The organism is Flavobacterium anhuiense, assembly GCF_900101855.1.
In the GTDB taxonomy this organism is placed as follows: Bacteria; Bacteroidota; Bacteroidia; order Flavobacteriales; family Flavobacteriaceae; genus Flavobacterium; species Flavobacterium anhuiense.
Window position 1 is genome coordinate 115343 of the sequence record NZ_FMVC01000004.1, and the last position, 57671, is coordinate 173013.

53 protein-coding genes (2 of these 53 running past the window's edge) are annotated in these 57671 nt (G+C 34.3%); 41 read left to right on the forward strand and 12 right to left on the reverse strand.

Features of this window, described 5'->3' with window-relative positions; translation table 11 throughout:
• Nucleotides 1–183, forward strand: partial view of a hypothetical protein gene (locus tag BLP44_RS22870; protein WP_139159201.1) — the final stretch only. It extends 462 nt beyond the left edge of the window; the window shows 183 of its 645 coding nt (coding positions 463–645); its start codon lies off the left edge, out of view; it ends in the stop codon at nt 181–183.
• 125 nt (nt 184–308) lie between these two features.
• On the opposite strand, the gene moaA is transcribed toward BLP44_RS22870, so the two are convergent.
• From moaA to BLP44_RS11660, 9 genes are all read right to left on the reverse strand, one after another.
• Nucleotides 309–1316 (reverse strand): GTP 3',8-cyclase MoaA, encoded by a 1008-nt coding sequence (gene moaA / locus BLP44_RS11620; protein WP_091133116.1) that lies wholly within the window; start codon nt 1314–1316, stop codon nt 309–311.
• Nucleotides 1303–2217, reverse strand: a complete 915-nt coding sequence (moaCB, locus tag BLP44_RS11625; protein WP_091133118.1) for a bifunctional molybdenum cofactor biosynthesis protein MoaC/MoaB — start codon at nt 2215–2217, stop codon at nt 1303–1305. The genes moaA and moaCB overlap by 14 nt, the downstream gene beginning before the upstream one ends.
• Nucleotides 2217–2648, reverse strand: coding sequence for a molybdenum cofactor biosynthesis protein MoaE (locus tag BLP44_RS11630; protein WP_008468715.1), 432 nt, complete (start codon nt 2646–2648; stop codon nt 2217–2219). The genes moaCB and BLP44_RS11630 overlap by 1 nt, the downstream gene beginning before the upstream one ends.
• Before the next feature lie 70 nt (nt 2649–2718).
• Complete coding sequence (gene moeB / locus BLP44_RS11635) at nt 2719–3813, reverse strand: HesA/MoeB/ThiF family protein (RefSeq protein ID WP_091133119.1); 1095 nt, start codon at nt 3811–3813, stop codon at nt 2719–2721.
• Between the two features lie 11 nt (nt 3814–3824).
• On the reverse strand, nt 3825–4064 hold the full coding sequence (locus BLP44_RS11640; protein ID WP_091133122.1) for a MoaD/ThiS family protein: 240 nt from the start codon (nt 4062–4064) through the stop codon (nt 3825–3827).
• Between the two features lie 2 nt (nt 4065–4066).
• Nucleotides 4067–4855: a uroporphyrinogen-III C-methyltransferase gene (gene cobA, locus BLP44_RS11645; protein ID WP_091133124.1), complete on the reverse strand. Its 789-nt coding sequence runs from the start codon at nt 4853–4855 to the stop codon at nt 4067–4069.
• 5 nt (nt 4856–4860) lie between these two features.
• Nucleotides 4861–5433, reverse strand: a complete 573-nt coding sequence (locus BLP44_RS11650) for a molybdenum cofactor guanylyltransferase (RefSeq protein ID WP_091133126.1) — start codon at nt 5431–5433, stop codon at nt 4861–4863.
• A gap of 212 nt (nt 5434–5645) precedes the next feature.
• Entirely contained in the window at nt 5646–6392 is a 747-nt protein-coding gene (locus BLP44_RS11655; protein WP_091133127.1) for a sulfite exporter TauE/SafE family protein, read from the reverse strand.
• Nucleotides 6393–6586: 194 nt separating this feature from the next.
• Entirely contained in the window at nt 6587–7759 is a 1173-nt protein-coding gene (locus tag BLP44_RS11660) for a molybdopterin molybdotransferase MoeA (protein ID WP_066034039.1), read from the reverse strand.
• A gap of 927 nt (nt 7760–8686) precedes the next feature.
• On the opposite strand from BLP44_RS11660, the gene BLP44_RS11665 reads away from it, so the two are divergent.
• From BLP44_RS11665 to BLP44_RS11700, 8 genes are all read left to right on the forward strand, one after another.
• The gene (locus BLP44_RS11665; protein ID WP_091133129.1) at nt 8687–11818 is read left to right on the forward strand and encodes a SusC/RagA family TonB-linked outer membrane protein; all 3132 of its coding nucleotides are present in this window, start codon (nt 8687–8689) and stop codon (nt 11816–11818) included.
• A gap of 16 nt (nt 11819–11834) precedes the next feature.
• Nucleotides 11835–13307, forward strand: a complete 1473-nt coding sequence (locus BLP44_RS11670) for a RagB/SusD family nutrient uptake outer membrane protein (RefSeq protein ID WP_091133131.1) — start codon at nt 11835–11837, stop codon at nt 13305–13307.
• Between the two features lie 196 nt (nt 13308–13503).
• The gene (locus BLP44_RS11675; RefSeq protein WP_091133133.1) at nt 13504–15420 is read left to right on the forward strand and encodes an arylsulfatase; all 1917 of its coding nucleotides are present in this window, start codon (nt 13504–13506) and stop codon (nt 15418–15420) included.
• A 178-nt stretch (nt 15421–15598) separates the two neighbouring features.
• The gene (locus BLP44_RS11680) at nt 15599–16657 is read left to right on the forward strand and encodes a sterol desaturase family protein (protein WP_008468700.1); all 1059 of its coding nucleotides are present in this window, start codon (nt 15599–15601) and stop codon (nt 16655–16657) included.
• Between the two features lie 12 nt (nt 16658–16669).
• Entirely contained in the window at nt 16670–17386 is a 717-nt protein-coding gene (locus BLP44_RS11685; RefSeq protein ID WP_170830231.1) for a thioredoxin domain-containing protein, read from the forward strand.
• A gap of 175 nt (nt 17387–17561) precedes the next feature.
• The gene (locus tag BLP44_RS11690; protein ID WP_091133137.1) at nt 17562–19181 is read left to right on the forward strand and encodes a sulfatase-like hydrolase/transferase; all 1620 of its coding nucleotides are present in this window, start codon (nt 17562–17564) and stop codon (nt 19179–19181) included.
• Nucleotides 19182–19269: 88 nt separating this feature from the next.
• Nucleotides 19270–20529 (forward strand): YeiH family protein, encoded by a 1260-nt coding sequence (locus BLP44_RS11695; RefSeq protein WP_091133139.1) that lies wholly within the window; start codon nt 19270–19272, stop codon nt 20527–20529.
• A 147-nt stretch (nt 20530–20676) separates the two neighbouring features.
• Complete coding sequence (locus BLP44_RS11700) at nt 20677–22332, forward strand: arylsulfatase (RefSeq protein WP_244511752.1); 1656 nt, start codon at nt 20677–20679, stop codon at nt 22330–22332.
• Between the two features lie 140 nt (nt 22333–22472).
• Here the strand turns inward: BLP44_RS11700 and rocD are convergent, their stop codons facing one another.
• Nucleotides 22473–23723: an ornithine--oxo-acid transaminase gene (rocD, locus tag BLP44_RS11705; protein ID WP_091133141.1), complete on the reverse strand. Its 1251-nt coding sequence runs from the start codon at nt 23721–23723 to the stop codon at nt 22473–22475.
• Between the two features lie 225 nt (nt 23724–23948).
• Between rocD and BLP44_RS11710 the strand changes: the two genes are divergently transcribed.
• The 4 genes from BLP44_RS11710 to BLP44_RS11725 all read left to right on the forward strand — a co-directional run bounded on the left by BLP44_RS11710 (nt 23949) and on the right by BLP44_RS11725 (nt 27323).
• Nucleotides 23949–24401, forward strand: coding sequence for an Lrp/AsnC family transcriptional regulator (locus tag BLP44_RS11710; protein WP_008468693.1), 453 nt, complete (start codon nt 23949–23951; stop codon nt 24399–24401).
• A 109-nt stretch (nt 24402–24510) separates the two neighbouring features.
• The gene (locus BLP44_RS11715) at nt 24511–25284 is read left to right on the forward strand and encodes a dienelactone hydrolase family protein (RefSeq protein WP_066035177.1); all 774 of its coding nucleotides are present in this window, start codon (nt 24511–24513) and stop codon (nt 25282–25284) included.
• A gap of 44 nt (nt 25285–25328) precedes the next feature.
• Nucleotides 25329–26297 carry a DUF3667 domain-containing protein gene (locus tag BLP44_RS11720; protein ID WP_008468691.1) on the forward strand — a complete coding sequence of 323 codons (969 nt, stop codon included), beginning with the start codon at nt 25329–25331 and terminating at the stop codon, nt 26295–26297.
• Nucleotides 26298–26306: 9 nt separating this feature from the next.
• Nucleotides 26307–27323 (forward strand): M28 family peptidase, encoded by a 1017-nt coding sequence (locus tag BLP44_RS11725; protein WP_008468690.1) that lies wholly within the window; start codon nt 26307–26309, stop codon nt 27321–27323.
• A gap of 144 nt (nt 27324–27467) precedes the next feature.
• Here the strand turns inward: BLP44_RS11725 and rho are convergent, their stop codons facing one another.
• Entirely contained in the window at nt 27468–29303 is a 1836-nt protein-coding gene (gene rho / locus BLP44_RS11730; RefSeq protein WP_091133143.1) for a transcription termination factor Rho, read from the reverse strand.
• Between the two features lie 181 nt (nt 29304–29484).
• Between rho and BLP44_RS11735 the strand changes: the two genes are divergently transcribed.
• From BLP44_RS11735 to BLP44_RS11745, 3 genes are all read left to right on the forward strand, one after another.
• Nucleotides 29485–29895, forward strand: coding sequence for a DUF4293 domain-containing protein (locus tag BLP44_RS11735; RefSeq protein ID WP_091133145.1), 411 nt, complete (start codon nt 29485–29487; stop codon nt 29893–29895).
• 147 nt (nt 29896–30042) lie between these two features.
• Nucleotides 30043–30702 carry a response regulator transcription factor gene (locus BLP44_RS11740; RefSeq protein WP_008468668.1) on the forward strand — a complete coding sequence of 220 codons (660 nt, stop codon included), beginning with the start codon at nt 30043–30045 and terminating at the stop codon, nt 30700–30702.
• An 11-nt stretch (nt 30703–30713) separates the two neighbouring features.
• Nucleotides 30714–31628: a sensor histidine kinase gene (locus BLP44_RS11745; RefSeq protein WP_091133147.1), complete on the forward strand. Its 915-nt coding sequence runs from the start codon at nt 30714–30716 to the stop codon at nt 31626–31628.
• On the opposite strand, the gene BLP44_RS11750 is transcribed toward BLP44_RS11745, so the two are convergent.
• Nucleotides 31629–32123 carry a metallophosphoesterase family protein gene (locus BLP44_RS11750; protein ID WP_091133149.1) on the reverse strand — a complete coding sequence of 165 codons (495 nt, stop codon included), beginning with the start codon at nt 32121–32123 and terminating at the stop codon, nt 31629–31631.
• 282 nt (nt 32124–32405) lie between these two features.
• Between BLP44_RS11750 and truA the strand changes: the two genes are divergently transcribed.
• The 25 genes from truA to BLP44_RS11875 all read left to right on the forward strand — a co-directional run.
• On the forward strand, nt 32406–33140 hold the full coding sequence (gene truA / locus BLP44_RS11755) for a tRNA pseudouridine(38-40) synthase TruA (RefSeq protein ID WP_091133151.1): 735 nt from the start codon (nt 32406–32408) through the stop codon (nt 33138–33140).
• Between the two features lie 150 nt (nt 33141–33290).
• Entirely contained in the window at nt 33291–35045 is a 1755-nt protein-coding gene (locus tag BLP44_RS11760; protein WP_091133153.1) for an ABC transporter ATP-binding protein, read from the forward strand.
• A 16-nt stretch (nt 35046–35061) separates the two neighbouring features.
• On the forward strand, nt 35062–36633 hold the full coding sequence (locus BLP44_RS11765) for a histidine kinase (protein ID WP_091133155.1): 1572 nt from the start codon (nt 35062–35064) through the stop codon (nt 36631–36633).
• A gap of 86 nt (nt 36634–36719) precedes the next feature.
• Complete coding sequence (locus BLP44_RS11770; protein WP_091133157.1) at nt 36720–39317, forward strand: zinc-dependent metalloprotease; 2598 nt, start codon at nt 36720–36722, stop codon at nt 39315–39317.
• A gap of 16 nt (nt 39318–39333) precedes the next feature.
• A complete protein-coding gene (locus tag BLP44_RS11775) occupies nt 39334–42672 on the forward strand; it encodes a SusC/RagA family TonB-linked outer membrane protein (protein ID WP_091133159.1) in 3339 nt (1112 codons plus the stop codon).
• An 11-nt stretch (nt 42673–42683) separates the two neighbouring features.
• Entirely contained in the window at nt 42684–44003 is a 1320-nt protein-coding gene (locus BLP44_RS11780) for a RagB/SusD family nutrient uptake outer membrane protein (protein WP_008468652.1), read from the forward strand.
• Nucleotides 44004–44140: 137 nt separating this feature from the next.
• Nucleotides 44141–44905 carry a LytR/AlgR family response regulator transcription factor gene (locus BLP44_RS11785; protein WP_091133161.1) on the forward strand — a complete coding sequence of 255 codons (765 nt, stop codon included), beginning with the start codon at nt 44141–44143 and terminating at the stop codon, nt 44903–44905.
• Nucleotides 44906–45130: 225 nt separating this feature from the next.
• A complete protein-coding gene (locus BLP44_RS11790; protein ID WP_008468648.1) occupies nt 45131–45715 on the forward strand; it encodes an NUMOD4 domain-containing protein in 585 nt (194 codons plus the stop codon).
• 449 nt (nt 45716–46164) lie between these two features.
• On the forward strand, nt 46165–47553 hold the full coding sequence (lpdA, locus tag BLP44_RS11795) for a dihydrolipoyl dehydrogenase (RefSeq protein ID WP_008468646.1): 1389 nt from the start codon (nt 46165–46167) through the stop codon (nt 47551–47553).
• 221 nt (nt 47554–47774) lie between these two features.
• Nucleotides 47775–48728, forward strand: a complete 954-nt coding sequence (locus BLP44_RS11800; protein ID WP_091133163.1) for an SPFH domain-containing protein — start codon at nt 47775–47777, stop codon at nt 48726–48728.
• A complete protein-coding gene (locus BLP44_RS11805; protein WP_091133165.1) occupies nt 48728–48970 on the forward strand; it encodes a hypothetical protein in 243 nt (80 codons plus the stop codon). Before BLP44_RS11800 ends, BLP44_RS11805 begins: the two co-directional genes overlap by 1 nt.
• A 12-nt stretch (nt 48971–48982) precedes the next feature.
• Nucleotides 48983–49927, forward strand: coding sequence for a hypothetical protein (locus BLP44_RS11810; RefSeq protein WP_091133167.1), 945 nt, complete (start codon nt 48983–48985; stop codon nt 49925–49927).
• A 26-nt stretch (nt 49928–49953) separates the two neighbouring features.
• The gene (locus tag BLP44_RS11815; RefSeq protein ID WP_091133169.1) at nt 49954–50910 is read left to right on the forward strand and encodes a DUF6620 family protein; all 957 of its coding nucleotides are present in this window, start codon (nt 49954–49956) and stop codon (nt 50908–50910) included.
• 99 nt (nt 50911–51009) lie between these two features.
• The gene (locus BLP44_RS11820) at nt 51010–51759 is read left to right on the forward strand and encodes a DUF2314 domain-containing protein (protein WP_091133717.1); all 750 of its coding nucleotides are present in this window, start codon (nt 51010–51012) and stop codon (nt 51757–51759) included.
• 152 nt (nt 51760–51911) lie between these two features.
• Nucleotides 51912–52418 carry a TPM domain-containing protein gene (locus BLP44_RS11825; RefSeq protein WP_008468635.1) on the forward strand — a complete coding sequence of 169 codons (507 nt, stop codon included), beginning with the start codon at nt 51912–51914 and terminating at the stop codon, nt 52416–52418.
• An 88-nt stretch (nt 52419–52506) separates the two neighbouring features.
• On the forward strand, nt 52507–52941 hold the full coding sequence (locus BLP44_RS11830; RefSeq protein ID WP_091133170.1) for a GNAT family N-acetyltransferase: 435 nt from the start codon (nt 52507–52509) through the stop codon (nt 52939–52941).
• Between the two features lie 16 nt (nt 52942–52957).
• The gene (locus tag BLP44_RS11835; RefSeq protein ID WP_066034018.1) at nt 52958–53353 is read left to right on the forward strand and encodes a DUF1801 domain-containing protein; all 396 of its coding nucleotides are present in this window, start codon (nt 52958–52960) and stop codon (nt 53351–53353) included.
• Nucleotides 53354–53429: 76 nt separating this feature from the next.
• On the forward strand, nt 53430–54101 hold the full coding sequence (locus tag BLP44_RS11840; RefSeq protein WP_091133173.1) for a DUF2625 domain-containing protein: 672 nt from the start codon (nt 53430–53432) through the stop codon (nt 54099–54101).
• A 106-nt stretch (nt 54102–54207) separates the two neighbouring features.
• Complete coding sequence (locus tag BLP44_RS11845; protein WP_008468626.1) at nt 54208–54588, forward strand: YdeI/OmpD-associated family protein; 381 nt, start codon at nt 54208–54210, stop codon at nt 54586–54588.
• A 145-nt stretch (nt 54589–54733) separates the two neighbouring features.
• Complete coding sequence (locus BLP44_RS11850) at nt 54734–55276, forward strand: DUF2975 domain-containing protein (protein WP_008468624.1); 543 nt, start codon at nt 54734–54736, stop codon at nt 55274–55276.
• 10 nt (nt 55277–55286) lie between these two features.
• Nucleotides 55287–55493, forward strand: a complete 207-nt coding sequence (locus BLP44_RS11855) for a helix-turn-helix domain-containing protein (protein ID WP_008468622.1) — start codon at nt 55287–55289, stop codon at nt 55491–55493.
• A gap of 78 nt (nt 55494–55571) precedes the next feature.
• Nucleotides 55572–56165 (forward strand): NAD(P)H-dependent oxidoreductase, encoded by a 594-nt coding sequence (locus tag BLP44_RS11860; RefSeq protein ID WP_091133175.1) that lies wholly within the window; start codon nt 55572–55574, stop codon nt 56163–56165.
• 23 nt (nt 56166–56188) lie between these two features.
• Nucleotides 56189–56632, forward strand: a complete 444-nt coding sequence (locus BLP44_RS11865) for a hypothetical protein (RefSeq protein WP_091133177.1) — start codon at nt 56189–56191, stop codon at nt 56630–56632.
• Between the two features lie 75 nt (nt 56633–56707).
• Nucleotides 56708–57160 carry a hypothetical protein gene (locus BLP44_RS11870; RefSeq protein ID WP_091133179.1) on the forward strand — a complete coding sequence of 151 codons (453 nt, stop codon included), beginning with the start codon at nt 56708–56710 and terminating at the stop codon, nt 57158–57160.
• Nucleotides 57161–57264: 104 nt separating this feature from the next.
• Nucleotides 57265–57671: the 5' portion of an SRPBCC family protein gene (locus tag BLP44_RS11875; protein WP_091133181.1), read on the forward strand. It continues 79 nt past the right edge of the window; 407 of the gene's 486 nt are visible here — the first part of the coding sequence; it begins with the start codon at nt 57265–57267; its stop codon lies off the right edge, out of view.

Below are 57671 nucleotides of genomic sequence, written 5' to 3' on the forward strand. Positions count from 1 at the left end.
AAGAAAAGAGAAAAAGCGATTAAAGCTGTTATTAAAAAATTAGAAAAAGCTAAAAAAGCAAAACTAAAAGCCGCTGAAAAGAAAAAAGAAAAGGCTAAAAAAGAAAAAGCAAAAGCGAAAGCCAAGAAACTTGAAAAGAAAGCTAAGGCTCAGAAAAAAGCTAAAGCTAAAAAGAAAAAATAGTTATAAGAAAGGTTTGACTTTATGAGTTGAACCTTTTTTTACGCACCAACGAGTCATTGCGAATTAGGCTTAGACTTCGGTCAGCCAGACAATTCACAATTAATAATTTACAATTAATAATTAATTTACCCCCCAATCGCAATCATACTACGATTATCTGAATGAAGTGTTGGATCATCAATTTCATTAACGGTAGACATTCCAGCGCGGACTTTCTTTTTATTCTGAATCGATTCTGAAATCAAATCAGTGATGGATTCTCCGTTTCTAAATGCCGTCAACAAATCGGTTTCTGCATTGGAGAAAAGACAATTTTTAATTTTACCATCCGCCGTCAAGCGGATTCTATTGCAGCTATCGCAAAATGGATTTGTAATCGAACTGATAATTCCGAAATCGCCTTGAAAGTCTTTAATTTTATAATTTCTCGAAGTGAAGTTTTTTTCATCTTCCAGTTTTTGAATTTGATCCGATAAAAATTGAGTTTCTACTAAAGATAAAATCTCGTTCTGTGACACCATTTTACTTCTGTCCCACTCATTTCCTGCAAAAGGCATAAACTCGATAAAACGAACTGAGATTGGCAGAAACTGAGTCAGTTTTACAAAATCGACAATTTCGTTTTCATTAAAACCTTTAATCAAGACTACATTCACTTTTACCTCAAAATCATGATTCAAAAGCAAATGCAAATTATCAATCACTTTCTCAAACTGATTTCGAAGCGTTATAGAGGCAAATTTAGAGGCTACCAAAGTATCTAAACTCAAATTAATTTTTTTGACATTAAATTGCTTTAAAACGTCTATATGACGATCAATTAAAATTCCGTTTGTCGTTATAGAAAGTGAAATGTTTAAAGTTGATAATTTAGAAACAATTTCGGGAAAGTCCTTTCTTAATAAAGGTTCTCCGCCTGTTAATCTAATTTTGTCAACACCATTTTTTACGAAAGTCTGAGCAATTGCAAAAATCTCATCTCCAGTCATTAAACTGGCTTTTGGAGAAAGCGGGATCCCATCCGCTGGCATGCAGTACGTACAACGCAGGTTGCATTTTTCCAGCAGCGAAATGCGCAGATAATTGTGCTTGCGTCCAAAACCATCCGTCAAAATAGTGTTAGAGGCTGTCATGATTTTTTCCTTTTAAAATATGAAAAACGTGCATTACGTGCGGAAAAACAGCATCCATAGATTCTTTTACTCCGTTTGTTGAGCCTGGTAGCGCTAAAACTAGACTATTCCCCAAAGTTCCTGCAACACTTCTAGAAAGCATCGCATACGGCATTCTTTGCTGACCGTAATTTCGAATAGCTTCTTCAATTCCTGGAATTCTGCTTTCTAAAATCGGCTCTAAAGCTTCAGGTGTTACATCTCTTGGCGATAAACCAGTTCCGCCCGTAAAGATCACCAAGTGATTTTCTTTAGCGTAAGCTTTTGTTTTCTCTTGAATAACGTCCAATTCATCTGGAATGATTTCGTAATGCGAAGTTTCAACTCCGTATGATTCTAATTTTTCTACAATTGTTTTTCCTGAACGATCTTCTTTATCGCCAGCAAAAATCGAGTCAGAACAAACAAAAACCGCCGCTTTTATAGCATTCGGAAACTTATTTTTGAAAGAAGATTTTCCGCCTTCTTTATTAATTAATTTAATTGTTGAAATCTCAATTTCTTTATCAATTGGTTTCAGCATGTCGTACATGGTCAACGCTACGATAGATGCGCCGTGCATCGCTTCAACCTCAACTCCTGTTTTGTAAACGGTTTTTACTTTGAAAATAATATGAATCTCTAATCCTTCAATTTGATATTCGACTGAAGTAAATTCAATTGGAAGCGGATGACAATCTGGAATGGATAAATGGGTGTTTTTTACAGCAAATAATCCAGCCGTTTTTGCCATTTCAAACACGTTTCCTTTTGGCACCAAATTATTGACAACAGCATCAATTGTTTCTTGTTTGCTGACTTTGACAATTGCGGTTGCGGTTGCGACTCTTAAAGTGCTTATTTTATGCGTAATATCTACCATTAACTATTTTGTTTCCATGTGAATGTATCGTTTTCAAACATTTCTTTGCCAAAAATCGGAACATCGGTTTTGATCCAATTTACGATAGCTTCTGTGGCTTCATAAACTTGTTTGCGACGTGTTGCCGACACAAAAACAAACAAACAGATTTCGCCTGCTTTTACCACGCCCAAACTATGATAAATATGCATACAGGTCAAATCAAATTTGGCGAAAGCTTTTTCACGAATTGCATATAACGCTTCATTCGCCATGTCTTTATACGCCGAATAATCAATTGCAACGACTGTATTGTCGTGAATGACATCGGCACGGACTTGCCCTAAAAAGATATTATGTGCCCCAATAGTATGTTTTGATTGATGTTTGGCAATCGATTCGGCAATAAACTCAGGAGAAATCGGTCCTTCTACAAATACATTTTTACTCATTTTTTATATATTTTTTTTTAGCCACGAATGCACGAATTATAACGTAATAATTTGTGCAATTACATTGATTTTAAAAAATAAAATTCGTGAATTCGTGGCTATCTTTTTTTTCTTCTAATAAATTTCGCATTACTAAAGCCCCACCAGCAATGCTTTTTATATTTTTAAATCGATGCTTTTGAAGCAACTCGAATGCAATTTTACTTCTAATTCCAGATTGGCAGAAAATGTAAATGGTTTGTTTTTTATCCAGTTTTTCTAACTTACTTTCCAAATGCATTAACGGAATCTGAATTTGATTTTTTAAACTGATTTTTGGCGATTCATCTACATTTCGAACATCGAGAAAAAGAACTTCATCGTTATCCATTTCATTCAAAACTGATTCAAAACTTACTTCCTCCACTTCACATTTATTGTATTTTTCTTCGAATGCTTCTCTGGTGATGGTTTGAAAATCATTTTTCTCGAAATCATACTTTTGCTGTTCGTTATTCAGCGTATTATAAACCAATATTTTTCCGCTTAAAATTGCTCCGATTCCGAGAATCATTTTTAAAACTTCATTGGCTTGAAGCATTCCGATAATCCCAACTGAAACGCCAAGCACTCCAGCTTCTTCACAATTTGCCGCGTTTAAATTTTCTTCGGGATATAGACATCTGTAAGTTGGTCCATTTTTATAATTGAATACCGAAACTTGTCCTTGAAACCTGAAAATTGATCCGTAAACCATTGGTTTATGAGTTACCAGACAGGCATCGTTTATTAAATATTTGATGGCGATATTATCTGTTGCATCAACTATAATGTCATATTTTTCAAATAATGAAATGGCATTTCTTCCAGATAACTTTTCAGAAATTGCTTTTACTTTAACTAAAGGATTCAATTCAGTAATCATTGCTTTGGCTTCCTTTGCTTTTGATTTTCCGATAGCTTCAGTTTTGTAAATTACTTGTCTTTGAAGATTAGAAATTTCGATAACATCATGATCTACAATTCCAATTTCTCCCACTCCTGCAGAAGCCAGATACGGCAAAATTGCAGCGCCCAAACCTCCTGCACCAATTACTAAAACTTTTGATCTGGATAATTTTTCCTGACCTTCCTCTCCTATTTCAGGAAGTATAATTTGTCTGTTATATCGGGTTGATGAACTCATAAATCATGTTTTTATCCTCCTGCAAATGGCGGCAACAATGCTACAATATCGCTAGTCTGTAAAGTGTAATCTGAAGTTTTGGAAACTATTTTTTGATTGACTGCAACGCTGAAAGTCAGTGATTCAAACTCGTATTTTTCATTTAAATCCTGTAATAATTTTTCCAACGACCATTGTTCTGAAAAAGATAATGTTTCGAATTCACATTTTGTTTTTTCAGCGACAGCTCCAAAATATTTAACCTCAATCATTTTTATAAATTTAAATTTTGAAAAATAAATTCGTCATCAAAGTGTTCCTGAAAATACGAAATCCAACTTGATGTAGTTCTAACGACTTCACCGATAACGATAATTGCCGGCGATGATATGTTTTTTTCAGATACCAATTTAGTAATTGTATTGATAGTTCCAATTACTTTTTGCTCTGAATTTTTCGTCCCGTTTTGAATAATGGCAACTGGCAAATCATCATTTCTATTTTCTTGATAAATCGAAATGATTTCGTCCAATTTATGCATTCCCATTAAAATAACAACCGTTGCAGCCGATTTCGATGCCAATTGAATATCTTTTGACAATTTATGGTCTGAAGTTGTTCCTGTAATAACCCAGAAACTCTCTGCTACTTTACGCTGCGTCAAACTGATTCCAACCGAAGCAGGAACTCCTAAAGCAGATGAAATTCCAGGCACAATCGCCGTTTCGATTCCAAAATCTTCAGCAAATTCGATTTCTTCACTTCCTCTTCCAAAAACAAAGGGATCACCGCCTTTTAAGCGAACCACATGCCCATGAGTTTTTGCCATAGAAACAATCAAATCGTTAATCTGATCCTGAGTATAAGCATGGCAACCTAAACGTTTTCCAACAAAAACAATTTCTGCATTTTGTGCATATTCTAACAATTCTTCGTTTACCAGAGCATCGTACAAAACGACATCGGCACTTTTTAAAACTTTAATTGCTTTTAGCGTAATCAATTCAACGTCGCCTGGACCTGCACCTACAATAGTCAATTTGGGTGTTTTTAAATCTCGCATAGTCTTTAAGTTAAATTGATATTCAGATCATTTAATTCGTCTGCCGAATTAATATTCGTCAAATGATAGTTTTCACTTTCTTCTATATTGATAATCTGATGCGGCAATTTGGCCAGCAGATCCATCACTTTAAGCTCATCAGAATCGATCGCTTCTTTTATAACAGAAACAATATTTTTTGAATAAATCCCAATTAACGGATGTGTTTTGCTTTCGGATGCAAAGACTGTAATTCCAGCCTCACTTGTATGTTTTGAAATTAATTCTTGCAATAATTCAGTCGAAATTAACGGAATATCACAACTCAAAATCAGATTGAATTCGGTTTCTGAATGTGATAATGCAGTATAAATTCCACCCAACGGACCTTTATCTTCAACTAAATCTGCTATTTTTTCATAGTTTAAATAATCGTATTCTTTAGAAGTCGTGATTAATTTTATATGGTTTGTAATGGGCAAAATTGCCTGAATGATATGCTCAATGAATGGTTTTTCCTGAAACAAAACCAATCCTTTTTCTGACTGCATTCTGGAGCTTTTTCCTCCGCAAAGAATAAATACTGTTAGTGTTTTCATAGTTTTCTTATTTCAGGTTTCTTTTGTCTATTCTTGCCACAGATTAAAAGGATTAAAAAGATTTCTTTAAATGCTTTGTTTTGATTTTTTTACCACGAATTACACAAATTTTCACAAATTATTTTTTTTAAATATGTAACTGAAATTCGTGTAATTCGTGGCAAAAAAAAATCCTTTTAATCTGTTAAATCTGTGGCAAAACCATATCATTATCAAGGAAAAATCAATTTCACGCTTGCCATTAAAATCACCGTTCCTAATACCATTTTTAATGTTCTGTTGGAGAAAGAGCCGCTTCCGTAAAATCCTCCCAGCATTCCTCCTACAACAGCAATTGGAACGAGATAAAAACTTTCCATCGGAATTGTTTTTCCTCCTAAAAAGAATCCCAACATTCCTGCAAATGAATTTACAAAAATGAATAAACTGGAAATCGCAGCCGATTCTTTTACTGATGCCCACCCTAAAAATAACAGGATCGGACTTAAGATAATTCCACCGCCAATTCCCAACATTCCAGATAATAATCCTATCGCAAAACCAATGGCCAAAGCAAACGGAAGGTTTATTTTTACCTCTTCTTTTTCTTTAAAATTAAATATTCCAAACAACCTCAACGCTGCAAAAACTAATACAGTTCCGAGAATTATTTTATAAATCGTATTATCTAAAGTGATAAAACCTCCTATAAAAGCTGCTGGAATCGAAGCAATAGCAAACGGATAAAACAGCTTGGGTTTGAAATAATTATTTTTATAATAAAACAAAAACGAAATACTCGATACAAATAAATTCAGCAACAAAGCTGATGGTTTCATAATCGAAACCGGAAAAGCAAAAATGCTCATCAAAGCCAAATATCCAGAAGCTCCGCCATGCCCAACGCTTGAATATAGAAATGCAATTATAATTAATGCAAAACTGAATAATAGTATATTTTCGGAACTTAGGAGAGTCATTTTGTTTTTTTGTTTTTTGTTTCAGGTTTAAAGTTTCAAGTTTAACAATATATGTTTTTATTTATACTGCGCTTTTGCTACTTATCTTAAAAAATCTTTTCTCTTTAATCTTTTCTCTTTAATCTTTTCTCTTTAATCTTTTCTCTTTAATCTTTTCTCTTTAATCTTTTCTCTTTAATCTTTATTCTAAAAACCTAATCAATGGGCAAGATTGTTACTGATGTGCCTTTTGTAATGCTTTCGGTATCGTGTGGCACAATTACCAAACCATTTGCGATAGCAAAAGAATTAAGCATTGAAGAAGCTTGTCCTTCTAAAATGGTAACACTTGTTTCATTATATAATGCTTTCAAAAAAAGTGTTTTTCCTGTGTCATTGACTATGTCGTTTTCTAATTTTCGAACAATTTTTGGCAAATGCGTATTCGAGAATCCCATTTTATTTTTGACTGCAGGATACACATAAATATAAAAATTAGTCAATGAAGAAGCTGGATTTCCTGGCAACGCAAAAACTAAAGTATCTTTTTTAGAACCAAAAAACATTGGTTTTCCAGGTTTCTGATTAATCTTGTAAAAAAGCTCTTCTACTCCATTTTTCAGCAAAGCTTCTTTTACAAAATCATAATCCCCCACAGAAATTCCGCCAGATATTAGCACAATATCATTCTTCTTAAGGATGGGTTGCAATGCTTTTTTTGTTGCTTTTAAACTATCCTTCACCGTATGAACTTTAACTTTGTTAATTCCGATGGTCTGCAAAGCCGCTTGCAGCATTACAGAATTGCTTTCGTAAATTTTCCCTTTAGAAAGTTTCTTGCCTGGCTTTACCAACTCATTTCCCGTCACTAGAATAGCCACTTTCGGTTTTTTATAAACTGTTATTTCTGTAATTCCTAAACAAGCTAAAAAACCAATTGCTGCTGGAGTTATTAATGTATTGGCATCAAAAACAACATCCTCTGCACTAATCTGTTCGCCTTTGTTTCTAACATTAGCAAAAGGTTCTGGCATTTTTGCAATCAAAATTGAATCCCCATTTACCATTACATGTTCCTGCATTACAACAGTATCTGCGTCATTAGGGACATATGCGCCTGTAAATATGCGTACGGCTTGGTTTTCTTTTAGTTTTACATTGGCATGATCGCCAGCCTGCGAAATTCCTACCACATCAAATTGATGTCTTCTTGAATGAATAAAAGCATAGCCATCCATTGCCGATTGGCGAAACGGTGGCATTGAAATCGGCGAGTAAATTGTTTCTGCCAAAACATATCCAAGCGCTTTTTGAACAGAAATTTTCTGAGTGGACAAAACTGAACTGTTTGCAGCGACAATTTCTAAAGCTTCTTTTACTTCTATCATTTCGTTTAATTATAAAACTAAGTAAAAATACTTAATACAAATATAAGTATTTATCCGTAGGTTGATTAAAAAAATTTACTTTTCTTTTTATAGTCTATAAAATTACTCTAATTTATTCAAAATCAACTTGAAATTTAAATTTAGATTTTAGATATCCGTGTCAAAAGAGTTTTTTTTGACTCTTTTTATGCTTTTGTAACCATTTAAGTCTATTAAAAGTGCTGTTTTAGAGTTGAAAAATAAGTATAAAATACTACAATTTTAATCCAAGCACAAAATTTATTTTAACATTTATCTGATTACAGAATTCTTTGTTATCCCTTTTAAAATAAGGGACAAACAAGACAAGTCCTTCTTACAGCGCTTCTACAAACATATATTTTTCAAAAAAAACTCCTCAAACTTTTGGTTTTTATTATATAAAATTTAACTTTGTCTATAGGATTAGTAGAGTTTAAAACAGTATTTCAAACTATAAAAATTATTATTGTGAAAACAACAGAAAGCATATCGCGTTACATTCTTCCTAAAAAATACACTTATAGCACTATTTGTTATATGTGTTTCTGTTGTTAATTATCTACTCTTACTTTGTTTGCCTTTAGAATCCATATCGAAGCAAAACATAAAAAATATCACCAAAAATATTTATTGAATTTTAACCAAGAATCTCTCCAATGCATTCAATTGTATTGGGCAAGGCTCTTGAAACCATACCTATTTATTTACAAATTAAATAACTAACAATTAAAAAGACTAAAATGAAAACAATGCAAACCTGTTGCTTTAAATAAAAAAAGCCATTTCTGCGGCAACAGAAATGGCAAGGCTTAAAGAACATTTATCACTAAATCAAGAACACTTTTAGAGTGCTGTATAAACAGTGCTCAGGGCGTCTTGTTAATTACTTAAAACCAACACAAAGAAATGAAAAAAAAGTTAAACATACACATACTGCTGTTTCTACTCTTAATAACGGCAGGAATACAAGCCCAAAATACCACCCCACTTATTCAATCAAAACTAGATGGAACTGTCGTTGATGCTATTACAAATCAACCTATAATTGGTGCTTCGGTTACCATTAAAGGAACAACCCACGGCGTTGTGACAGATGCCGAAGGAAAATTTTATTTTCAAACGGGACAGAAATTTCCTTACACCTTGATCGTAAGTTACATCGGATATAAAAAACTAGAAATAATTGTTGAGAAAAATCCCGTAATTATTAATCTTAAAGAAGAACGCCAAGAACTAGACGAATTGGTAGTTGTAGGTTACGGAACTCAAAAAAGAAAAGACATTACCGGCTCGGTAGCTTCGGTTCCAAAAGCCAACTTATCTCAGGTTACTTCTTCGGCAGACAATCTATTAAGAGGTGCAGTTGCTGGAGTTGTAGTTACACAAAGTTCTGGACGTCCGGGCGCTTCTTCAAGCGTTCGCATTCGCGGAGGAAACTCGATTACTGCTGGTAATGAACCTTTGTATGTTGTTGACGGAATCTTAATTTACAACGATAACAATAACAGTAGCGCGGGAGTAACATATGCGGGTGCGAGTGTCAATGTTCTTTCTACTATAAATCCTGCTGATATCGAATCTATTGAAGTTCTAAAGGATGCCTCAGCAACAGCAATTTATGGCTCTAGAGGTGCCAATGGAGTTGTAATTATTACGACAAAAAAGGGAACCAAAGGACAAGATAATATTTCGTACCAAGGCTATTTCGGATTTCAGAATATTTCCAAAAAACTGAAATTGATGAATGCGAGCGAATGGGCAAGTTTAAGAAACGATGTTCAGGCGAGTATTGGTCAAGCTCCTTCTTTTTCTCCTGCACAGATCGAGGCTTTGAAGACTTCTGGAAACTACGATTGGCAGTCGGCAGCATTTGTAACGGCAGCACCTGTTCAAAATCATAATTTATCATTTTCTGGCGGAGACGAGAAATCTAGATATGCTATTTCTGCAGGATACTTTGATCAGGATGGTATTGTTTTAGGATCTGATTTTAAACGTATTTCGCTACGAGCCAACTATGAACGAAATTATTCTCAGAAATTCAAATTTGGCGTAAATGCCAATTATACGAACTCCATTGCAAATGGTGTCGGTACAAATGGAGGCGCCAATGCTGGTAGAAACCCAAACCCACTTGTTAGTGTAGTTTTGACAGCTCCTGTTGTTCCTATTAAAAATGCAGACGGAAGTTACAACGTAACCAACAATCCTTACGCAACTTCTGTAAATGGTTATGTTCCGAACCCAATTAATGATTTGGAAAATACAACGAACGAGACCAAACTAAACAGAATCCTAACTAGCTTATTTGGTGAGTATAAATTCAATAAAGAATTAACTGCTAAAGTTGCTGTGAGCGGCGATGTTTTAAATACGAAACAAAATTACTATGCGCCTTCAAACACCACTACTGGAGCAGGTACAAAAGGATTGGCCTCTATTGGAGAAAGGTTAGTAAGTTCTGTTTTGAATGAAAATACGCTTACCTACAATACCAATTTTGGCGAAAATCATAAATTCTCTGCTCTAGGCGGTTACACACTTCAGTACACAAAAGGCGAAGTGGTAAATGCAGGAGCTCAGACTTTTGTTAACGATGCCAATACTTACAATGCACTTCAAGATGGTGTGGCGGTAAAACCATACAGCGAAGCTTATGAAAGTGTTTTGAAATCTTGGCTGGCTAGAGTCAATTATTCTTATAAAGGAAAATACAACTTTACACTTTCTGGACGTGCAGATGGTTCTTCAAGATTTGGTTCTGAATCACTTTGGGGCTACTTTCCTTCTGCTGGATTCTCATGGAATATTACCGACGAAGAGTTTGCCAATAACATTAAAGGCGTAACCGAAGCAAAACTAAGAATTACAGCTGGAACGACAGGAAACCAAGAAATCGGAAACTACCTTCCTTTGGCTTCAATGGGATCTGTAAATTATTCTTTTGGAGGAACATTATATACCGGTTTAGCTCCTACCCGATTGGCAAATCCAGATTTGAAATGGGAAAAGACAAATCAATATAATGTTGGATTGGATTTATCATTATTAGACCGAAGAATCAATTTTGTTTTTGATGTGTATTATAAAAAGACGAAAGATTTATTGATCAACGTTCCTGTACCATTGAGTTCGGGTTATGCCACAGTGCTTCAAAATATTGGTGGAGTTGAAAATAAAGGTTTTGAAGTTGGTGTAACAACGGAAAATATAAAAACAGAAAACTTCGCTTGGAACTCCAATATTGTATTTTCTCTTAACCGAAATAAAGTTACTGAGATCGGAAATGGCGTAGATCAGTTTTTCCCAGTAGTGCCAAACGGCTCTTTATTGCAGCAGCAGCCTGTCACAGTAAAAGTAGGTTTACCATTAGGAACTTTCTGGGGTTATAGAACCAACGGAATTTTCCAGACTCAGGAAGAAGTAAATACACAGCCAAAAATTAACAGTTTGGCCAATACAAAAGTGGGTGACAGAAAGTATGTTGATACTAACGGAGATGGCGTAATTACAGCTCTTGACAAAGGCAATTTAGGCACATCTCAACCAAAATTTGTTGGAAGTTTCAGTAATACAGTTTCATACAATGATTTTGATTTAAATTTCTCTTTTCAAGGTGCATATGGCGGAAAAATCTTTAATGCCTTAAATCAGCAATTGGAGATTTCTACTCTTGGAACCAATGCGGCGGCGACTCTAAATGATCGATGGACACCAACAAATCCGAGTAATGAAATTCCGAGAGCTTCTAGTTCTCCTTTAGGAATTGTTTCTGAACGTTATGTTGAAGATGCTTCTTTCTTACGATTAAAATTAATCACATTAGGATACACTTTACCTAAAAGCGTTTCTAAAAAACTGGGAACAAAAAGCGTAAAAATCTACGTATCAGCAGAAAACCTAATTACATGGACCAAATACACTGGCTATGATCCAGAGGTAAGTTCATACGAACAAAACAACTTATATCCGGGAATTGATTTTGGTTCTTATCCAAACTCCAAAACATTCATCTCGGGCTTGAACGTAACTTTCTAAGTAAAAAAAATATATAATGAAAAAGATAATCATAACATTCCTTTTAAGTGCCAGTCTATTGGTATCGTGCACTGATCTTGAGGTGGCACCTAACTCTTTTGTAACCGAAGACAATTACTTTATCACTCAAGATGATGCAGTAGCGAGTGTAACTGCAGTATATGCCTCTTTGAGCCTTGATCCAGGTGAGCAAAGTTTATTTGGTCGAAACCTTTACTTCTTAACCGATATGGGTTCTGACTACGCAGCTGCAGGAGTTTCTGCTACAAACCCGCAAGTTAGAGCCATGAGCAGTTTAACACACGATGCTACAAATGATCGTGTTCAGGTAGCATGGAGACAAATTTACAACGGAATCAACAGAGCAAATGTTTCTATTGATAATATTCCGAAAGTTTCAGGTTCAGAAGTTATCAAAACCAGATTGATCAATGAAGCTAAATTCATCCGAGCATTGCTTTATTTTCAAGCAGTTCGTCTTTGGGGCGGAGTCCCGATTGTTTTGCATGAAGCTAAATCTATCAATTTGGGAGATTTAAAAACGAATCGTTCTACAGTTGAGGAAGTGTATACCCAAATCATCAAAGATCTAACAGATGCCGAAGCGCTTCCAAAAACGTATACGGCAGCAGATGCTGGACGTGCCACATCAGGAGCAGCAAAAGCCATTTTGGCAAAAGTGTATCTGACTAGAAAAGATTGGCCAAACGCGATTGCAAAAGCTAGAGAAGTAATTGACGGAGGTTACGGATATGCTTTGTTTGAAGATTTTCAAGATATTTTCACTAAAACAAAAAAGAACGGAAAAGAGCATATTTTCTCTGTTCAGTTTGAACCAAATCAAGCAGGAAACGGATCAAGCGGAAGTACTTTTCAAGCCACTTCTTTTACTGGATTTACAGCAACAGAACCAGCAGATATCATTTCAGACGTTGCTTTGTTTTATGACATCTATGCACCTGGAGACAAAAGAAGAGATGTAAGTTATGCCAAACAATTGCTTAATCCAGCGACAGGTACGCTATACACTTTTCCAAAACCTATTTTCAAAAAATACTTGGATTTGTCTAATCTGGCGACACCTTCAAACGTAGCGATCAACTTTCCAGTTATTCGTTATGCGGACATCCTTCTGTCTTTAGCGGAAGCGATAAATGAACAAGGAGGTCCAACTGCAGAAGCATACGAATTGATTAATCAAGTGCGAAGAAGAGCTTTTGGAAAAGCCATCACAACTCCAGATGTGACTGTTGATTTAGTGGGATTAAACCAGACGTCTTTTAGAGCTGCAATTCAGGAAGAGCGCAAAAAAGAATTTGTTCAGGAAGGGCAACGCTGGTACGATTTGGTAAGATGGGGAACATTGGTTACTGAAGTAAAAAAGGTTACAGCTAAAAACTCAGTTTCAGAAAGAAATAATCTGTATCCGATTCCGCAAAGCGAAAGAAATATCAATCCTGATGGATTGCCACAAAACCCTGGATATTAAAAAATTTAAACGCATGGAAACATAGATTTTAAATTATTAATAAAAAAGTAAAAGAGAAACTCGTTTCTCCACACATAGTTACTATGTGAATTGAAATAAGTGAAACGCCTTTTATCAGAAAACAAATCTATGTTTCTATGTGTTTAAAAATAGGAACCATTATTTAAAAACCATATAACTAAAAAAACTATAAAAAATGAAAAATTTAAAAAATAGCATCTCAATCAAAGGCTCTAAGAAGGGGCTTTTGATTACTGCTGTCCTGATTGCACAATTGGGAATAGCACAAGACAAACAAGAATTTAAGGGTACAATCGGAAAAACTCTGGCTGATTCTAAAGAATACTGGCCAGATCCTATAACGGCACCAAAAGGCGCTCCGAACATTGTTTGGATTCTTTTAGATGACGTTGGATTTGGAGCTTCAAGCGCTTTTGGAGGCTTAATCAATACGCCTACTTTTGATAATCTGGCAAATAATGGTTTACGTTATACAAACTTCCATACAACAGCAATTTGTGCTCCTACCCGTGCCGCTTTATTGACTGGAAGAAATTCAGGAAGAGTTCACGTAAGCGGATTTTCTCATACTATTTTATCGGCTGGTTTCCCAGGTTGGGACGGAAGAATTCCTTCTGATAAAGGAACAATTGCAGAGATTTTACGCGACAATGGCTACAACACGTTTGCAGTTGGAAAATATGGTGTTACACCAGATGAAGACGCAACAGATGCGGGTCCGTTTGACAGATGGCCAACGGGAAAAGGTTTCGATCATTTTTACGGATTCTTAGGCTCTCAAACCGACCAATACAATCCTGATTTGGTTGAAGACCAAGTTCACATTAAACCTGACGGACGTCATTTGAATGAATTAATTACAGATAAAGCCATCAGCTACATTCAGAAACAGCAAAAAGCGGCGCCAGGAAAACCATTTTTCTTGTATTATGCTCCAGGGGCGGTTCATGCACCGCATCAAGTAGCTGAAAAATGGGTTGAGCCATACAAAGGCAAATTTGATGAAGGCTGGGATGTTTATCGCGAAAAAGTATTGGCAAACCAAAAGAAATTGGGTGTAATTCCTCAAAATGCCGTTCTGCCAGAACGTAACGCTTTAATTACAGAATGGAAAAAATTATCACCAGACCAAAAGAAAGTATACGCAAGATTCATGGAAGTTTACGCTGGATTCTTAACGTATACGGATTATGAAATTGGAAGAGTTGTAGATTATTTAAAACAAAGCGGACAGCTTGATAATACTTTAATCTTTGTTGCCATTGGAGATAACGGTGCAAGTAAAGAAGGGACTCTACAAGGAACAATCAACCAAAGTTTATTTGCTCAAGGAAAAACCGACGAAGAAAACTTCCAAAGCAATTTGAACAACATTGGCGAAATCGGAACAGCTAAAGGTTTAAATACCAATTACCCTTTGGGATGGGCTCAGGCAACAAATGCTCCTTTCAAAAACTGGAAACAAGATGCACAGTCTGAAGGAGGAACTCGCAACCCGCTGATTGTTTTTTATCCAAACGGAATTAAAGACAAAGGCGGTATAAGAAATCAATACAGCCACGTAACAGATATTTTGCCAACGACTTTGGATATTGTTGGAATTAAAGCCCCAGAATACATTAGAAATATTAAACAAGATATTATTCAAGGTTCAACTTTCAAAGCTTCTTTAGACAATCCAAAAGCTGAATCATTACATAAAGTGCAGTATTACTACATCTTTGGAAACAGAGCCATTTACAAAGACGGATGGAAAGCTTCTGCTGCGCATTTGCCAGATTCTTTCGCAGTAAAAAAATCTTTAGGAAGCAACGAAAAACCTGCTCCAAGCAACTTCGATACTGATGTTTGGGAATTATACAATCTAAACGAAGATTTTAACGAACGTAACAATCTGGCGAAAAAGTATCCTGAAAAACTGGCTGAGCTTCAAAAATTATTTGACGAACAGGCAAAAGAAAATAATCTATATCCTTTAATCGATTGGCAGGATGTTTATAACAGAAGAATTCACAATACTGGTGCTGATAAAGGAAAAACAATTTCTGACTTAATCAAACAAGCAACTAAACCAGGAGGAACCAATAATTAATTGCATAACCTGCAAGGTTTCAAAAACCTTGCAGAACATAAAAAGAATAATTATGAAACGAGTAGATTATGAAATCATAGGAAAAAAGATTGTCGTTGGGATAATCTTGTTTTTAGTTCCACTGGCTATCCTAGCTGGCGGATTAGCAGTAGTAAATCAATTTTTAAAATAAGAAATCATGGCAATAGTTCAAAAAGAAAAATTAACGAGAGACTTAACTATAAGTTTTTTCATTTATTCATTGCCTGTAGTGGCAATTTACCTGTATTTTAAACTAACTGGTGGAGCTGTAAGCGAATCCCATTTAACATTGCCTCCATTTTTAGAATTTGCACAACCCATTTTTGCTAATATTCGAACTTGGGGATTAACCGTATTTATGATCGTTTTAGGAATTATCGAATTTGCTGCAGGTTTATACGATGACGAATGGACTGGTGAAGAACGCAAAATTGACATTGTTTGTTTCTTAGCTCCAAAATTGATTTTGCCTCCTATCATTGCTTTTTTCAGTTTAACAGCTTTACCTTATTTATTGCCAAATCTGGCTAATTCATTATCATGGGTTCCGTTTTGGGGAGGTTTTTTCTTAATAGCAATTGCTGACGATTTAACGCAGTATTGGTACCATAGATTGCATCACCAAGTTCCATTTTTATGGCGTTTTCACAGAACGCACCATTCAGCTCCGTACATGGGGATGGCAATGGCTTCTAGGCAAAACTTTATTTATACGGTTTTCTTTTCTCAAATTTATTTGACAGCCACTTTAACGTATTTAGGTTTAGGCCTTCCTGCTTTATTTGTTTTAGTAATCAAAAGTTTCATCACTTTGGGAGCGCACTCAAGCATTCCGTGGGATAAACCTTTTTATAAATACAGAATATTGCATCCAATTGCATGGGTTTTAGAAAGATTGATCTCTACTCCTGCTACGCATCACGCACATCACGCAGATACAAGCGGAGACGGTGTTGGGCATTTCAAGGGAAACTTCGGAAACATGTTCTTCATTTGGGATGTTATTTTCGGAACAGGATTAATTACTCGCCAATATCCAAAATCATTCGGAACAAAATCATACAAACAAGAAGAATGGTATGCACAGTTTCTTTGGCCGATTTTTAAATCTAAAAAAGAAGGAAGTTCTCTTGCCGAAGGTGTATTATCGCTTCCGCTAAAACCAAAGCCAGTTACAGCCGAAGAAACTCCTGCACCGGTATTAGAACAAGTATAAATGCTTCTTGATATGAAAAATCAAATGTTAAAATCCAGTATAACAGCAATTGCCTTTTTATGGGCAGTTGCTGCTTTTTCGCAAAATGAAATTCACAGTTCATTATCGCTAGATTCATTTTATTCGAAAATAAAAAGCCAAAAAAATCCACAGATTGTTGATGCCAGAACTCCAGAAGAATTTGCATTGAATCATATTGAAGGTGCTGTAAACTTTAATCTTCAATCTGAAAACTATGCGCAATCTGTTGCTAAACTAGACAAGTCAAAACCTGTTTTTATATATTCCATCGGAGCTGGCAGAAGTGTCGCTTTAGAAAAAGAATTATTAAAAAATGGTTTCTCAGAAGCCTATAGTTTAGAAGGCGGAATTGCGAATTGGATTGGAAACGGAAAACCTTTTTATTCTAATCTAAAAAGTAAATTGTCTTTGGCGGAATTCAATAAGATTATTACTGATAACAAAACTGTTCTTGTAGATATCGGTTCAAAATACTGTGCTCCTTGCAAAAAAGTAAAACCAGTTTTAGAAAACATTAGATCAGAATATGGTTCGAATTTAAAAATCGTAGAAATTGAATTGGAAGACAGTCCGCAAGTTATTGCCGATTTAAAAACCGTAAAAGTTTTCCCGACTTTGATTTTATATCAAAACGGCAAAATTGTTTTTAAGAAAGAAGGAATAAATGACTTGAAGAACGAAGTTGATGTTGCGTTGGCTTCGAAATAAGCACAATCTTTTACACAGTTTCAACGCACAATATGTCATCCTGAGGAACGAAGGATCACACTAGTAATTCCGTAATCAGAGTCGACAATCTTTGTAGAGCTACGTGTGTGATCCTTCGTTCCTCAGGATTACAAAATACTGTCAAAAGCAATGCGAACTAACCAAAAACCAAAATATGGCAACCTATAAAAAAATAACCAAAATCGTAATCCCCATTTTAATAGTGTTTCTTCTTCTGGCAGCATTTTTATTTTGGCCGATTAATACTGAAGCCACTTTAGTCAAAGAAGATCAAAAATTGGCAGAAGGGAAAAAAGAATTTTTAGCCTCAAAACCTAAAGATTCCATTATTGGAAAAAAGACCAATATCATTATTCTGCTTGCCGATGATTTGGGCAAATATGATATTTCGCTCTACGGCGGAAAATCGACTCCTACCCCACAAATCGATTCTTTGGCAGCTTCTGGAGTTACTTTTACAGATGGTTATGCATCTGCTGCAATCTGTTCGCCTTCGCGTGCCGGATTAATTACAGGAAGATATCAAGAACGTTTTGGACATGAATATCAGCCCGGAGATCGTTATCCGAAAAACAATTTAGAATATTATGGTTTTAAATATTTAATCAATACAGACGGCTGGAGATTGAATGATAAAATTAATTATCCGAACGAGGCTTCCATTAAAACGCAGGGACTGCCAAAATCTGAAATCACCTTTGCCGATTTAGCCAAAAGACAAGGTTACAGCACTGGGATTATCGGAAAATGGCATTTGGGACACAATAAAGGATTTTTTCCTTTGGACCGCGGTTTCGATTATCATTACGGATTTTATCAAGCATTTTCGCTTTATGTCCCAGAAGATGACAATCCTGACATTATCAATCATCACCATAAAGATTTTACAGATAAAACGATTTGGGGAAATGGACGCGTCGGAACTGGACAAATTCGCAGAGACAGCACTATTATTGATGAAAAAGCGTATTTAACCGAAAAATTTGCTGAAGAAGCGGAAGCTTTTATTGATAAAAACAAAAACAAACCATTCCTACTTTACATTCCATTTAATGCGCCTCACACGCCATTTCAAGTTCGTAAAAAATATTACGATCGTTTTCCGAATGTAAAAGATGAAAACAAACGCGTTTATTTTGCCATGATCAGTGCTTTAGATGATGCGATTGGCAGAATTCGTGAAAAAGTCAAGAAAGAAGGCTTGGAAGATAATACTTTAATCATTTTTGCCAGCGATAATGGTGGTGCCGATTATACTTTTGCCACAACAAATGCACCTCTGAAAGGCGGTAAATTCTCCCATTTTGAAGGCGGAATCAATGTTCCTTTTGCACTTTCGTGGAAAGGAAAAATCAAACCAAACACTGTTTATAAAAATCCTGTAAGCACTTTGGATATTTTTACAACCATTGCATCTGCAATTGGTTCTGATTTACCAAAAGACAGAATTTATGATGGTGTAGATTTGATTCAAACCGTAAACGAAAATAAAGTCGCCCACAAAGATTTATACTGGCGTTCGGGCGATGCAAAAGCGATTAGAAGTGGTGATTGGAAACTAGTCATTAGCGGAAAAACACACGAAAAATGGTTGTACAATCTTGCCTCAGATAAATCTGAAACAACAGACCTCTCACAAAAAAATACAGAAAAAGTAAAAGAATTGCAAACTGCGCTGCAAACTTGGGAAAAAGGTTTAATTAAACCGTTGTGGCCTAATTTAACTTATTATGAGTTTGACTTTGGCAAACAAAAATACTTTGTCGATTTGTAACCTATCTACAAACATTACGTACTAAATAATTCCAATATCCTAACAGGTTTTAAAAACCTGTTAGGATAACAAATTAATTAAGAATACAATGTCAACCTCAACAAAATTTACTATTCACGAAGACTGGACAGTCGTAATTCTCGGTTTTCTCATTATCGGAATCTCTCTTTTTATTTTTCTTCCCGAAGTTCCCGTTTTTAAATGGACGAACGGAACAGACTTAATATTCGATGTTTTCGAAATCAAAAACATTAAAATAATTGGTTTTCAGTTTTTTTATTTTATTGTCATTGGAATAATCGGCACTTTTTTAGTTGGAAAATCGATTAAAAATTTCATTTTTGGATTTCCCGTAGTTTATGTTTTAACGATTCTAGCTTTAATTATTGCAGGAAATGCTGAAGTAAAAGCGCTTAATCTAGAAGCCGTAATTTTCAGTTTAGCTATCGGATTGATTATCGGTAATTTTTTCAAACTCCCACAATGGTTTCGTTCTGCTTTGTCTACTGAACTTTTTGTCAAAATCGGATTGGTTTTATTGGGAACAAGCGTCATTTTTTCGGATATTCTTAAAGCAGGTTCATTAGGTTTAATTCAAGCTTTGGTCGTGGTTTTATCCGTTTGGTATTTTGCATTCTGGCTTTGCAGAAAACTAAAAGTCGATGACGAATTGGCTATGATGATTTCGAGTGCGGTTTCAATTTGCGGTGTTTCGGCGGCAATTGCCACTTCTGGTGCGATAAAAGGCGATTCTAAAAAATTGTCTTACGTGATTTCTATGGTTTTGGTAACTGCGATTCCTATGATGATTTTTATGCCTATAATTGCCAGTCATTTTAATTTTCCCGAAGAAGTAACAGGAGCTTGGCTTGGCGGAAGTATTGATACTTCTGGCGCTGTAGTGGCATCTGGAACTTTGGTTGGCGAAACGGCTTTAAAAATAAGTACAATCGTAAAATTTTCTCAAAATGTTTTATTAGGATTAGCTGCTTTTGCGATTTCTGTTTATTGGACTTACACGCACAATCAGTCTTCAGAAGTTCAAGAATCTAAGCCAACGCTCCGCGTTATTTGGGAACGCTTTCCAAAGTTTGTCATTGGCTTTATTGTGGCTTCCATTGTTTTCTCTTTTTTTGTTGCGCCAGAAACTCGTGATGAATTAAAGGAAAGTTTAAAAAATCTGCAAGGGTTTTGGTTTGCTTTAGCTTTTACTAGCATTGGTTTAGAAACCAATTTTAAAGATCTATTACAGCATAATAGCAGAAAACCTTTGATCGCATTTTTAACCGCACAATTCTTTAATATCTTTATTACATTGATTATAGCTTTTTTGCTTTTTAAACCTTAAAAACAAAACACACATTCCTGCGGAATATATAACCGCAATTTGATTTCAATTCTAACGACCGAATGTTTTTAGAAATGTATTTCTCTTTTGAACTTTTCAAAAAGTAAAAAAAACAAACCAAAAATATACTACTGGTAAATTATAAATATGATGAATAAACGAATAAATATTTTACTTTCTGTCCTATTGACGGGAATAATAGGCTCTAAAAAAACCGAAGCACAGACTTCATCTGCCAAGCCCAATGTAATTTTGATTCTGGTGGATGATATGGGATATTCTGATTTAGGAAATTATGGGTCTGAAATTAAAACTCCAAATTTAGATCGTTTGGCCAAAGAGGGAACACGTCTTCGCGAGTTTTACAACAACTCGATTTGCGCACCAACGAGAGCTTCTTTGCTAACTGGACAATATCAGCATAAAGCTGGAGTTGGTTATTTTGATGTGAATCTTGGTCTGCCAGCTTATCAAGGTTACTTAAATAAAGAATCTTTAACTTTAGGAGAAGTTTTCCGTTCGGGAGGTTATAGTACTTTAATGTCTGGAAAATGGCATGTTGGCTCTGAAGATCAGTCACAGTGGCCAAACCAAAGAGGTTTTGATAAATTTTACGGAATCTTGAAAGGGGCTTCTAATTATTTTGACACGAAACCACTTCCTTTCGGTACAACACCTTATCCTGTAAAGATGATCCGAAACAACGAAGAACTACACCCAAAAGACGATTCTTACTATTTTACAGATGAAATCGGGAATAATGCAGTTACTTTTTTAGAAGAGCAAAACAAAGAAAACAAACCATTCTTTTTATACTTGGCATTTACTGCTCCTCACTGGCCATTACAGGCAAAACCAGTTGATATTGCCAAGTACAGAGGCAAATTTGATGAAGGTTGGGATATTTTGAGAGAAAAAAGAATCCAAAAATTAAGAGAAAGCGGTATTATACTTCCAAACCAGACTATTTCTCCAAGAGATCCAGAGGTTCCAGAATGGGATAAACTGACTTATGATGAAAAACAATTCTGGAAAGCCAAAATGGAAGTTTATGCTGCAATGGTTGACAATATGGACCAGAACGTGGGTAAAGTTTTAGACAAATTGAAAGCGCTTAAAAAAGACAAAAACACTTTAATTATTTTCATTGCAGATAATGGTGCTCAAGGCGGATTTAATACTTATAATCCATTAAGAAGAGGTTTAGTCCGCAACGACGGGCCTGTAGGCTCTTCTGGTTCTTTTGATTATCAGGAACAAAATTGGGCATATCTTTCTAATACTCCATTGCAGGATTACAAAAATAATATGCATGAAGGCGGATTTAGCTCTCCTTTTATTGCTTGGTATCCATCAAAAATTAAAGCGGGAAGAATCGATAAAGGAACTGGCCATATTATTGATCTTGCCCCTACTTTTTATGAATTGGCAGGAATTGAATATCCTAAAACTTTAAATGGCGTAAATTCTAATCCGCTTCCTGGAAAAAGCTTACTTCCGGTTTTATTTGATAATGCTTCTGAAGTAAATCGTGGAGCTCCTTTATTCTGGGAAAGAGCTGGAAACAGAGCGGTAAGAGAAGGAAAATGGAAATTGGTCTCAATTTATCCGTCTTATCAATGGGAACTTTACGATCTTGAAGCAGACCGTGGAGAAATGAATAATGTCGCTGCACAAAATCCAGGAATTGTAAACGATCTTTCGGCCAAATATTTTGACTGGGCCGACAAAACAGGAGTTGTAGAATACAGCAAATTCAAGCAAAAAGGAGAATTAATTCCTGGTGCCCCTCAAAAGAAATAATTACTTTTTTTGATATTTTTAGTAATTATAACAAAAAGCGATTGCTATAAAACAGTCGCTTTTTAAAACAAAAAAATGGTCTCTACAAAAAAGCAGCAAGTATACTTGCTGCTTTTTCTATTTTTAATCTCAAAGGAGGATTATTTAAACTCATTCAAGGATTTCTCGATAATGTCAAGACATTCTTTAATTTGCTCTTCAGTCATTACCAAAGGCGGAGCCAGTCTGATTTTATTTCCGTGAGTTGGTTTAGCCAATAATCCATTATCTCTAAACTTCAAGCAGATTTCCCAAGCTAAATCAGATTCTTCGTCTGTGTTGATTACAATTGCGTTTAAAAGACCTTTTCCGCGAACTAGTGTAATCAAATCGTTTTTATCTGCAATTTTATTTAATCCCTCTCTTAAAATCACCCCTAGACGTTCTGCATTTTCAGCCAGTTTTTCGTCTTTTATCACTTCTAGCGCCGCAACCGCAACTGCAGCGGCAACTGGATTTCCACCAAAAGTAGATCCGTGCTGCCCAGGTTTAATCACATTCATGATTTCGTCATTACATAAAACAGCCGAAACTGGATAAACTCCGCCAGAAATTGCTTTTCCAAGAATTAAAACATCCGGCTGTACATTTTCGTGATGAACTGCCAATAATTTTCCTGTACGGGCGATTCCTGTCTGCACCTCATCGGCAATAAAAAGTACGTTGTGTTTTTCACAAAGTGCTTTCGCTTTCGCTAAATAACCTTCAGAAGGAACATAAACTCCTGCTTCGCCCTGAATTGGTTCAACCAAGAATCCAGCGATATTTTTAGATGAATTTAAAGCATTTTCAAGCGCTTCAAGATTATCATATTCTATTTTAATGAAACCATCTGTAAAAGGTCCGAAGTTTTTGCGCGCCGTTTCATCATTTGAAAATGAAATGATAGTTGTCGTTCTTCCGTGAAAGTTGTTCTCACACACAATAATCTGCGCTTGATTTTCTGGAATTCCCTTTACTTCATAAGCCCATTTTCTAGAAATTTTCAAAGCTGTTTCAACCGCTTCGGCACCTGTATTCATTGGAAGAACTTTATCGAAACCAAAATATTTCGTTACATATTCTTCATAATTTCCTAATTTATCATTGTAAAAAGCACGAGAAGTCAAAGTCAGTTTTTGAGCTTGTTCTACCATTGCATTTACAATTTTAGGATGGCAATGACCTTGATTAACTGCAGAATAAGCAGATAAAAAATCATAATATTTCTTTCCGTCAACATCCCATACATATACGCCTTCTCCTCGTTCTAAAACGACAGGAAGCGGATGGTAATTATGAGCTCCATATTTGTTTTCTTTTTCAATCAAAACCTCCGATTTTGATGAAAGTGTTTTTTCTGTACTTATCATAATATGCTTTTTATTTCCACAAAAATATTAAAATTAAACAAATAACAATCCAAAAAACGATATTTTGACTCAAATATAACAAAATAAAAGTCAAAACTTAAATTTAATCACTACGAAAAAGACATATTTATTTTTTCGAGAAATATGATTCGATGGCTGTTTATTAAAAAAAAGAATTACTTTTATGAATCGCAAAAGACTCAATTTTAAAACGATTTTTACTGAATGGAATTATTAGACGAATTTGATATTAGTATCCTTAAAGAATTAGAAAAAGACGGAAGAATGGCTTATTCTGCCATTGCCACTAATCTTAAAATATCAAATACAATGGTGCATCAGCGTATTAACAGAATGATTGAACAAGGCGTGATTGGCGGTATTAAGCCCATTATTCAGGAAAAGAAAATAGGTTACGACTGGGCTTCTTTTACTGGACTCACACTAAACAAAGATTCTGATTCTGAACGGATTATTGAAGCGCTTAAAGAAATTCCTGAGATTACCGAATGTTATTATGTAACCGGCTCTTTTACGCTTTACATAAAAATCATCGCCAAAAATCATGAACACATGCGCCGTATTCTTTATGAAAAAATCGATGGAATTCCAGGTATCGACAAAACCGATTCTATTGTAGAATTAGGCTGCGCTTTTAAACGAAACATATCATTATAAAAAGGAAAAATATTCTTTTATAATATTGGTTACAAACCTCACAAGAATTTACTTGTGAGGTTTTTTTGTAACATAATATTTCTGATATTTGTTAAAAATTGAAGAAATCATGAAAAACTCCATAATCTATTTATTCAGTGCAATCTTATTTTCTAACCTTATGAATGCGCAGTTAAAACCAGTGAAATATTCAGAAGGAAGCCAACAATTGAATGGCTTATTTATAAAATCTGCTAAAAAAAGCACTAACAATCCAGGCATCTTACTTTTGCCAGCTTGGTTAGGAATTGATAATGCTTCTAAAGGAATTGCTGAAGAATTATCTAAATTAGGCTATCACGTTTTTATCGCAGATATATACGGTGAAGGAAATTATCCTAAAAACACGGGAGAAGCCGGAAAACAAGCAGGATTTTATAAAACAAATTACGAAGCGTATCAAAAACGTATTGATGCTGCTTTGAAGGAATTGGTTAAGTCTGGCGCAAATGCCGATAATATTGTCGCTATTGGTTATTGTTTTGGCGGCACTGGAGTTCTTGAAGCTGCCCGCGGACATCTGAATGTAAAAGGAATTGCTTCGTTTCATGGAGGTTTAGGAAAAGATGCCAACAGAAAAACAGAACCAATTTCTGCAAAAGTTCTCATTTGCCATGGTGCAGACGATCCGTTTGTCCCTAAAGAAGAAATTGCATCATTCCAACAAGAAATGCGCGATGCTAAAGCAGATTGGGAAATGATTTATTATGCAAATGCTGTCCACTCTTTCACAAATCCTGAAGCAGGAAATGACAATTCTAAAGGCGCAGCTTACAATGCTGTTGCTGCAAAAAGATCTTTTGACCATTTACAGCTTTTCTTAAACGAAGTCCTGAAAAAATAATTTCAAAAAACCTAAAGACTACCAAAACAAATCAACATAAACCAATGTCACATAATAAAATTAGAGAAGACAAAACTTGTCTCAACTGCCGACATGTTGTAGAGCTAAAATTCTGCCCCAACTGCGGACAGGAAAATAGCGATAGCCGAAAAACTTTTCATCATTTGTTTATCCATTTCTTTGAAGATTTGACGCATTATGAAAATGCTTTTTGGAAAACCATTCGCAACTTGCTTTTTAAACCTTCAACATTAACCAAAGAATACCTTTCGGGAAAACGCCTATCTTACTTGGCTCCTGTCAGACTCTATATTTTCATCAGTTTTATTACATTTTTATTGATTGCAATGTTTCCGAGCAAAGTAAAAGGCGATATTGATAAAAGTGAAAAAGCTCTCAGCAAAGAACTGGCTAAAAACACACAAGGACTTTCAAAAAAAGACGAAGACAAGTATTTCCATTTAAAATCAATGAAAGAGATTGACTCTATTCAGAAATATGGAAAAGAAAGCAGTAAGTTGAATGCTACCAGTTATTGGCTTTATGAAAAAGCAGTCCATGTTACTGAAAACAATACCAAAAGAGAAATTATTGAAAAGTTTGTAGAATCCTTTTTTCATAATCTGCCAAAAATCTTATTTATCATTATGCCATTTTTCGCTTTTTTTCTGTGGCTTTTTCACAACAAAAAAAGGTGGTATTATTTTGATCATGGAATTTTCACACTCCATTATTTTTCTTTTCTTTTATTGATTTTTCTTATTATGTTTATTATTGATCGATTGATTGGTCTGTTAGGAGAAAATAATCCTTTGACTTTTATATCCTCAATTACAACATTTATTGGCACAATCTGGATGTTCTATTATTTTTATCCTGCACATCATCGTTTTTATGGTGAATCTAGAATAGTGTCATTTGTTAAAAGCGTAATGCTGTTTATAATAAACTCGCTTTTTATCCTATTTTTACTGACCTTTTACGTTCTTTACACATTTATTAATTTACACTAACTATTTAGAATGAAAAAATTACTCATTTTATTTTTAATTGTTACTGCGTACTCTTGTAAAACAACGCAGTCAACAGCATCTAAAGACAATTCGGATCCTTCAAAATATATTAAGGCTATCAGCGAAAAAGATCTTAAAACAATGCTTTACACTATTGCTTCTGATGAAATGGAAGGTCGCGAAACTGGTTCTAAGGGACAGAAAAAAGCAGGTCTTTACATGATTGAGCAATACAAAAAAAGTGGAATCTCTTTTCCAAAAGGGGCTTCAGATTACTATCAGCCTGTTCCTGCAGCATTTATGAATGCAAGACGTAATCAAAACCTTCCTGATTCTGAAAATATCTGGGCTTATATTGAAGGAACAGAAAAACCAGATGAAGTTTTGGTAATTTCTGCACATTACGATCACGTGGGCATTAAAAACGGTGAAGTGTACAACGGAGCTGATGATGATGGTTCTGGAACTGTAGCTGTTATGGAAATGGCGAAAGCTTTTGCGAAAGCGAAAAAACAAGGCCACGGACCCAAACGTTCAATTTTGTTTCTTCACGTTACTGGCGAAGAGCACGGTTTGCATGGATCTCGTTACTATTCTGAAAATCCGTTATTCCCAATTGCAAATACAATTGCTGACATTAATATCGACATGATCGGCCGTCGTGATGTTGAACATTCAAATACAAACAATTATGTTTATGTAATCGGCGCTGATAGATTATCATCTGATTTACATAATGCAGTTGTGGCTCAAAACGAAAAATACATCAAAATGGACTTGGATTTTAAATTTAATGATCCGAAAGATCCAAACCATTTCTACGAGCGTTCTGACCACTATAATTTTGCTAAACACGGCATTCCATCTGTTTTCTTCTTCAACGGAGTTCATGAAGATTATCACGGAAAAGGTGACGAGCCTCAAAAAATTGAATACGATGCTTTGACTAAAAGAACTAAACTGGCTTTTGTTGTAGCATGGGAATTAGCAAATAGAGAGAATAGACCGGTAGTTGATAAGAAATAGTTACAAAGGTTCAAAGTAACAAAGTGACAAAGGTTCTAATTGTACCAATAAAAAAGGATGAGTTAAAACTCATCCTTTTTTATTTTATATATACCTAAAGAAAAAACTTTGTCACTTTGTTACTTTGAACCTTTGCCCCTTCTTCTAGTCATTCATAGAAATCAAAAACTCCTCATTATTCTTCGTTTTCTTGAAACGATCATTTACAAAATCCATAGATTCTACTGGGTTCATATCTGACAGATATTTACGCATAATCCACATTCTTTGTAATGTTTTCTCGTCTAAAAGTAAGTCATCGCGACGTGTACTTGAAGAAGTAAGATCGATTGCAGGGAAAATACGTTTATTGGCTATCTTACGGTCTAATTGAAGTTCCATGTTTCCAGTTCCTTTAAACTCTTCGAAGATAACCTCATCCATTTTAGAACCAGTTTCTGTTAATGCAGTTGCGATGATACTTAAAGATCCGCCGTTTTCTACATTTCTGGCCGCTCCAAAGAAACGTTTTGGTTTTTGTAATGCATTGGCATCAACACCTCCACTTAATACTTTTCCGGATGCAGGCTGAACGGTGTTGTAAGCTCTTGCTAAACGTGTAATAGAATCTAATAGAATCACAACATCGTGACCGCATTCTACTAAACGTTTCGCTTTTTCTAATACAATGTTAGCGATTTTTACGTGTTCTTGCGGTTCTCTATCGAAAGTTGAAGCAATAACTTCACCACGCACACTTCTTTGCATATCGGTAACCTCCTCTGGACGCTCGTCGATAAGAAGAACAATCAAATAAACTTCTGGGTGGTTGGCTGCAATAGCGTTTGCAATATCTTTAAGAAGCATTGTTTTACCCGTTTTAGGCTGAGCAACGATCATACCACGCTGACCTTTACCTATTGGTGAAAACAAGTCTATAATTCTTGTTGAAATAGAACTGCCTTTTTCGGCAAGTTTGAATTTTTCTGAAGGGAAAACCGGTGTCAAGTGTTCAAAAGAAACTCTATCGCGAACTACTTGCGGATCGTGACCATTGATTTTTAATACACGAACCAAAGGAAAAAATTTCTCACCTTCTTTTGGAGGGCGAACCACTCCTTTTACTGTATCTCCTGTTTTTAAACCAAATAATCTGATTTGTGAAGTTGACAAATAAATATCGTCTGGAGAAGCTAAATAATTATAATCTGATGAACGTAAAAATCCATAACCGTCTGGCATCATTTCTAGAACGCCTTCACTTTCAATAATTCCGTCAAATTCAAAATCAGAATCTCTGAAATTATTGTTATTCTTTTTATTCTTATGATTAGGATTTTGGTTATTGTGGTTTCCGTTTCCATTGCCATTCCCGTTTTGATTTTGGTTCTGATTCGGGTTTTGATTTTGGTTCTGGTTCTGATTTTTATTCTGATTCGGATTAACCTTTTTTGCAGGGGTTTGTGTAGTTTTTTCAGCTGTTTCTGCTGTTGGCTCAGAAATTGGTTCTGATGGAGTTAAATCTGTAACTTCTTCAGATGCTACTTCTTTTACTACCTCTTTCTCTTTTTTAAGTGCTACTTTTTTCTCGTATGCCTGTTTATTGAATTTTACTGCTTTAGGTTCTTTTTTTCCTGCCGCAGGCTTATTTTCCTGTACTGCTTCTATCGTCGTTTCTGCAATTGGCTCTACTTTTTCTGCAGTTTCTTTATTTTGAACAGTTTCCTCTACTTTATCAAATTCTAAAACAGGTGCATTTTTGGTATTTGCTGCTTTTGCTTTGGCTGGTGCAATTCTAGCGCGTTTTGGTTTCTCTTCTTTAGTTTCTGCTGCTTCAGTTTTTGGAGTTTCTGTCGGCGCAAGAGATGCCTCTTGGTGTGCTAAAATCTGACTTATTAAAGTCTCTTTTTTGACACCAGTAATCTTTATTGTTTTAGCTAACTTAGCTATTTCTTGAAGCTCAGAAAGCTTCATTTCTTTTAATGCAGAAATATCAAACATGAATGTTCTATGAATTTAATTATTTTAAGGAATACTGTAAAAAGAATAGGTAGATAATTAATTTGAATTGACCGCAGTATGAAGTGCTTACGGTATTATGATGCAATAATACGAATAAAATTTTATCATACAATAGTATTTTAAAAAAAGAAAATATATTTTTGTAAAACATTTTTAGACCATGATACAAAGAATTCAGACTGTATATTTATTTCTAGCTTTTGCTGCAACTGGCATTTTAATGCTTTTTGTTCCGCTTTGGACAACTAATGCAGGAAAGCCATTCTTTTTTATGCAGGATCAGCTTTATACTATTTTATTAGGCTTAACAACAATGCTTAGTATTATCAGTATAATTTCATTTAAAAAGAGACAAAATCAGTTTGTGCTAAATAGACTGAACATCATATTGAATTTAATTTTATTAGGATTATTTGTATATCGATCACTAAATTTATCTGGAGGGACTGAGGTCTCTGAGAAAGGTATTGGGATGTTCATGCCGATTGTTGCTATCGTGTTATTAGTTTTAGCTAATAAGGCCATCAAAAAGGATGAGGATCTTGTAAAATCTGTAGATCGTTTGAGGTAAACCTATAAACTTAGTTTATTTTGTGCGAAGAAGAACCCGAATTTTTATTCGGGTTTTTTTTACCCTATTATATTATAAATCAAACCTAAAGGGTACAATTAGAATCTATTTACGTGATAAATTTGCATTTTCAAATTCAAATAAATCATGACACCAAAAATAAGGATTCATCTAGCAGATGATCATCAGGTCTTAATTGATGGATTGTCCAACTTACTTCAAACCGTTTCAAACTTTGAAGTGGCAGGAACTTCATTAGACGGCACCACTGTCTACGATGATGTTGTGAAAGACCTCGCCGATGTTTTAATTTTAGACATCAGCATGCCGAAAAAAGATGGTATTGAAACCCTTAAAGAATTTAAAGAAAAACAACTGCCTTGTAAAGTCATTATTTTATCTAGCTATGATGATTTAAAAATCATTAAAGAAGTAATGAAACTAGGCGCAAAAGGCTATCTGACAAAAAATTGCGCTGGAGAAAATATTATTGAAGCGGTTGAAGCCGTTTATCAAGGTCAGGAATATTTTAGCGACGCGGTCAGAGAAAAAATCTTCAACTCCTTTATGGACAGTCCAAAACTGAATCATAATGTGATTATAGAAAATCCGATTTTAAGTCCACGTGAAATTGAAATCATTATTCTGATTGCTTTGGAATATAGCGGAAAAGAAATCAGTGAAAAGCTTTTTATTAGTTCGCATACTGTCGAAACGCATCGCAAAAACATCATGAAAAAGCTGAACATTAAAAGTACAATCGGCCTAGTGAAATATGCCCTTAAAAACAATCTTATCAACCCTTAACAATTGCTTTTATGTCTGTTTTTCGTTTTTTTATCTCTTTGCTATTATTTTTTGCTGTTAAAGCAACTAGTCTTGCACAGCCAAAAGATATTGCAAATGCAAAGACTCTTCAAACTCAAGTTGATAATAAAACAACAATTAAGCCTATTAGCAAATCGGAACAGTTGCGAAATAAAAAAATCGTCAGCTTATCTATTATACTTACAGTTATCATTTTTCTTTTGTTTTATTTCCTATACCAAAACAATAAGCTTAAGCAAAAAATAAAACGAAAAGACACCAAACAGAAAATTCTTCTAGATATCATCAATTCTGGCATTGATTCTCAAGAAGCAGAACACAAGAAAATTGCTTCTTTTCTGCATGACAATATTAATTCGTTATTATCCTCAGCTGGATTGCATTTAAATACATTTACAGCTCAGAACGATATAAAATCTGATGAAATACAAAAGGCAAAAGCCATTTTATCTGAAGCTCATGAACTTTTAAGAGATATGTCTCATGATCTTGTTCCATCACTTTTGGTGCGTTTTGGACTGATATATTCTTTAGAAGATTTATGCGAAAAAAACTCCAATTCTGCTATTGAATTTGAATTTTCGAGTTTTATTCCAACCAGCAGAAGATATGCTGAGAAATTTGAAATGAAAATTTACTTTATTGTCAGCGAATTATTCAGCAACATCACAAAACATAGTAATGCCAAAAAAGCAAAACTTTCTCTTACGGAAAAAGAAAATAAATTGATCTTGCGTATCTATGATGACGGAATTGGCTTTAAAACTGAAAAATTAAAAGATGCTGAAGGTTTTGGCTTAAATAGAATTAGAGCTAGAATTAAAAAATATAAAGGCTCATTATCAATTGTTTCGAAAGAAAATCAGGGAACTAAGATAAAAATTCAGATTCCGTTGCCACATTAATCACTTGGCTCCTATTTCAATAATCTCTAAATCTTTTATTTTATCATCGTCGATCACAAATCGAAGCATGGTTCTCACTTTATGAAAACCGCTTTTTCCAGCCGCACCCGGATTCATATGCAATAAATTGTGCTTTTTATCAAACATGACTTTCAGAATATGCGAATGCCCACAGATAAATAATTTTGGAGGATTCAGCGCTAGTTCTTCCCTAACATTCTGATTGTACTTTCCCGGATAACCTCCAATGTGCGTAATCCAAACCGGTACATTTTCACATGAAAAACGGTTATTTAACGGAAATTCTAACCTCGCTTTTGCATCGTCAATATTTCCATAAACTGCTCTTAGAGGTTTTAACTTTTTTATAGTATCCGTAACACTCAGATCTCCAATATCTCCAGCATGCCAGACTTCATCGGCTTGAGCAACATATTTTAAAATTGTATCATCGATGTGACTGTGAGTATCGGAAAGTAAGAGGATTTTGGTCATTTTTTTAAGAGGCTAAGATTCTGAGATGCTAAGATACTAAGTTTTTTTTCTGGAGAGACGTACTGTGGTGTGTCTAACGTCAGATTACTCAATAACTAAATTTTAAACAGAACGAAAGACGCACTGCAGTCTCTACAGATAGAAATTACAAAAAAAACCTTTTTAGCTCTGAACCTTTGCAACTTTGTCACTAAAAAAAGAAAAAACTTAGCACCTTAGCACCTTAGCATCTTAGAAGCTTTTTTTCATACCTTTGTGCCTTTGAACCTTTGAACCTCAACAGTGAGATATTTTATTCAATTCGCTTACAACGGAACACATTATCATGGCTGGCAGATTCAGCCAAATGCTTCTTCAGTTCAGGAAACTTTAAATAAGGCTTTTTCAGTTTTATTAAATGAAACTATCAGTATTATGGGTGCTGGAAGAACGGATACTGGTGTGCATGCGAGCGAAATGTACGGGCATTTTGACACAGAAAAGACTTTAGACATTCCGGTTTTGGTTTATAAACTGAATTCGTATTTACCAAAAGACATTGCGATTTTTGATATTATATTGGTTCACGATGATGCACATTGCCGATTTGACGCAACTAAACGAACATATGAATATCATATCAATACGGTTAAGAATCCTTTTTTACAGGAATTGAGCTGGTATGTGACGCAGAAACTTGATGTAGGTTTAATGAATGATGCGGCACAATTATTATTGAAGCATACCGATTTTCAGTGTTTTTCAAAAGTTAATACTGATGTCAACACATTTGATTGCACGATTTTTGAGGCGTTCTGGAAACAAGAAAACGGAAAACTGATTTTTACCATTTCGGCAAATCGGTTTTTAAGAAATATGGTTCGCTCCATTGTGGGAACTTTGATTAATATAGGATTACACAAAATCACACTGGCAGATTTTGAAAACATTATTGCCAGCAAAAACAGAGAAAAAGCAGGGTTTTCTGTCCCAGCACATGGTTTATATTTAACCAATATCTATTACGATTACATTTAATAGCCCTGATTGCAGTGAAAAGCTTTTTTGAAAAAAATATAGTTTTTGTAATTTTTATGAAGCGACCAACGGAAGCTTTATAAAAATTAAACAAAAACATATTTTTGAGAAAAACTTGTAACGGAAAGCAGGAAACAGCTCCTAAAATAAATGAAAGCAAAAGCATTCGACACAGGATTATTCAAACGAATTTTAAAATATACCCGCCCTTATAAATGGCGCTATTACGGCGTAATTATTTTTGCCATTTCGCTGTCTATTTTTGCCGCGCTTCGTCCTTATTTACTTAAAGAAACAGTAGACGGTTACATCAAAACTCATGATAAAATGGGATTGCTGCTATACATCATTCTGATGGGAGTGGTTTTGCTTATGGAGGTTTTTTCTCAGTTTTACTTTGTGTATTGGGCAAACTGGCTCGGTCAAGACATTGTAAAAGATATTAGAACCAAACTTTTTCAGCATATTCTGAGTTTTAGAATGAAGTATTTTGATTTGGTTCCGGTTGGACAATTGGTGACCCGTGCTGTTTCGGATATTGAATCGATTGCTCGTATTTTCAGTCAAGGTTTGTTTATGATTATAAGCGACTTGATGAAAATGGTTGTAGTTTTGATTTTTATGTTTTACATGAACTGGAAACTGACTTGGATTGTCGTAATTGCGATGCCAATTTTGGTTTATGTAACTAGAATTTTTCAACGCAAAATGCAAGTGGCTTTTGAAGAAGTGCGAACTCAGATTGCCAACATGAACTCGTTTGTACAGGAACGCGTAACGGGAATGAAAATCGTGCAGCTTTTTAACCGCGAAAAAATCGAAGCCGAAAATTTTAAAGAAATCAATAACAAACATAGAGTTGCTTGGATTAAGACTATTTTATACAACTCCATCTTCTTCCCTATCGCCGATATTATTTCGTCTATTACTTTAGGTTTGGTTGTGGTTTATGGCGGTTTTAGAATTTTGAACGGAGATCATTTTACAACTTTTGGAGATTTATTCTCTTACACGATGTTTATCGGAATGCTATTTAATCCGTTAAGACAAATTGCAGATAAATTTAACGAGATGCAATTGGGAATGATTGCTGCCAATCGTGTTTTTGATATTATCGATACACAAGATCATATTCAAGATACAGGAACAATTGAAGCGCCTGTTTTTAACGGAAGCATCGAATTTAAGGATGTTCGTTTTAGCTATATTCCCGAAGAAGAAGTTATAAAAGGAATTGATTTGTCGGTTTCATCTGGACAGACTGTAGCTATTGTAGGTTCAACGGGCGCCGGAAAATCGACTATCATTAATTTATTGAATCGCTTTTACGAAATCAACAGCGGTACAATCTGCATTGACGGAGAAAATATTGAAAATTATACTTTGGCTTCTTTAAGAAAACAAATTGCAGTCGTTTTGCAAGATGTATTTTTGTTTGCCGATACGATTTATAATAATATTACCTTGCATAATCCAGCAATTACTAGAGATAAGGTAATTGATGCGGCAAAGAAAATTGGTGTTCATGATTTTATTATGAATCTTCCAGATAATTATGATTTTGATGTAAAAGAGCGAGGTGTCATGCTTTCTTCTGGTCAGCGCCAGCTTATTGCTTTTTTACGTTCGTATGTGAGTAATCCGAGTATTTTGATTTTGGATGAAGCCACTTCTTCTATCGATACGTATTCAGAAGAAATGATTCAGCGTGCAACGGAGACGATTACAAAAGGAAGAACTTCTATTATTATTGCACATAGACTAGCAACAATTGTAAATGCAGATAAAATTGTGGTGATGGATAAGGGATTGATTGTTGAACAAGGAACACATCAGGAATTATTACTTAAAGCTGATGGTTACTATAAAAATTTATATGACTCGCAGTTTGCTGTGGCGAACTAAGTCATAATGGTATTCTTTGAAATTTAGATTAAAAAATATTACTTCTAGACGTGCTTTTTTAATATACGTTATTGTCTCCATTCTGGTTACTGTTACATCGGTTTATATTCTAAGTAATCTGATTACGGATCTGACCGAAAAATCGAATGATGATCTGGCAACACGTAATTTCTTTAAAAAGCAGGAATTCTTGTCTGAGGAATTTTCAAAGTTTTGGGAACAGGAAAAAAGAATTGAACACGTTTTAAAAATAAGCAGTTCGGCAAATCTTGACAATAATTTACAGCTTTTGTCTTCGCTTCAAGCAAATAATAAACTGGTTGTAAACAACTGGTTTCAAATTAATGACAATGCTATTCATTATGGAAACAATTTTATTTCAGACGAAATCAAAAATGATGTAAAAGAATTTGTTCTCCAACATAAAAATGCAAAAGATCTCAGTTTAGTTCTTCCACAAGGAAAAGAATGGATTTGGCGCATTTATTTCAAGTTAGTATCAAAAAACAACACCACCATAAAATACGGTTATGATATTAATCTAAGACTGCTTCATAGTTATATTTCTAAAATAGATAAAACGGCTTCCAACTATGCTTTTATTTTTGATAAAAAAGGAACCTGTGTTTACCATCCAGAAATTGCTTTTCTTGGAAAGAATATTTTTAAAATTTCTTCTTTTAGCCCGTCTGATACCATTTACAGCAAAAAAGAAGATTTTTCAAAAAGGACAACCATGTCTGAGTTTTTAAAAATGGATGTTGTTCGTTTTACAACAAAGATGAATATTAAAAACTCAAATTGGTTTGCCTGCGTAAGCATTCCGAAAATTTATGTAGATGAAAATGTAACTTTGATCAAAAAGTATACAACTTTAATTTATTCGATTACTACTGTAATGCTTCTTTTGATTTTTTATCTTTTCTCCTATGCCAACAGACGAGCTTACAGAGAAAAAGGAATTGTCATAAAGGAGAAAAACAAGCTATTGGTTGAAAATGAAAAAATAATCAAAGAAAAAGCTCTCATTCAGCTACAGCAATTAAAAGAGCAGATTAATCCGCATTTTTTGTTTAATTCGCTCAATTCGCTTTACATGTTAATTGGAAGCGATATTAAAGTTGCGCAGAAATTTACTTTAAACCTATCTCGCATTTATCGTTATTTAATTGATCCGCCAGAAAAGAACATTGTTCTTTTGAAGGACGAATTATTATTTATCGAAAAATATATCTTTTTACAGCAGACTCGTTTTAAGGAAGAATTATTCTTTTCTATCGAAATTGAAAACGAAGCCGCTTTAAGCAAACATATCCCCTATCTTGCTTTTCAGATTGTGGTCGAAAATGCTATTAAGCATAATACAGCCACTCAGGAAAGTCCACTTACCACTAAAATCCTGATTCAAGAAGACCAGGTAATAATCAGCAACAATCTTCAAAAGAAATTGACTGCTGAACCAAGTACAAAATTCGGGTTAAACTATCTGAATAGCATTTACCATTATTACGCAAAAACCGATTTTAAAACATCAGAAAAAGACGGCTATTTTGTTTGTTTTCTTCCATTAATATCCATTCACTCCTAAAAAAAAGCCACTCACTCCTTTTTGTTTTTTTCCTGAACTAAAATAAAATAGTTTCGGCCTCAAAATTAACCTAAACTTAACATCTGATGAAGGAAAAGGCATTCCTGCATAATTTGATAACATTTTGCATATTTCTATTATTATTATCGCCACTTACTGTTCAATCTCAAAAGAAAAAGAAAGACAGAAAAGAAGAAGCAACAGAAATTAAAAAAGATACTACCGATTCTAAAAAAGGTAAAAAATATGACGACCTAGTAAAAAAAGGTTCCGTAAAAAAAGGACTCTTCAATATCATTCAGGTTAAGACTGACGTTTATTTTGAAATTCAAGACAGTTTATTTAAGAGAGAGTTTCTGGTTGTAAACAAATTATCTCAAGTTCCTTTTCAAGTCAACGAAGCTGGTTTAAACAAAGGAATGAATTATGAAAATAAGATTATTAGCTTTTATAAAGATACAATCGCAAAGAAAGTCTGGGTAAAATCTTATGTACCGAAGGTTTCTTCACCAAAAGAAGATGCAATTACTCAATCGGTTCAAAATAATTTTGCCGAATCTATTATTGAAGTTTTTGATATCGAAACAAAAAATAACGATTCGTCAGCAGTTATAATTAAAGTAAACAAGATTTTTGACGGAAAACAGAAAAGCTTCAATGATGTTTTGAGCAGCATTGGGTTTGGAGGTTCTGTTAAATCTGACCTTTCGTATATTGAAAGTTTAAAATCTTTCCCAAAAAACATTGTTGTCAAATCTCAACTGACAACCTCTATAAGCGAAGGCGGTCCTGCATTGTCAGTAACCCTTGGCGTAACAAGCAATATTATTTTATTGGATAAAGCTCCAATGAAACCTCGTTTTTCTGATAACCGAATTGGCTTTTTTACTGAAAAGCATTGGTATTTTGCCGATGCCCAGCAGGCAATGCTAGAAAAAGAATTGATTACCCGCTGGCGTTTGGAACCAAAGAAAGAAGATGAAGAACGATATTTAAAAGGTGAATTAGTAGAGCCGAAAAAACCAATCGTTTATTACATTGATCCTTCTACTCCAAAACAATGGAGAAAGTACATTATTGATGGAGTACGCGATTGGCAGGCAGCTTTTGAAAAAGCAGGATTTAAAAATGCTGTTATTGCAAAAGAACCTACTGAAAAAGATTTAGATTTTGACATTGATGACGTTCGCTATTCTGTAATTACGTATGCTGCATCTCCAAAATCAAATGCAATGGGACCATCTGTGGTTGACCCAAGAAGCGGTGAAATTATCGAAGCCGATATTATCTGGTGGCATAATGTAATGACTTCTCTTCAAAGCTGGATGCGTATTCAGACGGGGCCAATTGATCCTAAAGCTAGAGGAAATAAATTTAGTGACGAACATATGGGAGAGGCAATTCGTTTTGTTTCGTCTCACGAAGTGGGTCATACTTTTGGTCTAAAACATAACATGGGTTCTTCTTTTGCTTATGATGTAGAATCGTTGCGTTCTAAAGAATTTACAGCAAAAATGGGCGGAACTGCACCATCAATTATGGATTATGCTCGTTATAATTATGTAGCACAGCCAGAAGACAACGTAACGGTTATTACTCCGAAAATTGGAGAATATGATAAATATGCTATTGAATGGGGTTACAGATGGTACTCGCCTAACGACAACGAAACAACAAAACTAAACGCCATAATTGCAAAACATCAAGATGACCCCATTTACTTTTATGGAGAACAGCAGGAAAATATAATAGATCCGCGTTCGCAATCTGAAGATTTAGGAAATGATGCTGTTAAAGCAAGCGAATACGGTTTGAAAAACTTAAAACGCGTTGTAGATAATATTTTAAGTTGGACTTATGAAAAAGATCAGTCGTATTATGAAACTGGAAAATTATACATCGGAACTATTGGTCAATGGCAAATGTACAACCGACATGTAATGAACAATATTGGAGGTGTTTATTTGAACACAACCGTTCATGGAGATAACAAACAAAGTTACATACCTGTACCTGCAGCAATGCAGAAAAGAGCAACAGATTATTTAGCTAAAAATGTAATTACCATTCCGCAATGGTTATTCTTTAATGACATTCTGGACAAAACAAATCCGTTGAAAGATTCTCCGCTTGGTCCATACGAATATACTCCGTATACACTTTCGAGAGAATTGCAATATAGTATCATGTATGATTTATTTAGCGATGATCGTTTGCTTCGAATGACTGAAAATGAATTATATCAGCGCAACAAAACTAAAGATCCTGTTTTTACCGTAAATGACTTGTTTAAAAAAATGCATCAAAGTGTTTTTGCAGGAACTATTGCTAATAAATCACTGTCGATTCTAGAGCGTATGACGCAAAAGAATTATGTAGATGTTTTGGTGGTTTCGACTAATAAATTATTTGAAAAAACAGATGCAAAAAAAGCATTAGACATTCAGCAGACTTTAAACATGCCTCATTTATGCAATTATTTAGACTATGCTCATATGGCAAGAAATATTAATCAATCTTCTTTAAAAAGAGTTACAGAAGTGACTTCTGATAAAAAAGGAGAACTAAATAAAATCCTTCAATTATTAAAAACTAAAAAAAGTACAGGAGACCAGTCTACCCAAAACCATTACCGCGATTTGATACAACGAATCGAAAAAGCCCTAAATAATACAACCTTTTAATACACATTCCAAAAACATGACAAAAATTTTACATGCCTTACTGCTGTTCCTGGCCATCGCAGGATATTCGCAGGAATCCCGAACTATTACGGGTATCATTCAAGATGAAGCAGACTTATCACCAATTCCAGGTGCATCAGTCTTCGTTGAGAATAATTCTATTTCGAACAAAACTGCTATGGCAGGTATTATTCACAGTGAAGCAATCGGAACTACTTCAGATTTCGACGGTAAATTCACTTTGAAAATCGGAAAAAATGTTACTTCGCTAAGAGTTACTTTCATGGGGTACAAATCGTATACTTTGGAATTATCTGCTCAAAAAAGTTACACTGTTAACTTAACATCTGAAACCGCAAAACTTCAGGAGGTTGTGGTAACAGGTTACCAAAAAATTGAGAAAAGAAAACTTACTGCTGCCGTTTCTAAAATAGATATGTCGGCTATTCAGCAGACTGGTGTTTCTAGTATTGACCAATTATTGGTAGGACAAATTGCAGGGGTTGCTGTTTCTACTCCATCTGGAGCACCTGGCGCGCCAGCTAAAATTAGAATTAGAGGTACAGCTTCTCTAAACGGAACTCAAGATCCTTTGTGGGTATTAGATGGTTTACCATTAGAAGGAAATGATGTTCCTAAAAACTATGACAAAGATAATATCGATCAGCTGAACAACTTTTCTATTGCAGGTTTAAATCCAGATGACATTAAAGATATTACAATTTTAAAAGATGCTGCTGCAACTGCTATTTACGGTGCTCGTGCTGCAAACGGTGTTATCGTTGTGACTACCAAAAAAGGTAAAGCCGGTAAAATGGTGATTAGTTTCAACACGAATACTTTTATCACTCAAAGACCTGACTTTGACAAATTAAATTTGATGAATGCAAGTCAAAAAGTTGATTTCGAACTTGGCCTTGCAAGTCGCGCTGATTTAACATACAGAGATGATGCTGGAGAGATTTCTCGTATCTTAAACGGATCAAACGAGTTAGCAGCTTATAGAGCAGGAGGATTTTCTGCGTTAAGTCCTGCTACACAACAATCAATTAATGATTTAAGAAAAAACAATACAAACTGGGGTAATTTAATTTACCAAACTGCAATCAATACTCAACACGGTTTAAGTTTATCTGGTGGCGGTGAAAAATCAGATTACTATTTCTCTTTAGGATATTATGATGAAAAAGGAACTACTATTGGAACTGGTTTCAAACGTTACAATTTAACTTTGAAAAACAATTTCGAAATTACAGATAAATTCAAAGTTGGAGTTGGGATCTTTGGTTCTGAAAATAAAACTACTTCATACTTAACAGATACAGACGCTTATACAAGTCCTAGCAGCTATTCAAGAAACGTAAATCCGTATTTAACTCCTTACAACGCAGATGGAAGTTATAAATACGATCAGGATATTTCTGGTTACTCAGATCGTTACGTTCCTTTTAATATTTTAGAAGAAAGAGCTAATACTTCTCACGATTTAAAAACAAGAGCGATAAAAGCTTTATTAGATGCTGAATATAAAATCACTAGAGATCTAAAAGTAACTTCTCAATTAGGTTTACAATTAGACAATTCTTCTAGCGAAAAATTTGCTGATAAAAACACATATTATACTAGAAAAGAAAAAGAAAGATCTCGTTATTTTACAAATGGAGCTTTTAATTACTTTTTACCTGAAGGTGGTATTATCCAAAATGCAAACACTGACTTTTTCCAATACAATTTAAAAACAATGGTGAATTACTCTAAAACTTTTGGAGAAAAACACGAAGTTGAGGCTATGATTGGTAATGAGTTAAGAAGAAATTATACAACTACTATTGCAACAAAAGGTTTTGGATTTGATAAAAACACTTTGACTACTAAGCCAATTATGTTCCCAAATAGCTCTTTTGCTAATGACGCGATATATAGAACATATCAAAAATCTGAAAACGAAAATGCTTTTGCTTCGTTTTTTGCTACAGCTTCTTATACTTACAATAAAAAATATAGTGTATTTGGAAGTGTGAGATATGATGGTTCAGATTTATTTGGTGTAGATCCAAAATACAAATATTTGCCTCTTTGGTCAACTTCTGCTTCATGGGCTGTTTCTGAAGAAGATTTCTTAAAAGATAACTTAACACTTTCTAACTTAAGATTACGTGCTTCTTACGGTTTACAAGGTAATATTGATAAAAACACTTCTCCTTTTGTAATGGGAAGATACAGCAATACAACAATTTTACCAGGACAGACAGAACAAACAATTTCTGTTGAATCTCCGCCAAACGACAAATTACGTTGGGAAAAAACTACTAATACCAACTTAGGTATGGATCTAGGTTTATTCAACAATCGTATCAGCATTGTAACTGATTTTTATGGAAGAAAAAGTACAGATTTAATTGGATTGAGAGCAGTTCCATTTGAAAATGGTTTTGAGTACAGCAACATGAACTGGGCACAAGTAAGCAATAAAGGTTATGAAATTACCTTGTCTACAAGAAATATTGACCGTCCAAACTTCAAATGGAATACAAGCATTAACTTTTCTCATAACAAAAGTAACGTAGATAGAATTGAAGTACGTGATACTGATTTACTTCCAAGCAGAGAAGGTCGTCCTGTAAACGCAGTTTTTGGATTAAAAACAAACGGCATAGACGAAAATGGCTATCCTTTATTTGTTAATAAAAATGGTGAAACAGTAAATACTCAAACTTTCTTTAAATTATACGATCCTTATGCTGATTTCTTCCCTGGAGAACTTACAGAATCTTCTTTAACACCAGCTGAGTATAGAGATTTATTTGTTTACTTAGGTGATAGAGATCCAAAATTCACGGGAGGTATTACCAATACAATTCAAGTACATAATTTTGATTTTACAGTTGCCGCTGCATTTAATTTAAAACAAACTGTTGTAAAAACACCTCCTTACAACGGAACTGAAGTAGACAGAGGACAAAATTATTCTACTGATATTTTGAACGCATGGTCACCAACCAATACTTCTTCTAATCTGCCAGGAATTGTAGGTAAAGATTCTGGAACAGGAGATTCTTGGATGGCATATCAATGGTTCTCATCAGGTACTCCTTTAGACTGGAATAAATACTTAGATACATGGGTTAGCGAAATGAGTTATATGAGATTGAGCAGTATGCGTCTAGGTTATACATTCCCTAAGGCATTTACAGATCACATCAACATTCAAAGCATTAGACTTAGCGTTGAAGCAAGAAACTTATTTGTAATCAGTTCTGATTTTAAAGGATATTTTGATCCTGAAACTTACGGAAACATTTATGCACAGCCAGTTCCTAAATCATTCACTATTGGATGTAATGTAACTTTCTAATACAATTAAAGATGAAAAAAATCTCAAAATACATATTCCTTTTTGCTGCAGCAATTGCAGTAACGAGCTGCGATGATTATCTTGACATCACACCTGTTGGGCGTGTTATACCAGAAACACAAGAACAATTTCGTGCGGTATTAACAACAGGATATTCAAAATATCCGGAACACAAATCATTAACTACACTTCGTACAGATGAATTGACATTGAATGAATTTAGCGAAGATCTTAATATTTATAAAGACATTTTTATTTGGAAAGATGGTAATCCAGACCGTATTACAAGAGATTTCCAATATCAGGATTTATATAATGTAATTTTCTATACGAATGTCGTGATTAATGAAGCATCAAAAAAAGTTGCGGCTTCTGAAGAAAGAAATCAATTAATTGGAGAAGCTTATGCTTTAAGAGCAATGGCTTATTTTGATTTAGTTAACCTTTTCGGAAAACCTTACAACACTGCAACAGCTGGTACAGACAAAGCGGTTCCATTGGCTTTGGAAATTGACCTAGAGCAGGCTTTCGTTCCTCAAAGTGTTGAAGTAATTTACAATCAAATTATTTCTGACACTCAAGAAGCTGAAAAACTAATCAATTTAAATACACAGACAAAGGGCTTAAATTATCGTTTTTCAAAAGTTGCTTTGTATAGCTTTGAAAGCCGCGTATACTTACAGCAACAACAATGGCAGAAATCTTTGGATGCCGCAAATAAGGCATTGGCCATCAACAAAGATCTAGTTGATTTAAAAGCGACTTCTGTTTTTGCAACAAAATACGATTCAAAAGAATCTATATTGGCTTTAGAAGACGGATATATCAACAGATTAAAAGGAGCTTCATACGCTTCACCTGAGTTAATTGCTGCCTACAATAGAACAACCGATTTACGTTTTCCTCTTTACTTCTTAGCGAGTGGAAGCCGTTTCAGAATTCAAAAAGGCGGTAACGATGATCAAAAATGTACGTTTAGAACTTCTGAATTGTATTTGACAAAAGCAGAAACACAAGTTCAGTTAAATAATATTGCTGATGCAAAATCTACTGTTTTAGCTTTCGTTAAAAACAGATATACTCCAACAGGATATGTCGATCTTGAAATTGCAATTAATGCTATGAATGCAACAGATCTTACAAACTTCATTTTAGAAGAAAGACAACGCGAATTTGCTGTTGAAGGACACCGTTGGTTTGATTTAAGAAGAACATCTCAAAAACAAATCGTCCATACTATAAATGGCACTGATTATACTTTGATAAAAAACGATCCGCGTTATACTATAATTTATCCAGCAAACGCGAGATTGAACAATCCCAATCTATAATTTTACCTAAATTGTTTTTTTTTAAGAGGTCTAGTTTTACAGCTAGGCCTTTTTTTATAAACAAAATGCTCTCTTTATTGCGAATAAGAATTCCTGAATTATCTTTGCCGCATAATTAGGTAACAAATTTCCTTAAAATGAAAATTGCCATTGTCGAAGACGAGCATCTTGCTTCAAGCTATCTAAAATCTATTTTAGAACAGCAGGACGTTTTATCGATTACCGCAATCACTATTTTAAAATCGGTAAAAGAAGCTGTTACTTTCTTTAGCGAAAACAAAGTAGACCTTGCCTTTATGGATATTCATTTGGGTGACGGAAAAAGTCTTGATATTTTTGAAAGAATCATTATCGCCTGTCCAGTCATTTTTATCACGGCCTACGATTCTTATGCGATTTCGGTCTTCAAGCACTTTACAATCGATTATCTTTTAAAACCATTTGAAGAAGAAGAATTATTGGAAGCACTTCAGAAATTCAAAAAAATAAAAGATAGCTTTAACAGTGATTCTACGCTTCAATCTTTAGTGGCAATAGAAAATCCTGAAACCAATAAAATCCAGCGCCATTTTCTAGTAAATCACGGTTATAAGCTGATTTCTATTAACGAAAGTGAAATCACTTACTTTACTGCGACTGGAAAGCATCTTTTTATTCATATAAAATCGGGAAACAGTTATTTGTACAATAGTACCTTAACCGAAATTATAAACAGTTTAGATTCCTTCAATTTCTTTAAAATAAACCGAAAATATATCGTTAGTAGAAACAGCATTAAAGAAGTTATAAAACATTCCCATCAGAAAGTAGAATTGATTCTAAACGTTCCAGCAGCCGAATCTGATGCAATTTTCATCAGTAAAAAGGAAATTAATAACTTCAAAAACTGGCTGGATCAATAATTTAATAATTATTTAGCTATGAATTTACGATAGTTATCAAAATTAAAAAACTGCATTTTTGATAATTTGTGATTTAAAATCCGACTAAAAACTATCAAAAAGACGTCAAAACGTTAAATTACCGTTATAGAAATCATAAAATTGCCCTTTCACAATCAGCAAGATAGCTGAAATTTTTGGTTTATTATTTATCTTTGAGAATATAGAAATCAAATGTAAAAGACAATGCCACAAAATAGATTTTATCCCGATGAAAAATTCAAAGAAATAGAAATAAATGCCTCATTACAATTAAGATACGCCATTTCTAACAGAGGAAGATTAATAAGTTTTACTGACAAGATTGAGAACGGACGCATTCTAAAAGGTGGCTTAAGCGACGGATACCCAACTTTCCGTTTTAAGGTTAAAAAAGACGACAAAATCGTAAACAAATATCTTTTCTTATACAAATTAGTCGCTCAATATTTTATCCCAAAAGATTCTGAAGATCAAACGTATGTTCTGCACTTAGACTACAACAGAGCTAATGATGATGTAAGCAATCTTCGTTGGGCAACCAAACAAGAAATGATGGCGCATAGCCGTAAAAGTCCGCGCGTTATTCAGGCAAAAAAGAACTTAATTGAACACAATCTCAAAGCAGACGGACGAAAATTAACCACAACAAAAGTGATGTTAATCAAAAAAATCCTTGCAAGACCTGAACAGAAAACACGTCTTAAAATGATTGCGAAACAATTTGGCGTAAGCGAAATGCAAATTAGAAGAATTGCCAGCGGAGAAAACTGGGGACACGTGAAAATATAATTATGAATTAGGAGCTATGAATTGTGAATTCATAACTCATATATAAGCCACAGATTATATCGATTAACACAGATTTTAAAAAATCATTTTAATCCTTATAATCTCTGGCTTATTTTTTTTACAATCGATTCAACTGTCAGGCTGAGCGGAGTCGAAGCCTACAAACAATGCTCTTCGAATATGCTGAGAGCGACACTCAATAACCATGTATATTTTTCAGATTTATCGTCAAAATCGCAAAAATCACCTCAGAATTCATAATTTACAATTCACAATTCATTCGGTTTCTGTGAAAAGACCAAAATCTCTGCCTTTAAAAACAAAATTTCAGGTGTTCATATAAAATAAATCCTTAAATTCGCAATCACAAATAACAAAAGAAGAAATCGAAAGATGAGTTTCGGAAATATAAACTTCATTTTCGATAGTTAATACTAAAAGCAAAAAAAATGAAATACGACGTTATTGTTTTAGGAAGTGGTCCTGGAGGATATGTAACAGCGATTAGAGCTTCACAATTAGGCTTTAAAACAGCTGTAGTAGAAAAAGAAAATCTTGGAGGAGTTTGCCTTAACTGGGGATGTATCCCAACAAAAGCGCTTTTAAAATCTGCTCAAGTTTTTGATTACCTTAAGCACGCTTCTGACTACGGATTGAAAGTTTCTGAATTTGATAAAGATTTCCCTGCAGTTATTCAACGCAGCCGTGGTGTTGCGGAAGGAATGAGCAAAGGAGTTCAATTCTTAATGAAAAAAAACAAAATTGACGTTATCGAAGGTTTTGGAAAACTAAAACCAGGAAAAAAACTTGACGTTACTGATAAAGACAATAAAGTTACAGAATACAGCGCTGATCACATTATCATCGCAACTGGAGCTCGCTCTCGCGAGTTGCCAAACTTACCTCAAGATGGTGTAAAAGTAATTGGATACCGTCAGGCAATGACATTGCCGACTCAACCAAAATCTATGATTATTGTTGGTTCTGGAGCAATCGGAGTTGAGTTCGCTCACTTCTACAACTCAATGGGAACTGATGTAACTATCGTAGAATTTATGCCAAACGTAGTTCCTGTAGAAGACGAAGATATCTCAAAACAATTTGAGCGTTCTTTGAAGAAATCAGGAATTAAAGTAATGACTAACTCTTCTGTTGAGCGTATCGATACAACAGGAGCTGGAGTTAAAGCTTTCGTTAAAACTGCAAAAGGAGAAGAAGTTTTAGAAGCTGATATCGTACTTTCTGCTGTTGGAATTAAAACAAACATTGAAAACATCGGATTAGAAGAAGTTGGAATCGCTGTTGACAGAGATAAAATCTTAGTAAACGCTTACAATGAAACTAACATTCCAGGATATTATGCGATTGGAGACGTTACTCCAGGCCAGGCTTTAGCTCACGTAGCTTCTGCTGAAGGAATCAACTGCGTGGAGAAAATCAAAGGTCTTCATGTAGAACCAATCGATTACGGAAACGTTCCTGGTTGTACTTATGCAACTCCAGAAATTGCTTCTGTAGGTTTAACAGAAAAACAAGCAAAAGAAAAAGGTTACGAATTAAAAATTGGTAAATTCCCATTCTCAGCTTCTGGAAAAGCAAAAGCTGCAGGAAATGCTGACGGATTCGTAAAAGTAATTTTCGATGCTAAATACGGAGAATGGTTAGGATGCCACATGATTGGTGCTGGTGTTACAGATATGATTGCTGAAGCAGTTGTAGCTCGTAAACTAGAAACTACAGGTCACGAAATCCTTAAATCTATCCACCCTCACCCAACAATGAGCGAGGCTGTTATGGAAGCTGTGGCTGATGCTTACGGCGAAGTAATTCACTTGTAAAATATACCGTTTTACGGTTATATATAATTCTCAATTTATAAAATCCGATTTACTAAAAGTAAATCGGATTTTTTTATTCCTAGTAATTACATCTCTCCTATTTTCATTATTTCAACGTTAGGAAAAATAAACCAAACAAAAATTTGTTTAAAACTTTACGTAAGAAAATTTTGTCACACTATCTAAATCATTATTTTTATTCTTTTTAAATAAGACAAGTGATGAAATTACCTTTTATAGAAATTATCGAAGCCACGACAAGCGATCCTAACTTATTAATGTGGAAGTTTCCCGATGAAGATAAAGAAATAAAAAATGGCGCAAAGCTAACCGTTCGCGAAAGCCAGCATGCAATGCTTTTAAATGAAGGACAACTTGCTGATGTTTTTTCTCCGGGACTTCATACTTTATCTACAGAAAACATTCCAATTCTAAGTAAATTAAAAGGCTGGAAATACGGATTCGAAAGTCCTTTTAAAGCCGATATCTATTTTTTCAATACACATCAATTCATTAATAATAAATGGGGAACTCCTGCTCCTATCCTATTAAATGATCCTCAATTTGGTCAAATTAGAGTTCGAGCTTTCGGAAGTTTCGATCTTAAAATTTCTGATGCTGCTAAATTCTTTCGCCAATATGCAGGAACTTATGAGCAACTTACCATTTTTGAACTTCAAAACCAATTGAGAGATTTTGTTGCTCCAAAATTCGGAGAAGTTTTAGCCAATGAAAATATAACGGTTACAGATGTGGCGGGAAACATTACACAATTAGGCAAAAAAATAGAACCTTATCTTAAACCTTATTTTGAGCAGTTAGGAATCGAACTCACTCTGTTTGTCATTACAAGCATAACCTTACCAGAAGAAGTAACAGCACATTACGATAAAATCACCAATATGAATATGGTAACCGATATAGATAAATTTACCAAATTCAATACCGCTACAGCTATTGGCGATAAAGGAACTGCTTTGCACGATGCAACTCAAAATGCTTTGAGCATGGGAATTCTTTTAAATCAGCTACAGCAGAATAAAGAAACTCCAAAACAGGAAACGGGAGACGATTTAACCTCCAAACTTCAAAAATTAAAATCACTGTTTGATGCTGGTTTAATTGATGAAGATGAATTTAAAACTAAAAAATCAGAATTATTAAGCCAATTGTAATGGAAGAGAAAAAAGTCAATTCGTTTTTGAACAGACTTAAAGAAAATGCTCAAAAACAAACCAATTATGGAGGCGAAATGGAGATTACAGAAGCCAAAATAAATGCCAAAGACTGTCCAAATTGTGGTGCTGGAAGAGCCAAACAAGATGGACTGACGCATTGTGCCTATTGCGGATTTGAGTTTTTTAACATAAAACTTACCGATGGAGTTTATATCAAAAAAGAAGATAATTCAATTTAAAAATCAGATAGCGTGTTCGGATTATTCAAAAAATCAAAAGACAGTCAAAATGGAGAATCTACTCCAGAATGGTATTCAGAACTTCAAGAAAATCAACAAAGATGGTTTGCCTTTTTAGAAAAACTAGAAGCTAAAATGGAAGAATTTGCCACAGCAGCAATTCCAGAGCTTAAAGAAATTATGCAAAGCGATGATGATATTTATAAAAGAACTTTTCACAGAGTATATTCGGGTGTAAATGGCCAGTTAAATAACATTAGAGAAAAAGCGAGAGATGTTTATGAAGAAAAAGTACACGACGTTTATTATAATTTCAATTCGCAAATTTCAGTTTTGAGCAAACATCACGATTTGCTTTCCGATTTTAGAAGCGCTTGTTCTGATCGTTACAACGAATTTGAAAATAAATATGACTATTGGAGAAAACAGATCGACAAAACTCAAGAACGCGATCTCGAAACCGAATATCAAAAAATATTAGACGAATACGAAGCCATTAAAAACAAATTCAACTGCACGCAATGTGGTGGAAATATCGTGATTGAGAAAATATTTTTAATCCAAACCTATATTACATGTCCGTATTGCCAGACGCAAAACACATTTGCACCAAGCACACTTGGCAGAAACCTTCAGAATATTGCAAGAAATCTCGCTGAGCAGCGAACAGCGCATATGTATGAAGCTTATGAAGCCGAAAAAGACAAAGAACGTGATTTGTATCATCAGCGACATGAATTAAGTTTGAGCATTATTCATGAAAAAGACAAAAAAGTGCTTCACGAAGTTCAGTTAAAAATGGACGATTTGGAAGAACAAAGACAATTTGCCATTAAAAATGCTCCAAAACTTCATCAGGAATATTTAAGAGCAATGTATGACGAGTTGAATAAAATCACACCAGATTTAAAGGAGCACAACGAAAAAATGTATCAAAATCAATTGCAATACCTATAATTTATTAATCCTTAAAAAATTTAAAAATGTTTAAAAAACTTTTTGGAGCTCTAACAGGAGACAAACAAGAAAACCAGAATTACGAGACTCAGACGTCAAATGACAATTATGAAAATAATTATGAAGACAATTATCAAGAAGTAGAATACGATCCAGAAACTTTGCACGGAACACATTATACTGTTGAAGATTTTGATAATGAAGTAGCTGAAAGAGCTGAAGCATGGATTGCAGATGAGCGTGCAAGCGGAGAAAACCTTGACGAAAAAGATATTCAGAACATTTATTTTAACTACAGAAGAACGGTTTATACAGAATGGAATAACTGTGACTCTGACCAAATGATTCGTTTTGAGCATGCAAATTCATTAAAATATACAGGAGTTCAAACTTCTGGATTTGTAAAAGCAGATGATAATAATCCGTTTTTAGAGCCAGTTCACGGTGTTGATTTAAGAACTTATACGGCAATGTGCCTTAAAATCAGTGCTGGAATCGATTATCTGGAAGTTTGCAAAGCCATGGGATTTGAACCAGCGGTTTGGGAAGAATTAAATACAATCTGGCCACAACGTATGGGCGAAGATACTTCGTTTACCGTTACTACTTTATTCGGACAATATTATGCTGAAAATGTAACTGTACCTCAACTGGAAAACCTAAAAGCTGAAATTTCTGAAGAAGGCGCTGCCAATTTAGAAAGAATAAAAAGCGATCGTTATTTCTACGAAGAATTGGCTGGAGCAAGACAAGCTGCATACGAATACGGAATCGATGGTGCGCAATGGATTTTGGAAAATTTCGGAATTAATCTTGCCGATTTCCAATCTGTAGCAATGCAATGGATGACTGAACAAAACCAAAACTGGAATTCAGCTGATATTACAGAATTTCATGATTATCAGCAGCAAAAACAAAAAGAATATGCCGCAAAATTTGCTGCAGAGCAGGGCGGAAATATTGCTGACGATGTGAATTTTTAAAATTTATTTCTTATGATAAAAACCGATTTGCAGAAACAAATCGGTTTTTTTATCGTTAAAACTATTCAATTCTATAGGAATCATTTAAAATTATATATAATGGAAGAAACAAAAATATTCTACGCCGACGGAGAAAACCCAAAAATGATTGAAGCTTACAAAAAAGCTCAGGAAACTTTTAAATATTTCTGGAGAGAGCTATCTTGGGAATACAGAAGAATAGTACCTGGATTAGACGTTGCGTGCGTGAAATTAGCTTTTACACAAGAAATAGACAACGAAACTGTCGTTGAGCACATGTGGATTAACGATGTAAACTTTGACGGTGAAACTATATACGGAGTATTAGTAAACGATCCGAACGAATTGACGAATGTAAATAACGGAGATGAAATTGCAATTCCGGTCAATCAAATCAGTGACTGGCTGTTTGCTATTAATGGCCAAACTTATGGGGCATTTACAATTCAAGCAATGCGTTCTGAGATGAGCGACGATGAAAGAGCATCTCATGATGAAGCTTGGGGACTTGATTTTGGTGATTTTAATGATATTATGATTGTAAATGAGCAAAAAGAAAAACCCGAAAATCTGATCGAACACCCAATGAGCAAGAACATGAAAGAAAGTCTTATTGAATTCGTTACCAATAATCCTGCAGAAGTATCAAGTCAAGACGAATTAGGATATACTTTTCTACATCGTGAAACTATTGCTGGAAATCAGACTTCTGTTGAAGTTTTATTGGAATCTGGTGCAGATAAAAATGCTAAAACCGCAACAGGCAAAACTGCTTTAGATTTTGCTAAAGAATTAAAATGGGATCATTTGCTGCCTTTATTGCGATAAAAAGCTTTAAAATCCGATTTGCGAAAAACAGATCGGATTTTATTTATAAGACACAATATTTTTTAAACTTAAAACCAAAACTATTCTATTTTTCATCTGTTTAAAATAAAGAATGTGCTACTTTTGCTGCACCAAATCTAATCTGCCACAGAATGAAAAAATTATTCTATACGCTCGTACTGTTATCTTCAGTTCTTTTATCTGCCCAAACAAAAAACGACACTGATTTTGCTTCTCAGTTAAAAAACTCTTTTTCAGGATCTACAGACTGTGTCAACGACTTCGAAAAAATACTGGCACCAGCCGAACTTCAGTCTTTGAATTCTACGCTAAACGGTTTCGAAAAAAAATATCTTTATAAAATTGTTGTTATTACAACTCCATCTTACGCGCCATTTCAATCCTTGGAAGAATATACTTTGGAACTGGATAAATTTCTATCAAAAGACCCGCGATTAGACCCTACTCTTTTAATAATCTTAAGTAAAAAATTAAGACAAATTCAGGTTATAAGTGTCGATTTTATAAAATACAAATTAAGTACAGAAGACACACAAAACATAATAAGCACTTATTCTGTTCCCGAACTTAAAAAAGGAAATTATTATAAAGCTTTGGAACTGGCTTCGAATGAATTCATGAAAAAGCTTCAGCCATAAAACACATCAAAATCCGATTTGCATAAACAAGTCGGATTTTTTTATTTACCTTGCCTACACTTAACGAACACTAAATGTAAATTCGAAAATGGTAGTTGTAGAAGAAGCAAAAAATGTCAATTTACCGCTTTTAAGAACCATTTTCTTAAAAGAACGACAACGAACATTTACAGAGCAAAACACATCAGAATTTAAACTTGAAGATTTTGACAAACAAACTCAGGGAGAATATATTCTGAGTGCACTTATAGATGATATTCCCGTCGGGTTTATTTCGATCTGGATACCTAACAATTTTATCCACCATCTTTACGTTGATAATGCATACCAAGGAAAAAACATTGGCACCCAATTATTAAAAGCCGCAATACAGAAAACAGCATTTCCAATTACGCTTAAATGCCTTGTAAGCAATACCAAAGCAATTGATTTTTACCTCAGAAAAGGATTTGTAGAAAAATCGAGAGGACAATCGGGCAATGGAACTTATATTTTATTTAAACTAACAAAAGAGATACAATAACTTAAAGGCTGAAGATATGACGGTTCAAGAATACAATGATTCTCAGACAGCAGAAAATAAAGAAATCTGCGATTTTCTTTATGCAATTATTCATAAAAACTTAGCCGAAGCCGAAAACAAAATCTGGCATGCACATCCTGTCTGGTTTCTAGACGGAAATCCTATTGTAGGTTATAGCAAATTAAAAGATTCGGTTCGGTTGCTTTTCTGGAGTGGACAATCTTTTGATGAAGAAAAACTTCAAAATGAAGGTTCATTTAAAGCCGCCGAAATGCGATATACAAACGCCAGCCAGATAAATGAAGAAGATCTGGAGCGCTGGCTCGAGAAAAGCAAAGAAATTCAATGGGATTACAAAAACATTGTAAAACGTAAAGGAGTTCTAATTCGAATAATGACTAAACCATATTAACCCAAAAAACCTAATGAAACTTTTACCCCTACTCGCCTTTACATTTTTAACTATAACAACTTTTTCACAAACAAAAATGCGACCTATAAACGAACTTATCGATCAAAATGATTCCGGATGGAAGTTAATAAAAGAATGGACCGCTTCTGCTAAAAACAAAGTTGAAATCCTTCCCGCAGATCCGCAAAAAGCAAAAGACGCTTTGTATCATACGCAAGTAACAACCAGCTCGCCCATGGGCGCAATTGTGTATAAAACTGGCGGAATTTTAATCGATAACGGCTGGATCAGAATATTAGGTTCTGGAAGCGCAAAATTAAATCGCAGCCTTCCCGATTGGAACAAAGGAAAATCTTTTAAAGAATTTGGAGAAACGCCTTCTCATCTTTTAATTGCCGACGATGCCTTAGGTGGCTTTTATTTGCTAAATGGAGGTGCATTTGGAGCAGATCTTGGAAAAATATATTATTTTGCTCCAGATAATTTAGAATTCGAGCCTCTCGATATTACTTATTCGCAATTTTTAGAGTTCTGTTTTAATAATGACCTAGACAAATATTACGAAGGCAGCCGATGGGAAGATTGGAAAAAAGAAGTGATTGCTTTACAAGGCGATCAGGTTTTCAATTTTTATCCATTTTTATGGTCAGAAGAAGGAAGTGATATCAATAAAGTACAAAGAAAAATTATCCCTATTGAAGAGCAATACAATCTCAACTTAGATTTAAGAAAACAGATTCAGCAGTAAACTAAAACACATAACGAATTATTTTTCAAAACTTTATTTTTAATTTTATTACTGACATGCAGTTGTCACAAGGTCATTTTACCTTTACGAAGTAAAACTAAAAAAGATGGAAACTAAAGACGGAAAATTGGCTGTTTATGCTCCAACTAGACAAGATTGGCGAAATTGGCTTGAAGAAAATAGCCAAATAGAAAAATCGGTTTGGTTAATCTTGTATCACAAAAAAAGCAAAACACAAAGTGTAAATTTAATCGAAGCTACCGAAGAAGCGCTTTGTTTTGGATGGATTGACAGCCTCTGCAAAAAACGAGACGGAGAAAGCTACTACCTCACTTTCTCTCCCCGAAATCCAAAAACCAGTAAATGGAGCAAACCCAACATCGAAAGAGCTGAACGTATGATTCAGCAGAATTTAATGACCGAACATGGCCAGAAAGTAATCGATATTGCAAAAGAAAAAGGAAAATGGATAATTGACAATCCATAATAATAAGCTACAGCAATTTCAACATACATATTTAAAGCTTCAGCGATAAAGTCTGCTGAAGCTTTTTTTTGATAAAAACTATTTATTTATTGTTTATCAATAAATTTTTATTATTTTAGCAGCATAACTTTTAATCTTGAATAACATGGAACTTAAAATTGGAACACCACAGATTCTAAAAATCCTGAACATCTTATCATGGATTATTTTTATTGGCTTATGTGTTGAAGCCGGTATGTATCTTTTTAATGGAATTTACACTATGACTATAAATTCCTATAATGCCCGTTTTCTTGATTTACTAGACCTGTACAATTTCAGTCCAAGTTTTTACATTCAAGAAATATGTTTTATTAGCATTGTTGCGATCTTAAAAGCGATTATGTTTTATCTAATTGTAAAAATGCTTCACGACAAAAAATTAAATATCGAACAGCCTTTTACTGCTGAGATGGGACGCTTTATATCTTACCTTTCATACTTGGCTTTCGGAATTGGGTTGTTTTCTTTTTGGGCTTTCAAATTCAACAATTGGCTAATTATCAAAGGTGTAAAACTTCCATCGCTAGAATCTCTCAATCTTGAAGGCCATAGTATTTGGATCTTTATGGCCATTATAATATTTGTTGTAGGACAGATTTTTAAAAGAGGAATCGAAATCCAATCTGAAATTGATTTAACCATATAAACAAAAAATTATGCCCATTATAGTAAATTTAGACGTCATGATGGCAAAAAGAAAAATGTCATTAAATGAACTTTCAGAAAAAGTAGATTTGACATTATCCAATCTTTCTATCTTAAAAACTGGAAAAGCAAAAGCAATTCGTTTCAGTACGCTCGAAGCCATCTGTAAAGTTTTAGACTGTCAGCCTGGAGATATTTTAGAATTTTCTGAAGATTAATTTTGTTTTGGATTTAATTTGTATTTTCGTACAAATCGGTTGTGGTTTTTAAATAATTTGAAATCTAAAAAATCAAAAATGAATATTCTAATCGTTTACGCGCATCCAAGCAAAAAATCGTACACTTTTCAGGTTTTGGAAAGATTAAAATTAGCATTGGGGAATGAAAACTGGAATGTAGAAATCTCAGATCTATATGCATTAAATTTTGTAAGCGATATGTCTGAAGCAGAATATGAGCGTGAAGGATTTGCCAAAACACAGCTTCCAATTCCACCAGATGTTTTAGCAGAACAGGAAAAAATAGAAAATGCAGATTGTATTATTTTCCTGTATCCAGTTTGGTGGAGCGATTGTCCTGCAAAACTAAAAGGCTGGTTTGATCGTGTTTATTCTGTTGGATATGCGTACGGACAAAATGAAACTTCCAGAAAAATGAAAACCATTCCGTACGGACTTGTAATTTGCACCGCTGGTCATCCTAATGATTTTTTGAATGAAATTGAAATGGCTCAAAGCATGGAAAAAATTATGCTTGAGGATAGACTTGGAAAACGTTTTAGGAATAAAGAAATGATTATTTTAGGCGGAACATTAGAGCTTGAAAATGTAATGGCAAAACATTTTGAAATAATCAATACAATTCCAGAAAAAATTAAATTAATACAATAATTTTCAAATATTTACCAATAAAAATGACGCCAGAAAGCAATTTAGAAAAATCAGTTTTTGAAGAAATCCCAACCGAAAAAATATACTCTGAAAAAGCAATACGAATAGGAACCTTCTTTGCAGGTCCGCTAGTTGCTGGTTACTGCATTGCAGAAAATTTTAAAGCATTTAATGACTTTGAAAAAGCAAAAAACACATGGATTATTACAGCGCTATCAATGATTGCAATTATTGGGCTTATTTTTATTATTCCCGATAACTTTCCAAGCATTCTTTTTCCAGTTCTTTATTCAGTTGTTGCTTCTTATTTCTTGAAAAAATTTCAGGAACAGAGCATTCAAAATCATATTCAAAAGGGTGGCGAAACTTTCGGCGGATGGAGAGTTGCTTTGATTGGTTTATTAAGCATTCTTATATTTTTTGGAATTATTATGAGTGTAGTTCTATTGACAGAAAGTTCCATATAACTTTTGTAAAAAATATTATTGCAAAAAATTTCGAACTACTTTAATGACATTCTTAAAAAAATAACACAATATATTATGTCTTTCAACAAAATAAAAGTTTACCACTTATTTTGGATTGTTTCTATTCTAGTTTTAATTATTGGTTTTATAAAAAGTTTTTATCATCACTCTTTTCTGGATATTAATATGCATGACACTTATTATATAATTCCCAATCTTGAAATTACTGCTAGTCTATTTTCTCTCTACTTCTTTATGGGCTCAGGTTATTGGTTGATTCAAAAAGTTTTCAAAAAACAGCTTACAAAACCTTTCACCTTAATTCACTCTATTATTTTGATTGGAAGTTTTATGATATATTGGTTTCTTTTTCTTTATTATAAACTAATTGCAAATAATGACTTCTCTCTAGTTGATGATTCTTTAATGCTAAATTTAATATTAATCTTAGAAATTTCTGTTATCCTTTTTGTTGCCACTCCTATTTACATTGCAAATTTTATGATGGCTTTCTTACGAAAGGAATAAGAACAGAGTTTGTCCGAAAAGCACCTCAAAATTGTCTTTTAAGCCCTTAATCAATTGATTTTTAGATTGTAATTTTACTTTACTAATTTAAAATTCAATTGATTATGAATACTCAAGATTTTACCACAACAATAATTGTCAATCAATCACCCGAAGAAGTTTTTAAAGCCATACAAAACGTTAAAGGCTGGTGGTCGGAAGAAATTGAAGGGAAAACAGCAAATGAAGGCGACGAATTCAAATACCATTATGAAGATGTTCACCGCTGCAAAATAAAACTGATCGAAGTCATTCCGAACCAGAAAATTGTTTGGCTGATTGAGGAAAATTATTTCAGTTTCACCAAAGACGATACAGAATGGACCAATACTACGGCCGTTTTTGATATTTCGCAAGAAGACAATAAAACAAAGCTCACTTTTACACATGTTGGTCTGGTTCCGGAATATGAATGTTTTGATGTTTGCAAAGCTGGCTGGAGCAACTATATCGAGAACAGTTTGAAAAAACT

Excerpts from the sequence above, each read along its gene's own strand:
- moaA (WP_091133116.1), bottom strand. The coding sequence starts at position 1,316 with ATGACAGCCTCTAACACTATTTTGACGGATGGTTTTGGACGCAAGCAC.
- moaCB (WP_091133118.1), bottom strand. The coding sequence starts at position 2,217 with ATGGTAGATATTACGCATAAAATAAGCACTTTAAGAGTCGCAACCGCA.
- BLP44_RS11630 (WP_008468715.1), bottom strand. The coding sequence starts at position 2,648 with ATGAGTAAAAATGTATTTGTAGAAGGACCGATTTCTCCTGAGTTTATT.
- moeB (WP_091133119.1), bottom strand. The coding sequence starts at position 3,813 with ATGAGTTCATCAACCCGATATAACAGACAAATTATACTTCCTGAAATA.
- BLP44_RS11640 (WP_091133122.1), bottom strand. The coding sequence starts at position 4,064 with ATGATTGAGGTTAAATATTTTGGAGCTGTCGCTGAAAAAACAAAATGT.
- cobA (WP_091133124.1), bottom strand. The coding sequence starts at position 4,855 with ATGCGAGATTTAAAAACACCCAAATTGACTATTGTAGGTGCAGGTCCA.
- BLP44_RS11650 (WP_091133126.1), bottom strand. The coding sequence starts at position 5,433 with ATGAAAACACTAACAGTATTTATTCTTTGCGGAGGAAAAAGCTCCAGA.
- BLP44_RS11655 (WP_091133127.1), bottom strand. The coding sequence starts at position 6,392 with ATGACTCTCCTAAGTTCCGAAAATATACTATTATTCAGTTTTGCATTA.
- BLP44_RS11660 (WP_066034039.1), bottom strand. The coding sequence starts at position 7,759 with ATGATAGAAGTAAAAGAAGCTTTAGAAATTGTCGCTGCAAACAGTTCA.
- BLP44_RS11665 (WP_091133129.1), top strand. The coding sequence starts at position 8,687 with ATGAAAAAAAAGTTAAACATACACATACTGCTGTTTCTACTCTTAATA.
- BLP44_RS11670 (WP_091133131.1), top strand. The coding sequence starts at position 11,835 with ATGAAAAAGATAATCATAACATTCCTTTTAAGTGCCAGTCTATTGGTA.
- BLP44_RS11675 (WP_091133133.1), top strand. The coding sequence starts at position 13,504 with ATGAAAAATTTAAAAAATAGCATCTCAATCAAAGGCTCTAAGAAGGGG.
- BLP44_RS11680 (WP_008468700.1), top strand. The coding sequence starts at position 15,599 with ATGGCAATAGTTCAAAAAGAAAAATTAACGAGAGACTTAACTATAAGT.
- BLP44_RS11685 (WP_170830231.1), top strand. The coding sequence starts at position 16,670 with ATGAAAAATCAAATGTTAAAATCCAGTATAACAGCAATTGCCTTTTTA.
- BLP44_RS11690 (WP_091133137.1), top strand. The coding sequence starts at position 17,562 with ATGGCAACCTATAAAAAAATAACCAAAATCGTAATCCCCATTTTAATA.
- BLP44_RS11695 (WP_091133139.1), top strand. The coding sequence starts at position 19,270 with ATGTCAACCTCAACAAAATTTACTATTCACGAAGACTGGACAGTCGTA.
- BLP44_RS11700 (WP_244511752.1), top strand. The coding sequence starts at position 20,677 with ATGATGAATAAACGAATAAATATTTTACTTTCTGTCCTATTGACGGGA.
- rocD (WP_091133141.1), bottom strand. The coding sequence starts at position 23,723 with ATGATAAGTACAGAAAAAACACTTTCATCAAAATCGGAGGTTTTGATT.
- BLP44_RS11710 (WP_008468693.1), top strand. The coding sequence starts at position 23,949 with ATGGAATTATTAGACGAATTTGATATTAGTATCCTTAAAGAATTAGAA.
- BLP44_RS11715 (WP_066035177.1), top strand. The coding sequence starts at position 24,511 with ATGAAAAACTCCATAATCTATTTATTCAGTGCAATCTTATTTTCTAAC.
- BLP44_RS11720 (WP_008468691.1), top strand. The coding sequence starts at position 25,329 with ATGTCACATAATAAAATTAGAGAAGACAAAACTTGTCTCAACTGCCGA.
- BLP44_RS11725 (WP_008468690.1), top strand. The coding sequence starts at position 26,307 with ATGAAAAAATTACTCATTTTATTTTTAATTGTTACTGCGTACTCTTGT.
- rho (WP_091133143.1), bottom strand. The coding sequence starts at position 29,303 with ATGTTTGATATTTCTGCATTAAAAGAAATGAAGCTTTCTGAGCTTCAA.
- BLP44_RS11735 (WP_091133145.1), top strand. The coding sequence starts at position 29,485 with ATGATACAAAGAATTCAGACTGTATATTTATTTCTAGCTTTTGCTGCA.
- BLP44_RS11740 (WP_008468668.1), top strand. The coding sequence starts at position 30,043 with ATGACACCAAAAATAAGGATTCATCTAGCAGATGATCATCAGGTCTTA.
- BLP44_RS11745 (WP_091133147.1), top strand. The coding sequence starts at position 30,714 with ATGTCTGTTTTTCGTTTTTTTATCTCTTTGCTATTATTTTTTGCTGTT.
- BLP44_RS11750 (WP_091133149.1), bottom strand. The coding sequence starts at position 32,123 with ATGACCAAAATCCTCTTACTTTCCGATACTCACAGTCACATCGATGAT.
- BLP44_RS11760 (WP_091133153.1), top strand. The coding sequence starts at position 33,291 with ATGAAAGCAAAAGCATTCGACACAGGATTATTCAAACGAATTTTAAAA.
- BLP44_RS11770 (WP_091133157.1), top strand. The coding sequence starts at position 36,720 with ATGAAGGAAAAGGCATTCCTGCATAATTTGATAACATTTTGCATATTT.
- BLP44_RS11775 (WP_091133159.1), top strand. The coding sequence starts at position 39,334 with ATGACAAAAATTTTACATGCCTTACTGCTGTTCCTGGCCATCGCAGGA.
- BLP44_RS11780 (WP_008468652.1), top strand. The coding sequence starts at position 42,684 with ATGAAAAAAATCTCAAAATACATATTCCTTTTTGCTGCAGCAATTGCA.
- BLP44_RS11785 (WP_091133161.1), top strand. The coding sequence starts at position 44,141 with ATGAAAATTGCCATTGTCGAAGACGAGCATCTTGCTTCAAGCTATCTA.
- BLP44_RS11790 (WP_008468648.1), top strand. The coding sequence starts at position 45,131 with ATGCCACAAAATAGATTTTATCCCGATGAAAAATTCAAAGAAATAGAA.
- lpdA (WP_008468646.1), top strand. The coding sequence starts at position 46,165 with ATGAAATACGACGTTATTGTTTTAGGAAGTGGTCCTGGAGGATATGTA.
- BLP44_RS11800 (WP_091133163.1), top strand. The coding sequence starts at position 47,775 with ATGAAATTACCTTTTATAGAAATTATCGAAGCCACGACAAGCGATCCT.
- BLP44_RS11805 (WP_091133165.1), top strand. The coding sequence starts at position 48,728 with ATGGAAGAGAAAAAAGTCAATTCGTTTTTGAACAGACTTAAAGAAAAT.
- BLP44_RS11815 (WP_091133169.1), top strand. The coding sequence starts at position 49,954 with ATGTTTAAAAAACTTTTTGGAGCTCTAACAGGAGACAAACAAGAAAAC.
- BLP44_RS11820 (WP_091133717.1), top strand. The coding sequence starts at position 51,010 with ATGGAAGAAACAAAAATATTCTACGCCGACGGAGAAAACCCAAAAATG.
- BLP44_RS11825 (WP_008468635.1), top strand. The coding sequence starts at position 51,912 with ATGAAAAAATTATTCTATACGCTCGTACTGTTATCTTCAGTTCTTTTA.
- BLP44_RS11830 (WP_091133170.1), top strand. The coding sequence starts at position 52,507 with ATGGTAGTTGTAGAAGAAGCAAAAAATGTCAATTTACCGCTTTTAAGA.
- BLP44_RS11835 (WP_066034018.1), top strand. The coding sequence starts at position 52,958 with ATGACGGTTCAAGAATACAATGATTCTCAGACAGCAGAAAATAAAGAA.
- BLP44_RS11840 (WP_091133173.1), top strand. The coding sequence starts at position 53,430 with ATGCGACCTATAAACGAACTTATCGATCAAAATGATTCCGGATGGAAG.
- BLP44_RS11845 (WP_008468626.1), top strand. The coding sequence starts at position 54,208 with ATGGAAACTAAAGACGGAAAATTGGCTGTTTATGCTCCAACTAGACAA.
- BLP44_RS11850 (WP_008468624.1), top strand. The coding sequence starts at position 54,734 with ATGGAACTTAAAATTGGAACACCACAGATTCTAAAAATCCTGAACATC.
- BLP44_RS11855 (WP_008468622.1), top strand. The coding sequence starts at position 55,287 with ATGCCCATTATAGTAAATTTAGACGTCATGATGGCAAAAAGAAAAATG.
- BLP44_RS11860 (WP_091133175.1), top strand. The coding sequence starts at position 55,572 with ATGAATATTCTAATCGTTTACGCGCATCCAAGCAAAAAATCGTACACT.
- BLP44_RS11865 (WP_091133177.1), top strand. The coding sequence starts at position 56,189 with ATGACGCCAGAAAGCAATTTAGAAAAATCAGTTTTTGAAGAAATCCCA.
- BLP44_RS11870 (WP_091133179.1), top strand. The coding sequence starts at position 56,708 with ATGTCTTTCAACAAAATAAAAGTTTACCACTTATTTTGGATTGTTTCT.